The organism is Paraburkholderia sp. Cy-641 (assembly GCF_011752945.1).
Lineage (GTDB): Bacteria > Pseudomonadota > Gammaproteobacteria > Burkholderiales > Burkholderiaceae > Paraburkholderia.
Map to the genome: position 1 here is coordinate 56,147 of NZ_VWWM01000015.1, position 57,013 is coordinate 113,159.

A 57,013-nucleotide genomic window follows, 5' to 3' on the forward strand; every position below is an offset into this window, starting at 1 on the left:
GGGTCCCCGAACAGTTCGCGCAGTTTCGACAACGCATAGCTCATTGCCGGCTGGCTCAAGCCGATGCTCACACCGGCCTGCGTCACATGGCGCTTCTTCAGCAGCGCATCGAACACCTTCAGCAGATTCAGATCGACCTGACGAATATCCATAGTTTGGATGATCCCTATCGACGTTACATAATTGACGGATTTTATCGCCGTTTTTAACATCGTTTCCAAACTAAAGGAGTGAGACACCATGTCTGAAGAACAGAAGCCGCAACGCCCGTTGCGCAGCAATTTCCCCCGTGGTTCCTATCTCGGCGCGGTACGCGCCGCCCAGTGGCGCAATCTCGGCATCAGCGAAGAGGACCTCGACAAGCCGAAGATCGCCATCGTCAATTCGTCGTCGGAACTCGCGACGTGCTTCAGCCACCTCGACGGCATTGCCGCGCAGCTGAAAGAGGCGATTCGCGCGGCGGGGGCCTTGCCGTTCGAAATCCGCACGGCCGCGCCGAGCGACTTCATTACCGGTGCCGGCGCGCGCGGCGCATACATGCTGGCTGCCCGCGACCTCGTCACGAACGACATCGAAGTGGCCGTAGAAGGCGCGCAACTCGACGGCATGGTGTGCCTCGCCTCGTGCGACAAAACAGTGCCGGGTCAGTTGATGGCCGCCGCGCGGCTGAACATACCGACCATCGTCGTTGCGTGCGGCTATCAGCCGAGCGGCGAATATCGGGGCGAGCACGTCGATATCGAAGACGTGTTCGTCGGCGCGATGCACACGCTGACCGGCAAGCTTCCGGTCGAGGACCTCATCGGCATGAGCCAGAACGCGATTCGCGGCCCCGGCGTGTGCTCGGGACTCGGCACCGCGAATTCGATGCATATGGTGAGCGAGGCGCTCGGTATGTCGCTGCCGGGCAGCACGCCGGTGGCCGCCAACAGCGAAAAGATGTTCGCCTTCGTGCGCCAAGCCGGCGCGCGCATCGTCGAGATGGTGCGCGACGACCTGAAGCCGCGCGATATCCTCACGCGCGGCGCGTTCGCGAACGCGGTGAAGACGGTGTTGGCCGTCGGCGGTTCGATCAACACGGTGAAACATATGCAGGCGGTCGCGGCCGAAGGCGGGATCGACGTCGACGTGTATGCGCTGTTCGAGGAATTTGCCGCCCAGATTCCGGTGCTGACCGGCGTGCGTCCGGTCGGCTCGCACACGATCGAGCAACTGGAAGCGGCCGGCGGCGGTCGCGGCGTGATGAAGCGGCTCGAAGCATGGCTCGACACCGGCGCCTTGACCGTGACGGGGCGCACGGTCAAGGACAACCTGCAGGATGTCTGGATTGCCGACGACGAAGTGATTCGCACGCCTGAGCGCGCGTTCGCCAATCATCCGGCCATCGTGCTCGTGCGCGGCAATCTCGCGCCGCAGGCCGGCATCGTCAAATTCGGCATTTCGCCGGACAAGCAGCGTACGTTCACCGGCAAGGCACTGTGCTACTCGACTTCCGACGACGCGATTGCGGCGATCAAGGACGGCCGCATCCAGCCGGGCAACGTCGTCGTGATGCGCGGCGCGGGCGTGTGCGGCGGCCCGGCGATGGGCGGCGGCGCCTCGCGCGTCGTCTTCGCGATCGATGGCGCGGGCCTGTCCGAACAGGTTGCCATGCTGACCGACGGACACCTGTCCGGTCTCGTCTGCAAGGGGCTGGTGGTGGCCGAGGTCTCGCCGGAAGCGGCGACCGGCGGGCCGCTCGCGCTCGTGGAGGACGGCGACACGGTCGAGATCGACCTCGAGCGGCGCGTTTGCAATCTGCAGGTGGACGAAGCCGAAGTGGCGCGCCGCCGCGCCGCGTGGCAGCGCCCCGCGCCCGTCAACGACACCGGCTGGCTGAAGATCTATCGCGCGACGGTCGGCACGATGCCGCAAGGCGCGGTGCTCGGCGCGGACCGGCCGGCGCGGGAGCGTTGAGATGGGCGCCGAAACCGTAATCGACATCGGTACGGTCATCGAGCGGCAGCAGACCCATCGCTTCGGGGTACTGCTGATCGTCGCGATGGGCGTGATGATGATGACCGAGGGCTACGACCTCGCCGCGATGGCGTTCGCGGCGCCGGCGCTCAGCCGCGCGTGGCATCTCGGGCACGGCGTGCTCGGCCCGGTGTTCGGCGCGTTCGTGTTCGGCACGATGATTGGCGCGTTCGCACTCGGCTATCTCGGCGACGTGATCGGCCGCAAGCGCACGATCATCATCGGCAGCGTCGTGCTCGCAGTGTTCACGCTTGCGGCGTCGCGCGCGACGGGGCTCGAACAGTTGCTCGTGCTGCGCTTTCTCGCAGGCATCGGCATCGGCGGCGTCGTGCCGAACGCGATCGCGTACACCACCGAGTTCGCGCCGAAGCGCTGGCGCGCGACGTGGGTCACGCTGATGTACACCGGCTACACGATCGGCAGTAGCGTCGGTGGTCTCGTATCCGCGTGGCTCGTGCCGAAGTTCGGCTGGCAGGTGGTGTTCGTGATCGGCGGCATCGCGCCGCTCGTGACGAGCGCGATGCTGTGGTTTGCGGTGCCGGAGTCGATCCGCTTCCTGACGCTGAAGGGCCGGCATGCCGAAGTCGCGCGAATCGTTGCGCGGATCTCGCCGGGTTTCGTCGTCGAGCCGCAAGCGCGCTTCGCGACCGGCGGCGGTTCGCAGGGTGACGCGCATGGCGATGCCCGCGACGGCTCGCTGCGGCTCCTGTTCGCGGGCCGGCTGCGTGCGCTGACGCCGGTGTTGTGGGCCGTGTACATCGCCAACTCGATGGCGCTGTTTTTCCTTAGCAGCTGGCTGCCGGTGCTGATCGAAAGCGTCGGTCTAGCGCCGCAACAGGCGGCTCTCGTATCGGCGATGTTCCAGCTCGGCGGCACGCTGGGTGGTCTCGCGCTGATGCGCTTCGTCGACACGCGCGGCGCGATCATCATCACCGTGCTGCCGCTGGTCGGTACGCCGCTCGTCGCGCTGCTCGGCACCGGCTTGCCGGGGCCGATGCTCGTCGCGGCCGTGTTTCTCACGGGCTTCACGGTGGTCGGCACGCAGTTCGGCCTGAACGCCGTTGCCGCGCTCGTCTATCCGACCGCGCTGCGCGCGAAAGGCACCGGTTCGGCGGTCGGCATCCAGAAGATCGGTGCCATCGCGGGGCCGGTGATCGGCGGCATGTTGATGGCCGCGCATCTGCCCGTCGAGCAACTGTTCTTCTTCGGCGCGGCGCCGGTCGCGCTCGTCGCGGCACTCGCCTTCGTCCTCGGCCGCCTGCATCGTCGTCGCGACGACGCCGCGCCGGACAACACTCAATCAGGAGCAGCCCATGTCGCTTGAAGTCGTTCCCATTGACGCCGCGCGTCCGGATTTCGCCGGTCTCGCGCGAGGCGTCGATCTCGCCGGGCCGATCGCCGAAGACGTCGCCTGCGCGATCGACGCGGCCATGAACCACTACGCGGTGCTCGTGTTCCGCGGGCAGCCGCTCACGCAGGAACAGCAGCTTGCGTTCGCGGGCGCGCTCGGGCCGCTCGATCTCGGCTTCAAGCGCGTGGCCCGTCCGCATGCGCGGCTCGCCTACCAGGAGCTGGCCGACATCTCGAACATCGACGAGTCCGGACAGGTTGCGGACCGCGCGCATCGGCGCATCGTCGGCAACCTGGCGAACCAGCTATGGCACAGCGACAGTTCGTTCCAGCAGCCGGCTGCGCGCTATTCGATGCTGTATGCGGTCGTGGTGCCCGAGTGGGGCGGCGAGACCGAGTACGCGGACATGCGTGCCGCGTGGGACGCGCTCGATCCGCGCGACCAGCGGGACCTCGACGGGCTCGAAGCGGAGCACTACGCGCTGTACTCGCGCTTCCTGCTCGGCGATACCGAGTACACCGAAGAACAGCGCAACGCGTTGCCGCCGGTGCGCTGGCCGATCGTTCGCGAGCACGCGGGGTCGGGCCGCCGGCATCTGTTTATCGGCGCGCATACGACGCATGTCGTCGATCGCACGATCGCCGAAGGACGCATGTTGCTGGCGGACCTGCTCGAACATGCGACCGCGCGCCGCTTCGTGTACGCGCATCAGTGGCAGCCCGGCGACCTCGTGATCTGGGACAACCGCTGCACGCTGCATCGAGGCCGCCGCTACGACCTGTCGGTGCGCCGCGAACTGCGGCGCGCGACGACGATCGACGTGGATCGCCACGCCGGGCCGAACACGGCTCAACCCGAACCTGCACACGGAGCGCGGTAAATGAAGCTGAACGACGACGAACAGGCGATGCTCGACGGCCGCGACGGCCCGGCCGTGCAGCGCGCGATGGATCTGCTCGTGCGCTATGGCGAAGCGCTCGGTGCGCCACGGCTGGTGGACACCAACAACGTATGCGGCACGGTCGGCGCGACGATGCCGTTCCTGCGCGATTACGCGGCGCAGCACGGCGGCCTCGACGCGGTGTTTTCCGAATTCAATCTCGACAGCCCGGATGTCGTCGAGGTGCCGAAGGCGAAGGTGTTCAGCAGCCATTTGCAGCAGGGGCTCGACCCGGAGCATGCGCAGCGCCAGGGGATAGATAGCCAGATCGTCAAGCTCTATCGCCAGGGCGAAGCCTACACGGGGCGCCTCGGCATCCAGCCGCTCAATACCTGCGCGCCGTATCTGGCCGGCAACGTGCCGGTGCGCGGCGAGCATTGCGCGTGGATGGAGTCGTCGGCGGTGATCTACATCAACGCGGTGCTCGGCGCGCGCACGAACGCGGAAGGCCGCGAGAGCACGGGCGCCGCGATGCTGACCGGCAAGATTCCTTACTGGGGTCTGCACCTCGACGAGAACCGCGGCGGCACGCATCTGATCGAGCTCGATATCGAGGTGAAGACGGTGCAGGACTGGGGGCTGCTCGGCTACTACGTCGGCGAAGTCGTGCAGGACCGCATTCCGGTAATCGACGGGCTGCGCGACGTGCCGAACCTGCCGAAGCTCAAGCACTTCGGCGCGGCGGCGGCATCGTCCGGCGGTGTCGAGATGTATCACATCGTCGGTCAGACGCCGGAGGCGCGCACGCGCGACGAAGCGTTCCGTGGCCGCCGGCCGGTCGAGACGATCCGCTATGGCGCGGCCGAGCGGCGTCTCGCGTACGAACGCGTGAACACCACCGCGAAGGATGCGCAGGTCGATTTCGTGATGCTTGGCTGTCCGCACTATTCGATCGAGCAGATCTGGGAAGTGTGCCAACTGCTGGAAGGCCGGCGCATCGGCGCGAACACCGAGCTATGGATCTTCACCGCGCGCGCGACACGGCAACTCGCCGACCAGGCCGGCTACACGAAGCTGATCGAGGACGCGGGCGGCGTGCTGATGACCGATACGTGCTCGGCGATCGGCCGCGTGATGCCCAAGGGCACGCGCGTCGTCGCGCTCGACTCGGCGAAGCAGGCGCATTATCTGCCCGCGATCATGGGCGTACAGGCATGGTTCGGCACCACGGCCGACTGCATCGAGGCCGCAGTGACGGGCCGCTGGCAAGGAGGGCTTACCGCATGAACGCGAAGAACGACGACACGACGGCGGGCGCAGCGGACGCGGCCATCGTGCTGCATGGCCGCAAGGTGGTCGGCGGCTGTATCGAGGGCGAAGCGCTGGTGACGCGCGATCGCATCTCCGGCTGGGGCGGCATCGACCCGCGCACCGGCACGATCATCGAGACGCGCCACGAACTGCGCGGACAGAGCTTCGCGAACAAGGTGCTCGTGTTTCCGGGCGCGAAGGGCTCGTCGGGCTGGTCGAGCCAGTTCCATATCGCACGGATCGCCGGCACCGCGCCGGCGGCGATGCTGTTCAACGAAATGACCACGAAGATCGCGCTCGGCGCGGTGGTCAGCCATGCGCCCTCGCTGACCGACTTCGACGTCGATCCGCTCGACGTGATCGAAACGGGCGACTGGGTCCGCGTCGATGCCGACCGTGGTGTCGTCGAAGTGCTGAAGCGCGGTCGCGCCTGAGCTTGTCGCGCGGGACATCCGCGCGCACCTGACATTGTTTTAATGGAGAAAATGTTGTGAAGACTGGTACTCGTATCGTCCGCCGCAGCGGGCAATCGACGAGCTGGAAACTCGACGCGGACGTGTGCATCGTCGGCGCGGGTATTGCCGGCACCTCGGCCGCACTCGAAGCGGCGGCACTCGGCCGCAAGGTCGTGCTGGTGGACAGCCTGCCCGCGCTCGGCGGCCAGGCGGTCAACTCGATCATCGGCACGTTCTGCGGACTGTTCTCGAACGGACCGAAGCGCTTTCAGGTCACGCACGGCATCGCGGACGGCATCCTGCGCGATCTCGGCGAGAAGGGCGCGCTGCACTATAAGGAAGGACCTCTGACGACCGTCGTGCTGTACGACGAAGTCGCGCTCGCGCGCTGGATCGAACAGAAGATACTCGACGCCGGCATCACCGTCGTGCTCGGCGCGGTACTGCGCGACGTGACGCGCGACGGCCGGCGGGTGAGCGAGCTCGATGTGGCGACGCGCTACGGCGACGTGCGCATCGCGGCGAAAGGCTTCGTTGACGCGAGCGGCGACGCGGCGCTCACGTGGCTCGCCGGCTTCGACTGCCAGGAGCCGGACACGCCGATTCGCGGCACGCAGATGATCGTGCTGGAAAACCTCGACGAAACCGATCTGCCGACCCCGACCGCTTTCCGCGAACGCGTCGAGGCGAAGGCGAACGAGTACGGGCTGGAGCGCAAGGACGGTCTCGTGTTCTATTTCCGCGGCCGCAACATCGGCATTGCCAACATGACGCACATCGAGACGCCGCTCGAACCGATGGCGGCGTCGCACACCGCGCTCGTCGGGCGCGACCAGGCGGACCGCGCGTTCGAGTTCCTGCGCAGCGAGTATCCGCACATCTATCGCAATGCGCACATCCGCAGCTACGGTTTGCCGGGTATCCGGCAGACGCGCTGGATCGTCGGCGAGCAGCAGTTGACCTCGGAAGACGTGATTACCGCGAAGCAGTTTCCCGACGCCGTCGCGCGCACGTCGTGGCCGATCGAATTGCACGACCGCGCCGAAGGCTACGAATGGAAGCCGTTCGGCGACGACCATCTGCATACCGTACCGTTCGGCAGTCTCGTCGTGAAGGGCGCGGACAATCTGATCGCGGTCGGCCGCTGTATCGACGCCGACGCGAGCGCGCTGTCGAGCGTGCGCGTGATGGGGCCGTGTATCGCGATGGGCGCGGCGGCCGCGCATGCGTTCGATCTCGCGGACGGCGGCAGCGTTCAGCAGATCGATCGCGGCGCGCTGCGCGAGCGGCTCTCCGACAACGTCGACCGTATCGATCCGCCGCATCTGAAGGACTGACGCACGGCTTGCCCGTATCGCGGGAATCCGACAGAGGTGCGCGACAAGCCCCCGTTCCCGCGAGTCCACTCACTGCATGACCGGAACCCCATGACGCGTCGGGCACTGCCCGGCGGTCAATGCGGAACTTCCTGGAGGAGACAATGATTCAAACCTTGCCCGAGGCGCGCACACTTGACGTGTCGCGTCTGATCGACGAACAGAAGGTCGGCTGGTTCGCAGTCCTGCTAATTGCATCGACATGGCTCGTGATGCTGACCGACGGCTACGAACTGAGCGCGCTGGCGTTCGCCGCGCCGTCGCTGATCCGCGCGTGGCACATCGAGCGCAGCGTGCTCGGGCCCGTGTTCGGTGCCAATATTTTCGGCATCATGATCGGCTCGATCGTGTTCGGCTACGTCGGGGATCGCATCGGCCGCAAGCGCGCGATCCTGTTCGGCGCATGCTGGTACGGCGTCGCCACGCTCGCGACCGTGTGGGCGTCCAGCGTCGACCCGTTGCTGTGGCTGCGCTTCGTGGCGGGCATCGGCATCGGCGGCGCGGTGCCGAACGCGTTCGTGCTCGTCTCTGAGTTCGCACCGAAGCGGCTGCGCGCAACCTGGGTCACGCTGATGTTCACCGGCTACACGCTCGGCGCGGGCTTCGGCGGTGGCGTCGCGGTGTGGCTCGTGCCGCATTACGGCTGGCCGGCGGTATTCGTGGTCGGTGGCGTCGCGCCGCTCGTCGTCGCGGCCCTGCTGTGGTTCGTGATGCCCGAGTCGCTGCGCTACCAGGTGCTGAAGGGCTGGTCTCGCGACGGCATCGCGGCGACCGCCGCGCGCCTCAGGCCGGAACTCGCACTGCCGTCCGACGCGCATTTCGTCGTGACCGACGAGCGCCGCGTCGAGAAATTCTCGCCGCGCATGCTGTTCGCGGGCCGCTTGCGCTACGTGACGACGGCACTGTGGCTCGCGTACATCGCCAACTCGATGGCGCTGTTCTTCCTGCAAAACTGGTTGCCGGTGCTGATCGAGGCGACCGGCGTCGATGCGCATCGCGCCGCGCTGATGACGACATTGTTCTCGGTCGGCGGCACACTCGGCGGTCTCGTGCTGATGCGCTTCATCGACCGGCATGGCGTGCGGCTCGTCACCTGCCTGCCGTTGATCGGCTTTCCGCTCGTCGCGGCGCTCGGCATGGATCTGAAGATGGGTTTGCTGACCGCCGCCGTGTTCGGCGTGGGCTTCTGCGTGGCTGGAACCCAGGCCGGGCTCAACGCGGTCGCGTCGATCGTCTACCCGACCAGCTTCCGCTCGAAAGGCACCGGCACCGCGATCGGCGTGGCGAAGATCGGCTCGATCTCCGGTCCGATGATCGGCGGCATGCTGCTGGCCGGACATCTGCCGGTGCGCGATCTGTTTCATGTCGCAGCGCTGCCGGTCGTAAGTGTCGCGGTGCTGATGTTCGTGCTCGGCCGCATGTACCGGCCCGGCGGTATCGAGGAAGACGTCATGTCCACCGATGCACCGTTGCCGGCTGCCGGCGCCGCGGCGAAACGGTAGGACAGACAGGCGGGATGCGCGGCCGCGCATCGTGGCGGGAGCCGGCACTTTAGCGCGCAAGGCTCCTGCTCATCGGCTTTCATTTGCAGTCCACATCACATTCAAACTGGAGAGAGACAATGAAAACAGCAGTTTGCACTGCTGCGGTCGTTTGCGCCTGCGCAGCGCCGCTGGCGGCTCACGCGCAGAGCTCGGTCACGCTGTACGGCATCATCGATACGGGCATCGCGTGGACGAATTCGGTCGCATCGTCGATCACGACGCAGGGCGCTTCGCGCTGGTCGATGGCGACAGGGTGGGGCAGCGGTGACCGCTTCGGCTTCGTCGGGCGAGAGGACCTCGGCGGTGGCCTCGCCGCCATATTCCGGCTCGAAGCGGGGTTCAGCGGACTGAACGGCACGTCGTCGCAGGGTGGCCGGCTGTTCGGCCGGCAGGCCTATGTGGGGCTGGCCAGCGAGCGCTACGGCCAGCTCACTTTCGGCCGTCAGTATGACTATACGTTCGACTACGTCGCGCCGCTGCTGTCGTGGCTACAGTTCGGCAGCATCTACGGCGCCCATATCGGCGACGTCGACGATACGTTCCAGACGTTCCGGCTCGACAACACCGTCAAGTACGAAGTCAGCCCGCTCACGGGCCTGAAGATGGGCGCGATCTACGCGTTCAGCAACCAGGCAGCCGGCGCGGATGGCCAGGGCTTCGCCAACAATCGCGCCTACGGGTTCGGCCTCGACTACCAGCGCGGCGCGCTGCATGCGGTCGCGAGCTATCTGCAACTGAACAATCCGTCGGCGGGGCTCGCCTCGGGCAGCAATCCGAACGGGGCGGTCGGCGATGAATATAGCGGCTCGACCAGCATCTTCTACAACGCGGGTTTTGTCGAACGGCAGCGGATTTCGGCGCTCGGGGCCGGCTACACGTTCGGTGCCGCGACGGTCAACGCCGTGGTGACCGATACGCGGCTCGACTATCGAGGCGGTCAGACCATGCGGGTGGACAACTACGAAATCAACGGACGCTACCAGTTCACGCCGGCGTTGATGGCCGGCATCGGCTATATCTTCACCGACGGCCACGGCTATACCGGCACCGGCGCAACGTCCTTCGCGACCGGCGACCGGCCGAAGTGGCACCAGGTCAACGCGGGCATCAGCTATCTGCTGTCCAAGCGCACGGACGTGCATATGTCGCTGGTTTATCAGCACCTCGCCGGCGATGCGAGCACGGTCGCGATCAACTTCTTCGGGCCCGCGGGGGCGGGACGCACCAGTCAGATCGCCGTGCTGGCGGGATTGCGGCACCGGTTCTGATGAACCGCGCGAGGGCCGCTACGCGTTGTAGCGGCCATTCAGGCGTCACCCCAGGCGGCATCTCATCGCACGCTAGACGGCCGGTGGCGCCGCGGTGTTCTTGCCATGCGCGCGCGATGCCAGCCATGCCATGCCGGCGCCGAGTCCGCCCGCAAGGCCGCCAAACGTGCCGATCCATGGCATGCCGAAGCGGTCTGCGATGTGATTGCCGAACAGCGCGCCGGCGCCGATCCCGACGTTGTACAGACCGGAATAGATCGATACGGCAAGGTCCGTCGCTTCCGGCGCCAGCTTGAGCATCCATGCCTGCATCGCGAGCCCGAAGCAGACGATCGCGCCGCCCCAGACCACGATATGTACGGAGAGCGTGACGATATCGAGCGAGCACGGGAACAGGATCAGCAGGCACACGGACAGCGCGACAATCGATGTCAGCAGGAATTGCGCCGGCCGTCGAGAGTAGAGGTGGTTGAAGCAGAGGGCCGCCGGAATGCCGGCGCTGCCGAACAGGATCAGCAGGTAGGTGATCTGGCCTTCGCTCGCATGGCTGACGCTGCGCACGAACGGCTCGATGTAGGTATACGACGTGAAGTGCGCGGACACGACGAGAACCGTAATCGCGTAGAGCGCCACCAGCATCGGCTTGCGCAGCAGCGCGGGCAGGTGCGCGAGCGAGCCCGTTTGATGGCTGGGCAACTCGGGCAGCGTGGCGCGCAGTATCGGCAGCGTAATGGCCGACGCGCACGCGAGTGTCAGGAAGGTGATCCGCCAGCCCAGCGCCTGGCCGATCACGCGCCCGATCGGAATGCCGGCCACCATCGCGATCGACGTGCCCATCGCCAGCAGGCTGAGGGCGCGGCTTTTCCGCTCCGGCGGCGCGAGCCGCACGACCAGCGCAACGGAGATCGACCAGAAGGTCGCGTGTGCACAGGCGATGCCGATGCGCCCGATGACGAGCACCGGGAAGTTCCACGCCACGCTCGTCACGAGATGGCTGACGACAAACAGAACGAGTACTCCGCTCAACAGCTTGCGGCGCTCGACGTGGCGGGTGAGCGCGGTCAACGGCAGCGACACCGCTGCGACCGTCCACGCATAGATCGTCATCATCAGCCCGACGTCGGTCGGCCGCATGTGCAGGCTCTCGCCGATGGCGCTCAGCAGCGCGACGGGAACGAATTCCGTGGTGTTGAAGATGAACGCGGTCAGCGTCAGCGCGAGCACGCCTGACCACGAGTGTTCCGGATGAGCAGATGCGTTTGTCGACATGCCTGGATGTGGGAAAGAGGAGTCGTGTCCGGTCTGTGCACCTGCGCCTCGGGTCAGCCGGCGCATGCGCCTTATGAGCCACATGAGGAGCCGCATGCGCCATGCCGCGCTGCAATCGCTTCAATCCCCCGACGACAGCACCGGATGTCCGCCCGCGAGCGACGAGCCCCTCAGCAACAACGTGCCGCCGCCTGACGCCGCGAGTTCGTTGGCGGCGTCGAGCAGCCGCGGCGCCAGCTCGATCATGCGCTGTTCCGTCAGCCGCGACGAAGGTCCCGCGATGCTCACCGTGCCGACCGCTTCCTGCCCCCGGCGGCGAATCGGCGCCGCCATCGCGGCCATGCCGGGCATGAACATGTCGACGGTCATGCTGTAGCCGCGCTTGCGCGACGCCTCGATATGCGCGAGCAGCTCGCGCACGGTTTGCGGCGCGTTCGGTCCGAACTCGTCGCGCGAGCCGAAACCCTGTTTCGACACGAGCTCGATCGCCTTTTCGTCGGCGAGCGTCAGCATCCATGCAAGGCCGGCCGAGGTGCACGACAGCTGCGCGACCATCCCCATTTCCGGGTCGTAGCGCAGGCCCGAGCGCGCGCCTTGCGAGCGCGCCAGCCACGCGATGTGATCGACGTCGATCACGCCGAGGCGCACGAATTCGCCCGAATCCTGCGCGAGCCGGTCGAGGATCGGCTGGGCGATGTCCTGCACGCCCGTATTCGACAGATAGCTGAGGCCGAGCGAGGCGAGCTTCGTCGTCAGCACGTAGTCGCCGTGGTTGCGCACCTGGCGCACATAACCCGCGTCGCAGAGTTCGGTCAGCAGCCGATGCGCTGCGCTGCGCGGCATCCCGAGATCGTCGGCGATCGCCACGAGCGGCAGTCCTTCGAAATGATGCGCGAGATGTTCGAGCACGCTCAGGGTTCGGGTAGTCGGTCCAGCCATCAGTAGCTCACTCTTCCTGTCAGTCATTGCAACCTGGTTGCCAGCCTGGATGGTACCTGGCGCGTCCAGTGTCGTCTATTGGAAATAATTTCCAAAATACGTAAATATGGAATATAGTTCAAAAAACGGCGAGGCCCTTGCCCTCATGCCGCCCCAATACAAATCAAATCATGGAGATAACGCATGCGTCATTCGAAGAGCCCGGCCGCGTCGGCAGCGGTTTTGCGCTGGACTGAAAAAACGACCTCCCTCGCGGCGCTCGCGTGCCTGCTCGCGGGCGCGGCCGTGCCCGCGCCGGCGCGGGCCGACGAGCCGATCAGGATCGGTATGGTGCTCGCCAAGCAGGGCGCCGTCGCGATCCACTCGGAGTACCTGATGCAGGGCGCGAACATGGCGCTCGAGGAAGACGGCGGCAAGGTGCTCGGCCGTCCGGTGCAGCTGATCTGGCTCGACGAGCCGAGCCCGCAGGCGGCGCAGCAGAACATGCAGAAGCTCATCGACGAAGACAAGGTGGTCGCCATCGTCGGCGGCGGCACGAGCGCCAATGCGCTCGCACTCAGCGCGCTCGCGAATCGCGCGAAGATTCCGTTCATCGCGCCGAACGCGGCGGCCGACGAACTCACGGGCAAGGCCTGCAACCGCTATACGTTCCGCGCGCATCTGCCGGTCAAGCCGCAGGTTCGCGCGATGTCGCAGCAACTGCTGACGCTCGGCAAGCGCTGGTACTTCCTGACCGCGTCGTATGCGTTCGGCCAGGGCGTCAGCGAGCAATTCCAGAAGCAGCTCCTCGCCTCGGGCGGCACGGTGGCCGGCGCCGATGCCGCGCCGCTGAACACGCCCGACTACACCTCGTACATCCTGAAGATTCGCCAGGCCAAGCCCGATGTCGTCGTCAGCGGCCTCGCGGGCAGCGACGTCTCGACGTTCCTCAAGCAGTGGAACGAGATGGGCATGAAAGGGCAGATTCCGATCGCGCAGATCGGCTCGGCCGACAGCGATATCTGGGGCGTCGGTCCGAATGCGGTAGCGGGCTACTACTCGAAGGACTGGTACTTCAACAACTCCGCGAACGTCGCCGAAGACAAGACCTTCGCGGCCGCGTATCAGAAGAAATACAAGCATCCCGCGCCCGATCGCGCGTGGACCGGCTGGTTCGTCATGCGTTCGCTGCTGCAATCGATCGATCAGGCGAAGTCGGTCGAGCCGGCCGCGATCGTCAAGGCGCTCGAAGCCTGGCGCGACCCCAACCGTCCGATGCCCGCGTATTACCGTGCATGGGATCACCAGATGCTGGTGCCGATCCTCGTCGCCAAGGTCAAGTCGAAGATCCCCGACAACTACGACTTCCTCGACGTCGTCAAGACGCTGCCCGACAACGCGGCGGGCCTCGACGCGCTGTACGGCGACAAGGCCGACGTCGGCTGCCAGATGGGTGCGCTCTGATGCGCGCCACGGTCCACGCCACGATTCACGTTCAAGGAGCACGGCATGCTTGAACTCCTGCTGTCCCAGGTCGCGAACGGGCTCGTGCTCGGCTTCCTCTACGTGCTGATCGCGATCGGCCTGTCGGTCATCTTCGGCATGCTCGGCATCGTGAACTTCGCGCATGGCGCGTTCTTCGCGCTCGGCGCCTACTTCGCCGTGACGTTGCAGCAGCAGTTCGGCTGGCCCGCCGTCGTGTTCGCGCCGCTGCTGGCCGGGCTCGTCGGCGTCGTGGTCGAGTTCACGCTGATTCGCCGGTTGTATGGCAAGGAGCCGCTGATCGGCCTGATCGTGACGTTCGGCCTCGCGCTGTTCGTCGAGGCCGTAATCCGTCAGTTCTGGGGCGCCGGCGGCCAGCCGTTCAGCGCACCGCCGCTGCTGTCCGGCTTCGTCGTGCTCGGTCCGGTGCTGCTCACGACCTATCGGCTCGCGGTGCTGGCCGCAACGCTGGTGCTGCTCGTGCTGCTGTGGGCGGGGCTCGTCTATACACCGTTCGGCCGCATTCTGCGCGCGGGCAGCCGCGACCCCGAAATGGTCGGGATGCTCGGCATCAATCTGCCACGCGTGCTGACCGGCGTGTTCGGACTCGGCTGCTGCATCGCGGGAGTCGCCGGTCTGCTCGCGGCGCCGCTCTGGACGGTCACGCCGTCGATGGCTTCCGACGCGATCATGCCCGCGTTCGTGATCGTCACGATCGGCGGACTCGGTTCGTATGCGGGCGCGATCGTCGCCGGGCTGCTGGTCGGCATCGTCACGTCGCTGACGGTGCAGTTCAAGCCCGAAGCTTCCGGCGCGGCGATGTACGTGCTCATGGCGCTGATCCTGCTGGTGCGGCCGCGCGGGCTGTTCGGCGAACGTTGGGAGCGTTTCGAATGAAGTCTCAATCTTCTTCCATGCTTCGCCATCCGATCCTCTGGCTCGCGCTGGTGCTCGCGGCCCTGTCGTTCGGCGCGGTCGGCCTCGGCATTCCGCTAGGGCGCATCACCGAGATCGCGATCTACACCTTGTACGCGGCGGGCGTCGGCCTGCTGGTCGGCTACACGGGTCTCGTGCCGTTCGGCGCCTCGGTGTTTTTCGGCTGCGCGAGTTACGCCGTCGGTATCGGTATGGGCCGCCTGTTCTCGAACGAAATCGAGGCGCTTGCGTTTGCGATTGTGTTTTCGCTCGTGCTCGGCTCGCTCGTCGGGCTCGTGATTCTGCGGCGGCGCGGTTTGTACTTCTCGCTGCTCACGCTCGCGTGCTCGCAGATCGCCTACGAAATCGCCTTCAAATGGACCGATTTCACCGGCGGCGAAAACGGCATTCAGGACGTTGCGCGTCCGTGGCTCGGTTCGATGCCCACCTTCCATGCGTTCAGCGTGGTCACGATCGTGCTCGCGATGGGCTTTCTCTGGCGTCTCGCGCACTCGCCGTTCGGCCGCGTCTTGCAGGCGCTGCGCGAAAACGAGCAGCGCGTGTCGAGCCTCGGCTACAACGCGTATCGCGTGAAGCTCGCGGCCTTCGCGATGTCGGCGGCGGTGGTCGGCTATGCGGGCGGTTTGCTCGCGTTGCTGATGCAGGGCGTCTATGCGAATAACCTGAGCTGGCAGCATGCCGGCGATGCGCTGCTGATGGTCGTGCTCGGCGGCGTGCACCAGTTCCTCGGGCCGCTCTGGGGCGCGATCGGCTTCGTGCTGCTGCAGGACAAGCTCAGTGCGATCACCGAGAACTGGTGGCTGCTGTTCGCGCCGATCATCGTGGTGCTGGCGCTGGCGTCGCCCGAAGGCATCCAGGGTATCGCGCAACGGCTGCTGCGCCGTCCGCGCTGGACGCTCATGCGTGCGCAGATCCCGGCGCGGCCCGCGGTCATCGAGCCGTTCAGGAGCGCGAAGGCCGAACTCGATCCGGGCCAGCCGATTCTTTCGGTGCGCAACCTCGGCAAGCGCTTCGGCTCGATCGTCACGGCCAAGGGCATCGATCTCGACGTGATGCCGTATCAGCTGCACAGCTTCATCGGGCCGAACGGGGCGGGCAAGACGACGTTCTTCAACATGCTTAGCGGGTTGTTGCGGCCCGACACGGGCGAGATCGTGTTCGAAGGGCGCGACGTGAGCCGCTTGCCGATGTTCGAGCGCGTGCGGCTCGGCCTTGCGCGTTCGTTCCAGATTCTCAGCGTGTTCCGCGAGCTGACCGCGTTCGAGAACGTGCGCGTCGCGGTGCAGGCGCGCAGTCCGCTGCGTCATTCGATCTGGCTCGACGCATACCGGATCGACGCGATCAACGCGCGGACCTGGACACTGTTGCAGGCCGTGGGACTCGAAGACCGGGCCGAGCAGAAATGCGCGAATCTCTCGCATGGCGAACAGCGTCTGCTCGAAATCGCGGTGTCGCTGGCGACCGACGCCAAGCTGCTGTTGCTCGACGAGCCGCTCGCGGGGCTGGCCGAGGCCGATCGCGAGATCGTCGGCAAGCTGATCCGGCGTCTGGCGTCGACGCATGCGGTCCTGCTGATCGAACACGATATCGATCGCGTGATCGCGTTGTCCGACCGGCTCACGGTGCTGCACCAGGGGCGCCTGATCGCGGACGGCAAGCCGCACGAGGTGGCGAGCCATCCCGACGTAATCAGCGCGTATCTCGGCAAGTCGAAGGACGAGGACGCCGCCGAAGCGCTTGCACCGGCCGGGGTTCCCGCGCTCGCGGCGCGCGAGCACGACGGCCGTGTGATCCTGAAGATCGAGAAGCTGTGCGCCGGGTATGACGGCAGCCAGGTGCTCGATCGCCTCGACATGGAGATTCGCGAAGGCGAGGTTGTCGCGCTGCTCGGCCGCAACGGTGTCGGCAAGAGCACCACGCTGCGCGCGATGATGGGCGTCGCGCAGGTCGGCGCGGGACGCGTCGTGTTCGACGGCCGCGACATCACACATGCGCGACCGCACGAAATCAACCGGCTCGGCTTGTCGATGGTGCCCGAGGGGCGGCGGCTGTTTCCGAACCTCACGGTGCTCGAAAACCTCGTGCTCGCGCAACGCGCGGGCGGCGCGAGCCTCGATGAAGTCTACGAACTGTTTCCGAAGCTGCGGGTTCTGCAGAAGTCGAAAGCCGAGGCGCTGTCGGGCGGCGAGCGTCAGATGGTTGCGATTGCGCGCGCGCTGATGGTGCCGAGCCGGATCATTCTGCTCGACGAACCCTTCGAAGGCCTCGCACCGGCCGTCGTCAAGGACATCATGGACGCGGTCGTCAAGCTGCGCGGCCGCGCGAGCCTCGTGATCGTCGAGCACCACGCGGAGAGCGTGCTGCCGATGGCCGATCGCGCGTACGTGATGGTCAACGGACAGATGGCCTTCGCGGGCCCCGCGCACACGCTGGCGAACGACGCCGCGCTGCAGGCGCGTCTGCTCGGCGTCACGGGCGAGCCCGAAGCCGTCGGGTAAACCACGCAGGCGCACCCGCAGCCACTTTCATTCTTTCCGATTTTAGGACCCCTATGAGCTATTCCACCCTGAGCGGCGCCACGCGCGTGATCGCGATCATTGGCGATCCGATCGCGCAGGTCAAATCGCCGGCCAACGTGACGCGCATGCTCAACGAACGCGGGCACGACACGGTCGTGATCCCGATCGAAGTGCCCCCGCGCGATGTCGACGGCTTCATTCGCGGGCTGTCGCTCGCGAAGAACTGCGACAGCATTCTCGTCACGATTCCGCACAAGTTCGCGACGTACGCGCATTGCGCGACGGCCAGCGATCGCGCGGACTTTCTCGGCTCGGTCAGCATTCTGCGCCGCAATGCCGATGGCGGCTGGCATGGCGAAATGCTCGACGGCCTGGGCATGCTGGGCGGCATCAAGTCGCAAGGCGGCGATCCGAACGGCAAGCGTACCTTGCTGATCGGCGCCGGCGGCGCGGGCAGTGCGATCGCGCTGGCCTTGCTCGAAGCCGGTGCATCGCATCTCGCGATTCACGATGCCGATGCGACGCGCCGCGATACGTTGATCGCGCGGCTCAAGGCGCGTTTCGACGCGCGCGTGAGCGTTGGCAGCGCCGACCCCACGGGCTTCGGGATGGTCGTCAACGCAACGCCGATGGGCATGCGGCCCGGCGACCCGTTTCCCGTCGAAGTCGAGAAGCTCGCGCCCGAGGCGTTTGCCGCCTGCGTGATTACGGCGCCGCTCGTGTCGCCGTGGATCGAAGCGGCCCGCGCGCGCGGGTGCAAGACGAGCGTCGGCGTCGATATGTTCACCGCGGAGATGAGCCTGATGATCGACTTTCTCGTCGGGGAGGGCTGATCATGGACGGCCACGCGGGACCGGTGCAATCCGCGAGATCGTGTGATTTGCTCGTGATCGGCGCCGGCGCCGGAGGGCTGTCGGCCGCGGTCACGGCCGCCATTCTCGGGCTCGACGTGATCGTGCTCGAAAAGGAAGCGGTGTTCGGCGGCACGGCCGCATGGTCGGGCGGCTGGATGTGGATACCGCGCAATCCGCTCGCGCTGGCCGCCGGCATTCGCGAAGACGAAGAAGGGCCGCGCACGTATCTGCGTCATGAACTCGGTGAGTACTACGACGAGTCGCGCATCGACGCGTTCCTCGAACACGGTCCGCGCATGATCGAGTTTTATCGCGCCCATTCGGCCGTGCAGTTCATCGACGGCAATCTCATTCCCGACTTTCATGGCCGCTCGCCGGGTGCGTTGCCCGGCGGCCGCTCGGTGTGCGCCGCGCCGTTCGACGGCCGCGAGCTTGGCACACGGATTCGCGACCTGAGGCCGCCGCTCGATCTCGTGTCGTTGTGGGGCATGGGCATCTCGGCGGGCGCGGACCTGCGGCACTTCCTGAAGGCGACGCGCTCGTGGTCGTCGTTCCGTTATGCGGCGCGGCGCGTGGCGATTCATCTGAAGGACCTGCTGTTTCATGGGCGCAGCATGCAGCTCGTGAACGGCAACGCGCTCGTCGCGCGGCTCGCGAAATCGGCCTTCGATCACAACGTATCGATCGATGTTTCGCATTCGGTCCAACACCTGATAGTCCGCGATGGGGTGGTGTGCGGTGCGCATGTCGACACGCCGCAAGGCGCAGTCGACATTACGGCGCGCCGCGGCGTCGTGCTCGCGTGCGGCGGCTTTCCGCACGATGTCCAACGCAAGCGCGCGCTGTTTGCGCATGCGCCGACGGGGCGCGAGCACTGGTCGGCCGCGTCGCCGGGCAATACCGGCGACGGTCTGCGGCTTGCCGAAGCGGCCGGTGGGATGCTCGACGATTCGTTTGCCGAGGCCGGCGCATGGGCGCCGGTGTCGCTCGTCAAGCGCGCCGACGGCAGCACGGGCACGTTTCCTCATCTGATCGAGCGCGGCAAGCCCGGGCTGATCGCCGTGACGGGCGCGGGCAGGCGTTTCGTCGACGAAGCCGATTCGTACTACGACTTCATGCAGGCGCTGTTCGACGCCGTGCCTGCCGGGCAGCCCGTGTTCGCGTGGCTGTTGTGCGACCACCGCTTTATCCGCCGGTATGGACTCGGTGCCGTCAAGCCCGCACCGTTTCCACTCGGACGCTGGCTGCGTTCGGGATACCTCCGGCGTGGCAGAACGATCGCGGCGCTCGCCGAAGCGTGCGGCATCGATGCCGCGACGCTCGACCATACCGTCGCGACGTATAACGCGAGCGCGCGCGAAGGTCAGGACCCCGAATTCGCGCGTGGCGAGACGCCGTACAACCTCATGCAGGGCGATGTCGACCACGCGCCGAATCCCTGCGTGGCGCCGCTCGAAAACGGTCCGTTCTATGCCGTGCAAATCGTGCCGGGCAGCCTCGGCACGTTTGCGGGCCTGTGCACGGACGCGAACGCGCACGTACTCGACGCGCACGGCGAGCCCGTGCGCGGCCTCTATGCGTGCGGCAACGATATGGCGAGCGTGATGGGCGGGCGTTACCCGAGCGGTGGGATCACGCTCGGTCCCGCGATGACGTTCGGCTATATCGCCGCACACGACGCGGCCGGCAAGACGCTGGCCGCATCCGCCAACCGTACTGCAATGACAGGAGAAAAAGATGTTTTATGAACTCACCACGATGACACTGCGCTTCGGCACCGTTGCCAAGGCGTCCGTCGCCGCCGATGCCTACGCACGCGATGCGCAGGCGCGCGGCACGCTGTACGGCATCTGGTTTTCGGATATCGGCGATCTCAATCAGATGGCCGTGCTGCGCGGCTTCGAGACGGCCGAGGAGATGCTCGCGGAGCGCAAGCGCACGCTGCTCAGCGCCGATCCGTTCGGTTGCGGCGAATGGCTCGTCAAGATCGAAATGCATAGCTATGAAGGCTTCGCATGGATGCCCGCGCCGACGCCCGGCGAGCACGGCAAGGTCTACGAAATCCGCACCTACGAGTTCAAAACGGGCGGTCTCGGCCCGACGTTGAGCGCCTGGGAGCGCGACCTGCCCGCGCGGCAGAAGGTTTCGCCCTGCGTGGCCGTGATGTTTGCCTACGATGGCACGCCGCGCTTCACGCAGATCTGGCCGTATGCGAGCCTCGACGAGCGTGCCGCCGCGCGCGCCGACTCGGTCAGCCAGGGCATCTGGCCGCCGAAGGGCGGACCCGACTGGTTGACGACGTCGATGCGTTCGCAGGTGTTCGTGCCGACCGCGGTGTCTCCGCTGAAGTAAGGCGGCCAGCGCGTATTCCTCATGCACGCGCGTGCGCGCGGAGTTCGCCGCACGCGCCTAACCGGATGGAGATTGTTCATGACTGAGGCCGTTGCTCAAAAGCCGGCGTTTTCGCTCGCGCATCTGACGGCGTTGTCGCTGACGCCGCCCGAGCTCGTATCGGTTGCCGCGCAAGCGGGTTACGACGAGGTGAGCTTTCGCCTGCTGCCTGCCACGCCCGGCGGGCCCGCCTACTCGTTGATGACCGATGCGGCCATGCTGAAGGACACGCTCGCACGCATGGCCGATACCGGCGTGCGCGTGTTCGATCTCGAAATTATCCGCCTCGGCGAGCGCTTCGATGCGCGCGATTATCTTCACTTCTTCGAAACCGGCGCAAAGCTCGGCGCGCGCGCTGTGCTCGTCGGATGCGACGACAGCGATCCCGTGCGGCGCGCGCAGGCGTTTGCCGCCTTGTGCGAGCTTTCCGCGCCGTTCGGTCTGACGGCCAACATCGAGTTCATGCCGTGGACCGCGGTCAAGAGACTGCGTGATGCGGTCGCGCTCGTCGAGGAGGCGGGGACGCCGTCGAACGCCGGCGTGCTCGTCGATGCGCTGCATTTCGCACGTTCCGATTCGACGCTCGACGAAGTGCGCGCGTTGCCGCGCAAATGGCTGCACTACGCGCAGATGTGCGACGCGCCGGGAGGGACGCCGAGCACGGATGCGGAGCTGATCCACACTGCGCGTTGCGAACGCCTGCTGCCCGGCGAAGGCGGCATCGATCTCGTGGCGCTCTGGAATGCGTTGCCGAGGGATCTGCCTGTCAGCATCGAAATTCCGAACGATCAGCGCGCACCGCTGCTCGGGCCGTTGGGCTGGGCGACGCAGGCGCTGGAAGCGGCGCGACGCGTGATCGACGCACGCGCTTGATTGGCGTCTCAGGTGTGCGGTGCGAGGTCTCGCGCGATGGCGGCGCGTGATCTCGGACACGGCTGGTATCGCCTCAGGGTTTTCGTCATGTTGATATATCAACATAAGACTCAATACACTTCGATCATCGACTGACCTCGTGGTTTGAAGGACAGTCTTGTGCGGAGAAATGGTAGTGATGAGTCAGAGCACGGAAACCGGATTGTCGAATCCCGAGAACAGGATGGTGGCGATCGTCACGGGTGGCGCAAGTGGGATCGGCTGGGGGATCAGCCAGAAGTTCGCGCAACTCGGGTATAGCGTCGTTATCGCGGATCTGGACGAAGCCGCTGCCGCTGCGCGGATCGGGGAGTTAAGCGGAGATTCACACACGGCGGCCAGGGTCAACGTGGCGAGTGAAGACGACGTCGTTTCCCTGGTGCGCGAGGTGGCGCGGAAATATGGCCGGATCGACGTGCTCGTGAACAATGCGGGCATCGGAGAGCAGCCCGGTTCGACCGTTGAGCAGACCGTCGACGGATTCGACCGGGTCCTTTCCATTCACCTTCGCGGTACGTTCATGATGTCTCGCGAGGTGGCCAGGGTGATGCTCGGCGCAGGGGGCGGGGCCATCGTCAACCTCAGTTCTATTGCCGGGTTGGGCGGCATTCCTGGGCGCAACGCTTACGGTGCGGCGAAGGCGGGGATTTCGTCCATGACGCGCTCGATGGCGGTGGAGTGGGGGCGCAGCGGCATTCGCGTCAATGCCGTGGCTCCCGGCTACGTGATGACCGAGATCGTGCGTACCCTGGTGGCGGACGGTCGCCTGAATACGGCAGGAATCGAAAAGCGTACGCCGATGGGACGATTTGCCGAGTCGTCCGAGATTGCCGATGCGGTCGCCTATCTGGCGTCGTCGTCCGCCACCTATATTACGGGCGTGACGTTAAGCGTGGACGGCGGTTGGGCGGCACATGGCGGTCCGGTGGATTGATTGCTTGGGTTATGCAGCAGGCGCGGAGACGTGCGAAGAGAAACCTCGCGTTTGCACGCCTGCTGGATGGAAAGACGAAAATATTATTTGATCTGTGAAGAAAAGGCCGCCGAGGGTGAGAGCGGTGCCGGGAACCTGAAGAGATTGGGATGAGCAGAGGTCATATGCCGAAGGGTTACATCATTGCGCGAGTGGATGTTCAGAACGAAGAGGAATACGCAAAGTATGCCGCGTTCGCGACTCCCGTTATCAAAGCCTATGGCGGTCGCGTGCTGGTGCGTGGCGGCCCATGCGAGGTGCTTGAAGGCAGCGGTCGATCGCGCAATGTCGTGATCGAGTTCGAGTCGTTCGAGCAGGCAAAGGCGTATTACAAATCAGCGGAGTACGCTCAGGCTCGGGCGCTGCGTGAAGGTTATGCGATCGCCGATTTTATTGCTGTCGAGGGTGCCTAAGGCCTGGTGAAATCCAGGTTGTCCGGTATCGGTGGAACCACGAATCCTATTGAGAACCGTCGATTTCAATCAGATTGCGTGAGATAAGATTGAGCATGGAAATCAATCTTTCTTTATCGTCCGTGGTCAATCCGCGCAGCATGGCTTCTTCCCGGTCAAGTGCGAGCCGCAGTACCCTGGTTCTGAGCGATGTGCCCGCGCGCGTGAGATTCGATTCACTACGTCTTCCATAGGAAGCACGCGTTTCGACGACCCCCTGTTTCACCAGCGCGCTCAGGCTACGGCTGATTGCCGCTTTGTCGAGGCCGAGTCCCTGCGCCAGTTCGGCTCCGCTCGACCAGCCTTCCGCGGCGAGAAAGCAAACGATCCGCCAGTCGACGAAGCCAATGCCGGCGTGCTTTCTGTACGCAGTCGATGCGCCGTGCGATACCCGGTTGGCTGCGGCAGTCAGCACGGCCGGCACGCAGCGCGACAAATCGATCTGGCGAGTCATCTCATCGGCCTCATCCTTGCGGCTGAGCTTGCTTCTCGTCGATCCGACCGCGTTGACACTTCGTTGCCCGCTTGGCGTTGCCTGAGTTTGCTGGGCTTTCTGTGTTTTCACGGTTGGCACGATGAAGGTCCGATTGGGTTTCGCACGTTTCGCACGTTTCGCACGACGAGCGGGGCAGAGGTGAGCGCCTGATTCTACATGCTCCCGTTATCGTGCCCGCGCTACGCTCTCACTCTGCGTCCCAAGCCGGCGCGAAGGCCGGGCTGACAATGCGGATATTCTTCGGCAATTGCGCGATGAGCGCGCGATCTTCGTCATCGAGCGGCACATCGAGCGATGCCAGATTGGCGAGCTGATTAGCTTTGCCGCTCGCCTTCGGCACGGCGGCGACCTGTTCCTGCTCGACGAGCCATTTCAGCGCGACCTGAGTGGGCTGCACGCCGTGCCTGGCGGCGATTTGCTGGATTTCCGGCATCTCGGAGACCTTGTTGCGGGCCAGCGGGCTATAGGCAATCAGCGCCATATCGTGCTGGCGGGCAAAGTCGAGCAGCTTGGCTTGGCTCAACGCGACGTGATACTCGACCTGCATCGCCGCCAGCGGCACCTGCATCACTTCCACGACTTCGCGCACCAGAGCGAGCGGAAAATTCGCCACCCCGATCGCCCGCGCGCGTCCCTCTTCCTTGAACGACACGAGCGTTTCGAGGGTTCGCGCGAGGTCCCAGTCCTGCGTCGGCCAATGAATCAGGAACAGGTCGACGTAATCGGAACGCAGCGCGCGCAGCGTATTGTCGAACGAGGCCCGCATGCGTTCGGGGCTCAACTGGTCCCACCATACCTTGCTGGTCACGTGAATCTGCTCGCGCGGCACCGTCGATTGCACGAGGGCGTCGCCAACCGCCGCTTCGTTGTTGTACGCGGCGGCGGTGTCGATATGACGATAGCCGAGTTCCAGGGCCTGCACGACAGCGCGCGTGCATTCGTCGCCGAGCATGGGCCATGTGCCGAGGCCCAGCTTGGGCATGTTCAGTTGATGGCGATTGACGATGCGTTGCATGAGTGTTTTCTCCGTGTCAGACGCGCGCTTTAGCCTCGCGCGCGCCGGGTGTTTCGTTCGCCGCACCGCCGTGCGCGACGAACTTTGCGATGCGCCAGCCCAACACGATGGCCGGGCCGAGCGTCGTGCCGGGGCCCGGGTACGTACCGCGAAAGATCGACGAGAGGTCGTTGCCGCAGGCAAAAAGGCCTGGAATCACGTGGCCTGCCTCGTCGATCACTTCGCCGTTCGCGTTGCCGCTCAGTCCCGCGCTGCACGCGAGATCGGCGGGCCATACGGTTACGGCGTAATACGGTCCCGCACCGATCGGCCGGATGCACGGGTTGGGCTGCTGGCGTGCGTCGCCGTTGAAGCGGCTCATCGGACTGCTGCCTCGCTCGAATGCGGGGTCGTTGCCATTGGCGGCGTCGCGATTATAACTTTCGACCGTGCAGGCGAGGCCCGCCGCATCGATCTGGAGCTTCGCGGCCAGTTCGTCGAGCGTGTTGCCTTTCACCAGATATCCCGAGCGTTCGAATTCGGCGATACGTCCCGCACCGCGGCCGGGCATCAGCAGGCCGAGGCCATACTCGTGGAGAAATGCCGCATCGACGATCAGATGCGCGGGCACGCTCGCGCCGTTGCCGTTGCTGTTTTGAGCGTCGCGCAGCATGCCCATCACGAAGTCGTGATACGAGTTCGATTCGTTGACGAAGCGCTCGCCCCGGCTATTCACCGCAATGAGTCCGGGCTTCGCGCGATCGAGGATGATATGCGGCCAGACGCTGTCTTCGCCCGCACTGCCGTTGCGTGCGCGCTGGATCGAGCAGGGCATCCAGAGGCCGGGGCTGTCGCCGCCGTTCTCGACCTTTGCGCCGACCTGGTGGGCGCGGTCCACACCGTCGCCGGTATGGGTTTGCGGTGCCAGCGAAAGGCCGCGCGCGCCGGCCGGAAAAAGCTGATTGCGCAGCGTCGGGTGGCGCGTGATGCCGCCCGTTGCGAGCACGACGCCGCGGCGCGCGCCGATGCGCCGGCGGCCGCCACCAGGCGTCGCGACGATTGCGCCGGTTACGCGGCCGTCTTCGCGCACGAGTTCGACGAGCGGCGTGTCGAAGCGGACCTCGACATGGCGCTTGAGCAGGCTGTAATAGAGCCGTGCGGCCAGCGCATTGCCCATGACGAGTTGCGTGCCGCGCGGATAGCGCAGCCGGTCCATCGCATAGCGCCCCACGACGGCGAGCGTGCGCCTGAAGTTGGCAAGCGTGGCGAACGGCGCGAGCAGCGCATTCAGATCGTTGCGCGCGACCATCATGCCGCCGAGTCCCATGAACTCCTTGCGCGGCGGCCGCACGCGCGCGAAGGCTTTGCCGAGCACGCGCGCGTCGAACGCCACGGGGGCCAGCGCGCGGCCGCCATAGGCCGCGCCGGGTCCGTTCACGTAGTCGGGGTGAGCCGCGGCGGCGACGAACCTGACCTCGCTGATCCGGGTCAGCTCCTCGATGGCCTGCGGGCCGCTTTGCAGGAAGGCCTCGCGTGCTTCGTCGCCACCGCGTTCGCCGACCACCGACTGCAGGAAGCGCCGCGCGTCGTCGACACTATCGGGCACGCCCGCGTCCACGCTCAGCTTCGTGCCGGGCACCCACGTGGTGCCGCCCGAGGTGGACGTAATGCCGCCCACCATGCCGGTCTTCTCGCACAGCAGAACCTTCAGCTTCTCGTGGTCGGCCACGAGCGCGGCCGTCATGCCGGCCGCGCCCGCGCCGAATACCAGCAGATCGACTTCCTCATCCCACCCTTGCCACTCCTGCCGCCCCTGTTGCCTGACCGCACCCATCTCCGTGCCTCCTCCATTCCGGTTCGCCGCGCGCGCATGGCTGAATGCGCGTGGCAAACGGTGTTCTTGATTTTGGAATCATATTCCAATAAATAAAAAAGTGGAACAAGATTCAAAATTAAGCGGCGGCAGAGGACAGCGCAGCGAATCAGTACGTGGCACGGCCTCCGGAGAGGTCGAAGGTCGCGCCGCTCGAAAACGAGCATTGATCGGAAGCGAGCCAGGCCACGAGGTTGGCCGCTTCCTGCGCGGTGCCCGCACGCTGCATGGGGATTTTCGCGAGGCTTGCGCCGAGGGCCTCGGGCGTCAGCTGCGCAAGCAGCGGCGTCTCGATCAGGGCGGGCGCGACGCAGTTCACGCGGATAGGCGTGAGCGCGAGTTCCTTGCCCATCGATTTCGTGAAGGCGATCACGCCCGCTTTCGCGGCAGAGTAGGCGGACATCTGTGGATTGCCCTCCTTGCCCGCAATCGAAGCGAGGTTCACGATGCGCCCGAACCCGGCCTCGCGCATCGGCTGCACGGCGGCGCGCGAGCAGAGGAACACGCTGCGCAGATTCACGTCGATGCAGCGTTGCCAGGCCGCGAGGTCGCAGTCGGTTACGTTCGCGACCGGACCGGTCGCGCCCGCGCTGTTCACGAGCACGTGCAAGGTGCCGAAGCGCGCGAGCGTTGCATGCATGGCGGCCGCGACGGATGCTTCGTCGGTCACGTCCACGCGCACGCCGAGCGCCGAGCTTTCCGGCAGCGCGCGGGCGGCCTCGTTTGCCGCGTCGCCGTCGAGATCCCAGAGCGCGACGCGGTGGCCGTCGTGTTGCAGACGCGCCGCGATGGCCCGGCCGATGCCGCCCGCGCCCCCGGTCACGACCGCGATTCGCGAGTGCGTATTCATGCCTGGGAATCCAGAAGAAATTCCACCATGCGATCGCACACGCGCGTGAACATCTGCGTGCCCGTTACGGTCTTGCAGCCGCGCGCGCGTGCCGCGGCGATGAAGGGCGTGAGCGGCGGCTTCGTGACGACGTCGCCCACGAAGGCGCTGGCCGGCAGGCGCGAGACGTCGATGGGCAGCGGGTCGTCGGGGCGCATGCCCATCGGCGATGCGTTCACGACCACGTCGAACGATTCGGCGGCGACCTCGCTCGCGGCCACGCGCACCGCGCCGCGCCCGAGCGTGGCGAGGCGCTCGACGAGCGAGCCGGCGCGCACGCTGTCGTTGTCCCGCACGTCGAGCGAGCCGACGCCCGCGTTCACGAGCGCCTGGGCGATGGCCGAGCCGGCGCCGCCCGCGCCCACGAGCAGCGCGTGCTTGCCGCGCAGGTCGCAGCCTTCGTCGGCGAGTGCGGCGACAAAGCCGGCGCCGTCGAACATGTCGCCGTGCCAGCCGCCGTCGGGCGTGCGGCGCAAGGTGTTCACCGCGCCGAGGAACGCCGCCTGTTCAGAAAGGCTCGCGCAGAATTCCGTCGCGCTGAACTTGTGCGGCACGGTGATGATGACGCCGTCGACATTGCGCATGCACGCCACGCCCGCGAAGAACGCGGCGAGATCGGCCGGCGCGACGTGCGCGGGCACCACGAGCGCGTCGCGGCCCGCTTCGCGCATCGCTGCCGTCACGCCTTTGGGCGAACGCACCTGCGCGATCGGATCGCCGACGATGTAGTAGACGCGCGTGGCGCCGCTCAGGCCTTCGTCGAGCGAAACCGGCGTGGCCGCGACAGCCTCGGCGGGAGTGGAAGAGGGGGAAGTCATGCTGATTTCATCTCCTGGGTTGTGCCGGCATCATCGTGCACGATGCCGAGCGGTCTTGCGTGCGCGAGCGCGTGCTGCTTCAGGGCGCTCGCGCGGCTTGCATGGGTCGTGCCCCCGAAGCGCCGCCGTTGCGGCGCAATGGCGTTGGCGGGCGGCGTCAGCGGGCAGCCATCGTGCAGCCGATTTCCTGGCGGGTGCCGTAGAGCCGGTCGAGGTCGGCCGGGTTCTTCGGCACCACCGAGACCTGGTTGAGCCAGTCCCACTTGTCGGTGATGTGGTCCTTCACCTTGAACACGGTCCAGCGCCGCAGAAGCTGATGATCCCACGGACGGAAATACGCGGGGCCCATGCTGTCGCCCAGTTGCACCGTTTCGAGGCTCTGCACGATGTCCGGGCCCGAAGTGCTCTTCGCCTCGTTCACGGCCTTGAGCAGCGAGCGCATGGTGAACCAGCCGATCCATGCCTTGTCGGCGGGCGGCTTGCCGTACTTCGCGGTGTACTGCTTGATGAAGGCGATTTCCTCGGGCGAGTGGTCGGGCGAGCTGAAGTGCCACGGCTTGCCGTAGTAGCCGGTTGCGGCGTCGACGCTGATCGACCATAGGTCCGAGTCGCCGATGATCGGACAGGCCACCGGAATCTGGTTCTTCATGCCCATTTCGGCGTACTGCTTGAGGAACGTGGAGAGGTCGCCGCCGGGCAGGCCGAGCAGCACGACATCGGGCTTCGACTGGCGGATCTTGAGGATGAACGCGCTGAAGTCGGTGGTGTTCAGCGGCGTGACGTCCGCACCCACGATCGTGCCGCCCGACTGCTTGAGCAGGTCCGACATCGAGCGCTGGATGTCCTGCCCATACGCGTAGTTCGCCACGAGGAAGTGCCATTTCTTGCCGATCGCGAGCAGCGACGGCGCGAGCGCGCGGCAGGTCACGGGCGTCGGACTCAGCACGCGGAAGGTGTACGGATTGCAACTGCTGCCGGTCAGCTCGCGCGCGGCGGCATTGGGCGCGATATAGGGCGTTTTGGTGCGCATTGCGACCGACGACATGGCCAGCGACGTGCCGCTGTTCGTGCCGCCGATCACGGCGACCGCCTTGTCCTCTTCGACGAGCTTCTGCATGTTCTGCTGCGCCGACTGCGGATTCGGTTCGTCGTACCAGACGAGGTCGACGCGGCGGCCGCGCGCCTGGTTGCCGGCCTGGTCGAGCGCGAGCTTTACGCCGTTGGCGATCACTTCGCCCTGTTCTGTCCACACGCCCTGCTTGGCCATCAGCAGGCCGAGCTTGAGCGGCTGCTCGCCCTGCGCGCGCACGAAGGCGGGCGCCGCGAGCACCGCGGCACCGCCCGCGAGTGCCTTGCCGGCCGTGGCGAGCCACACTCGCCGCGAGATCGCCGAGGCGGGCGGCGTTTCTGCCGTCGACGTTTCGGGGGCCGAAAGGTGGGTGTCCTGTGAGTGCTTGTCCGTCATGTGTCTCCGCTCCTGCCCCGTTTGAAGGGCCTGCTTCGTTGTGGTCGGCACATCGCGCAAAACGGTTGTGCCCGAAAAAAGCCAAAGTGAATCTTGATTCAAAGTGGAATAGTATTCAACAATTAAAGAGAATTTCAAGGTATCGGGGTAATCACCCGTAGCGGCGCTCCGGTGCCGATCTGTTCAACCGAAGCAAGGAGAGATGCGCAATGGCAAGGAGACGTATGGCGGTGATCGGCGCGGGTGCGATCGGCCGGATGCATGTAGAGCGCGCGCGGCTGCATCCGCATGCGCAAGTGGTGGCGATCGCGGACCCATCGCCGGCCGCAGAGCAGTTCGCGCGTGCCGAAGGGCTGCGCTGGTTTGCCGACTACGCGGCGCTGCTCGACGAAGTGCGCCCCGAAGGCGCTATCGTCGCCACGCCGAACGCGACGCATGTGGATGTCGGTCTCGCGTGCGTCGCGCGCGGCGTGCCGGCGTTGCTCGAAAAGCCCGTCGCCGATCGCGTGGAGGACGCACTGCGGCTGGACCGCGCCGCGCGCGAGGCGAACGTGCCGTTGCTGGTGGGCCACCATCGCCGCCACAATCCGATCCTGCGCCGCGCGCGCGAGATCGTGCAGTCGGGGCGGCTCGGCAAGCCGGTGGCGGCCAACGCGCTTGCCACCTTCTACAAGCCCGACGGCTACTTCGGCGTGCAGTGGCGCCGCGAGACCGGCGGCGGTCCCGTGCTCATCAACCTGATTCACGACATCGACATCATGCGGTTTCTGTTCGGCGAGATCGTCGAGGTGCAGGCGCAGACGTCGAGCGGCGTGCGCGGTTTCGCGGTGGAAGATACGGCTGCCGTGCTGCTGCGTTTCGCGAGCGGCGCGCTTGGCACGCTCGTCGTGTCCGACACGGCGGCCGCGCCGTGGAACTGGGACCTCGTGGCGGGTGAGGCCGCGCATTACCCGCGTCAGCAGGAGAACACGCACTTCCTGATCGGCACGGACGCGTCGCTCACGCTGCCGCAGCTCGACGTGTGGGAATACCGCAGCGGCAAGGGCTGGCACGAGCCGTTGACGGTGGAGCGCAGCACGCCGCATGCGGGTGATCCGTATCACGAGCAATTGCGCCACTTCGCCGCGGTGATCGCAGGCGAGGAGGCGCCGGTGTGTGCCGTGGACGACGGCGCGCGCACGCTCGCGGCGACACTGGCGGTGCACCAGGCGGCTGCGGCACGCGCGCCCATTGCGCTCGATCTCGCTGAAGCCGTGCGGCGATAAATACTCAGGATGGCTGATGACCGTGGCGATAGAACGCCACGGTCTCGCGCAGGCCGTCTTCGAGCGAGGTTTGCGGCAGGCCGGGCAGCAGGCGCGCGAGCGCGGGATCATGGGGAAACGCACTGGCGATCGGCAGCGGCGGCCCGCTCGCATCGATTTGCGCACCCGGAACGATCGCCGTGATCCTGTCGATCAGCGTGCTGATCGGCGTTATCTCGCCCGCCAGCGTGAACGCGTGCGCGCCCTCGAAGTCGTGCAGCAGCGCTGTTTCGTAGGCCGCGGCGACATCGTCGGCGAAGATGAGGCCCGTCGAGCCGCCGAACGGAATCGTATAGCGTTCGCCGCGCGCGGCCGCGCGGCAGGCGAGGCTCGGTCCCGCGCTCGAGCCCGATTCGCGCCCCGCGCCGTAGACCACGAGCGGCCGGAAGCCGATGCTCGCGATGCCGTGGTCGTGCCAGTACGCGCGGGCGGAGCCTTCGCAGGCGAGCTTGAAGGCGCCATAGTGCGTTTGCGGCAGCGGCGTCGCGCCGTCGTCGGGGCCGAACACGCCCGCGCTGCTCGCGTAGAGCACGCGGCGTATACCCGCCGCGCGTGCGGCATCGAACACGTTCAGCGTGCCGAGCAGGTTGATCTGTGCGCCGCGCACGGGATTCACCGCGCAATCGGGCGTGAGGATGCCCGCGAGATGAATGACCGCGTCGCAGCCTTCGAGCGCACGGGCGGTGTCGTCCGCGCTGGCGATATCGCCGGTGCGCCACTGCACCGAGGCCGCGCGCTCGGGCGACAGCGTCTCGATGAGCCGCGCGTTCGCGCGCAGGTCGAACGCGACGCAGTCCATGCCGCGCGCCAGCAGCCGCTTCATGATCCACGCCCCCAGAAAACCGCTGCCGCCCGTGATCAGTACCCGCATTGTCCTGTCTCCATGTCGTTGATCAAGTCGCAAATTTTTGCCGAGCTGTATTTGTTGAATACTATTCCATATAGAAAATTAATTCCACAAATTGGCGCGGCGGTGCTGTTCGGGCGTGCGCGTCACGAGGGGTGGTTTGCGACCGTGAATCCAGGGCATGGACGGCAAGCAGGCTCATGCGAATCTGCTTGAATTCCAGTGTGGAATTGTGTTCTCATTTGGCTATTACGATAACGATGAGAAAGCTAAATGGCAGGGAATCTTGAGCGTGCGCTGGCCGTGCTCGAACTGTTGGCGAAGAATGGCGGCCGCATGCCGCTGGCCACGATTGCGGACACGCTGAACATTCCGCGCAGCGGCACGCACCGGCTCCTCTCGATGCTGATCGACGAGGGCTTCGTGCGCCAGGACGAAGAGCATGGCGAGTATCTGCTTGCCATGAAGCTCGTTTCACTGGCGTTGATCTATCTCTCGACGAGCGGGGTGTTCGACATTTCGCAGCCGGTACTGGACCGGCTGGCCGAGGCATCGGGCGAACTGGCGCGGCTTGGCGTGGTGGAGGGCGATCACCTTACCTTCGTCGGCAAGGCGCAGGGAGCGAAGTCGGGCTTGCGCTACGACCCGGACATGGGCAGCAACCCGCCGCTGCATTGCACGGCCAGCGGCCAGGCGTGGCTTGCCACGCTGCCGGACGAGCGCGCGATCGAACTGGTGTCGAGGCAGGGGGGGCTCGGTGCGAAAGCGCGGAACGCGCCGCGTGCGCCGAAGACGATCCAGCAATTCCTGAAGGACCTGAACGGCGCGCGTCAGCGCGGCTACGGTGTCGCTATCGAGACCTACGAGGCCGGTATGACGTCGATTGCGGCGGCGGTGCGCAATCCCGTTACTCATGAGGTCGTGGGCATCGTGAGCCTCGCGGGTCCGAGTACTCGCTTGCCGGAGTCGCGTCTGAAAGAGCTCGCGCCGCATTTGCTGGAAGCGGCAACGGATATGGGCGCGGCCACGCTGACTTCGCGATATTTCAAGCAGAGTATCGTGGCCAGTGCCGATCAAACGTAAGCGGCCAGACAATTCACCTTGAGTTCCGTTGAAGCGCCTGGGAGTATCGTGGCCACCTGACGATGAACTGCACCCAAAAAGCTAGACGATTTTTTAGGGTGTGCTTGTGATTGAACTGCTCCAGCGGTAAAGACCAATCTGACCGAGTTTCCGGGCCCATCTCTGATTTTTTAGGTGATTTTTTTGCCACTCAGCGTATAAGCCTCCTTGATGATCTCAGGCGCGATTGCCGCGGCGTTGGCGACGTTCGCCCCCAAAGATCTCGCGACGCCAGCAGCCAGGATCTCTTTGCGCAGTCCGATCGTCTCCTTATCTCTGGACTTCTCCAGGTGATAGAGGTCGTAACTCGCTGAGTATTGGTCCAGCACGGGCTCGGGAGTCCACTCTGGCGCACTGGGCCTGAGATTCCGTGCGTAAGTTTCATTGACTGCTTCTGAAGGCGATGTGAACCCAGCCAGGGCCGCAACGCCTTTTTGGGCCTCGGCCAAGATATCCTTCGCCTCGAGTGAACTAAAAGACGCAAGCACGACAGGGTCGTACTCACTGGAGTACTTACCGTCTTCCGCGAAGATTGCCGGCCCATCCGCCCACGGATCAACCACCACATTATCAGGATGTCGCTGCTCTGACGCCGGATAACGGGCGAGTTCCGTCCACGCATGGTCCTTATGGAGGTCACTCACCAGTTGAGCGCTCTGATCAGGTTCCATGACAGCGCCAAGCATCGCCGCAGCGACTATGGAATGTTCGCCGCAATTTCCCGCTTTCGTGAACATTGCAGTTGCCGCTGCCTTTGCGGTTTGGGCAACTGCGTCAGTCCGGCCTCCGAATAGCTGTTCGAACGCCGGTCCTGCGGGTATTTTCCTGGTCATGAGCGTTCGAGCGGCAACCATGCGGACGATGGCCGCTGGTGAGTCGCTTTTGACATTGCCACGGCCGTGATTTAACGCTTCGCGGGTCAGTTCAAGTGCTTTCTGTCCATTTTCCAGATCGGCAAGGTCAGCACCTTCTACATGTTGTCTTTTTGCCGCACGGAGGAACAAGTACCCCGCCATCTCGGCCCGGATGGCGCTTGGACCGTTGCTGCTGGGGTCGCGTTTGGGAAGCGCTATTTTTCGCGAGGTGCGCGGCTGGGGCGGCCGGCTCATGAGTTCCGACAATACCCCCTCTAGAGTCGTAGGTTGAGTGACATCCGACTTTGGATGACTTTCAGGCCTGACCGGAGAGGCAGCGTGGCCTATGGGCCCGCCCGATGGCGACAGTCGGATTATTGGCATGACGTATTCTCCGGCAAGGTTGGAGAGAAGTAACGCGCAGACGAGCGCACGGGGCAATCGTATTGTTTCACGTTGACTTTAATGCACGCTTCACCCCAGACATGACTCGACGCGAAGCTCTTGCGCAGATCACGAACGTCTGCGGGGTTCCGATAACGCGTTGCTGTCAAATTGGGCAGCTGAAATAGACGTTTGAGATGAGCGACCTTTTTGCGGGTTGCATCAGACGACTAACCGACCTCACCACACCTCCCGACTCGACGCACACGGCCAGCCAGCAGCCTCAGCCAGCCATCGCACTCTCACGCCACAACGACACGCCATCCATACCGCCAGCCGGCAGGCCCAGAAAATCCAGTATGGTCGGCGCGACGTCCACGAGACTGGTGTCGCGGACCACGGTGCCCGCAGTCTGCTGCGCATGCTCGATCATCAGGAACGGCCGTGTCTCGTCCGCGCCCCAGCCACCGTGTTCGCCGTGTCCGTCGACGCGCGTTTTGCCGGGCTCGGCCACGGTCCAGCGCATGCCGTATGGATTAGCCGCATCGAGGCACGCCATGTTCACCGCCGCGACGATGCCGTCTTGCGGCGCGAGTCCGCGCGCGCATAGCGTGTCGCCGGTTTCGACCGAATCGGCCCACGGTTCCTCGCTGAGCGCATCGAGCACCGCTTCGAGCGCTGGCCGTCCCGCCGGAGTCGCATAGAGCACGGCGGCGGTGCCTTGACCCGCCACCGCGACGGCGCCGCTTTCGAGCGCCGCCGCGAGCCCCTGTGCCGCCAGCCAGGCTTCGATGTCGATGCTGCCGCCGATGCTTTCCTGCCCGTGATCGGAGCCCGCCAGCAGCAGGATGTCGTCGCCGCTCGCGCGCAGTTCGCGCACGGTGCGCACCACTTCGGCCACGCAACGGTCGGCATGGCGCAGCGCTTCGAGATGCTGCGGCGAGCCGAGCGGCGCGCCGTGCAGCGTCGCGTCGGGATGCGCGAGCCAGAGCAGCGCCACGGCGGGACGCGAGCCGGCCAATGCCTCGGAGCAGAAGCGTTGCGTCATGCTCCAGTCGCCGGCGAAATCCTGCTCGATCCGCAATGCCGCTTCGCCGGTCAGAGCGTGGCCGCCCGGCGCGTACGAGCCGGCTCGATGATAGACGTGGCCGAAATGTTCGGGGTCCAGAAAATAGGCGGCGCCGGGCGACACGTTGGAGAACGCGACGAAGCCGCCGTGTTTGGCTACGCGCTCGGCGAGTGTGGGCACGCGCAAGGTCTGTCCGGTGGCGCGCCTCATGTGGGCGCGGAAATCGGGTTTGCCGACGTCGTAGATACTCACCCGGCCCGCTTCCAGCAAGCCCATACGGTTGCCGTGCAGTCCATGCCGGCTCGGCCGGCAGCCCGTGGCGATCGAGGCCGCCGACACCCGCGTGACGGAGGGAAAGACTGCCCGGTACGCCGAGCAATGCAGCGCCGTCCGCTGTAGCGCATGCAGGGCCGGCGTGAGGTCCGGGTTGATCCAGTCGCGTCCCAGCGCGTCGCAGCAGACCATGACGACTCGTCGTTGCAGATTCGCCATCAGTTGCCGTGCTCCCCGGCGAGAGCGACCGCGAAGGCGTCGAAGTTGCGCAGCGCGCGGCCGGTGAATTCGTCCGCCGGCTCGAAGCTGGAAATGAGCGGTACCGGCTGCTCATGGAGGCTGCCGTGCGAGCGCAGCGGCCGGTCGAGACCGGACAGATCGTGTTCCGCGACGCGCGTGCCCAGCACGTGCGCGGGGCCGGCCAGCACGACGAGGTCGCCGATGCGGTCCGCCGGCAGTTCCAGCGAGGCCGCTGCTTCCTCGCGGTCGAGCACCGCGTCGATGCCGGGCAGGCCGGCGAGCAGCGTGCGCGCGGCAGCGATATCGGCGGCATTGGCGCCGTCGCCGTCATGATGCAGATAGACCGTCGCGAAACCGCCGAGGGCGCCGTGATGGCGCACGTAGGGATCGGTAATCGGCAGCACCACGCGGGCTTTCAGCGTGGGCAGGGCCGCGTCGAGCCGGTCGGCGAGGAACAGCACGTTGGGCTGTCCCGCCGCGTCGCTCTTCGCGCCCATGCCGTGGTCGGCGGTGAGCACGAGGCGCGCGCCGAGCTCGTGCATGGCGGCCAGATGGCGGTCGAGCATGGCGAGAAACTGATTGGCCTCGGTTTCGCCGGGCGCGTACTTGTGCTGGATATAGTCGGTGGTCGACAGATAGAGGAAGTCGGGCTTCCACCGCTGGAGCAGGAGCACGCCGGCGCTGAAAACCGCCTCGCTGGCAGCGGCGCTGTAGATCGGCGGCAGCGGGGACGGCAGGAAGCCGGCTGCCGCCGGGCCCGCCGTTTCGACCGAAAAGCACAGCGCGCCCGGGCTCTCGGGAAGACCATGGCCGAGCATGCGGCGCAGCTTGTCCTTCGCGGTGACCACGGCCACGCGCGCGCCGGCCCCGGCCAGCTCGGCGAGGATGGTCGGTGCACGCAGGAAGGCCGGGTCGTTCATCATGACCTCGGCGCCGGCCGCCTCGTCGTAGAAGTAGTTGCCGGCGATGCCGTGCACCGACGGCGCCACGCCGGTGACGATCGACAGATTGTTGGGATTGGTGTAGCTCGGCATCGCACACCGCGCGGCGCGGCACCAGCCACGCGCATGCAGCGATTGCAGGAACGGCGCGATGCCGCGTTCGAAGGCGGCGTCGAGATAGGTCCGGTCGAGGCCATCCACGCAGGCGACCACGGTCGGCTGCCTAGGCAGCGCGTAGCGCCGGCCGTTGACTTCGAGTGTGCGAACTGCGTTGGTCATGATGTTCTCCTGTTTATCGTTGCGGCAGCAAAGCCTGGACGTCGGTCGCCATCTCGGTGAGCACCTTGTCGGCGTCGCCGGCGCGCTGGCCGCTCGCCACGCTCTCCAGCCTGTCCTTGATCACGTCGATCGCCTTCAGCCCGTTCGGACCGGGGAATGCGTACCAGGCCGTCGCATAGGGTTGTTCCTGCACCGCCACCGCGAAGTTCGGGTTGGCCTTGTAGAAGTCCTTCAGCAGGGCGCCCGCTTTTTCGTTCGGCGGAAAATAGCCGGTGCGGCGTGCGACCTCGGCGGCCTGCGCCGGCTCGGTGGCAAAGCGGATGAAGCGCCAGGCGGCCTGCTGCTTGGCCGGATCGCGTGCGGTGATCATCAGGCCGTTGCCGCCGGCGGGCAGATGCGAAAGGCCCGGCTTGAGATCGGGATACGTGCCGACCGCCAGCTGGAAATGACCGGCGGTGATCTTCTGGATCGTCGCGAGCTGGGAGGTCGAGGTGGCGAAGATGCCGAGGCTGCCCGCCGCGAACTGCTGGCGCGCCGCCGTGTGGGTCAGGTACGGCATGCCGGCTTGTGTGACCAGCCGCGCAAGCCGGCCGATGGCCCACTGGCCCTCCTTGCCGTCGAAGGCCACCTTGCGTTCGCTGGCGTCGAGCATGCTGCCGCCGCGGCTCAGGACCAGCGACTGCCACATCCAGTTGCCGGTCTCGTCCCACGCGTAGAAGATGCCGTTGGTGCCGGAGCCCAGCGCATTGATCTTCTTCGCCAACGCCGTCACGCCGTCCCAGGTGGTCGGCAGATGGGACGGGTCGCCGCCCGCGCGGCGCACGAGATCGGCGTTGTAGTAGAGCACCGGCAGCGAGATCGCGAACGGCAGCGCGTAGCTGCGGCCCTTCACCTTGCCGGCCGCCAGCATCGCGGGGCTGTCGCCCTGCGAGGCAAAATCCTTGTCCGCGGCGATGAGCGGATCGAGCGGCACCGCGCTGCCCTGATCGGACAGGGCGCGGATGTTGTTGAGCCCCTGCATCACCACATCGGGTTGCGTGCCTGCCACCGATTCGCGCAGCACGGTTTGCAGCACCTGCTCGTACTCCGGCGCGGGCGCGCGGTACACGATGCGCACGTCCGGGTTAGCCGCCATGAAGCGTTTGGCGAGATCGTCCATGGCCGGGCGGAACAGGTCGGGGAAGGCGTACAGCACCGTCAGCTCGGTTTGGGCGGCTGCGGCCGGCTGCACGCCGAGGCCGGCGAACGAGCCCACTGCCATGGCGATCACGGCGAACATCTGCCTGAGGCGGGTTCTGCGTGTTTTCACTGCGTGACTCCTGTGATGAGGCCGCGGCGCGGTGCGCGGCCGGTGGTCGATACGGTCGAGGCCGATATGGGTCGATACGGAAAAGGACCGCCCGGCGGAAACGCGCGGGCGCGGCGCGCCTCAGCCTTTCATGCCGGAGAGCGCGATGCCTTCGATGAAGCGGCGCTGCGCCAGCAGGAACGCCAGCACTAGCGGCGCCACCACGATCGCGGCGGCGGCCATCAGCGCGCCGTAGTCGGTGCCCGCTTCCTCGTTGCGGAAGAACGCGATGCCGAGCGGCGGCGTGAGCTTGTCAGGCGACGACAGCACGATCTGCGGCCAGAAGAACTCGTTCCAGTGCGCGCTCACCGAAAAGATGCCGAAGGCCGTCACGGCGGGCAGCGCGACGGGCAGCATCAACCGGAACACGATGGCGAACTCGCTGAAGCCGTCGAGGCGGGCCGCGTCGAGCAACTCGTCGGGCACGGTGCGGAAATACTGGCGCAGCAGGAAGATGCCGAACGCGGAAACGCCGTAGGGCAGCGCGAGCGCCCAGTAACTGTCGACGAGGCCGAGCTGCTGCGCGAGCAGGAACTGCGGGATCGCCACTGCCTGGGGCGGCAGCATCAGGCAGAACAGCACCGCGTCGAACAGCAGGCGGCGGCCGCGAAACGGCAGCTTGGCGAGCACGTAGGCGCACGGCAAAGCGATCGCCAGCTGCAAGGAAAAGATCAGGACAACGACGAGTATGCCGTTGGCGAGGTAGCGCAGCATCGGCACGCTTGCGAACACGGTGGCGAAGTTCTGCCATCCGGCGAAGTGCTGCGGCAGCAGATGCAACTGGCGCGAGAAGATTTCGTTGGCCGGCTTGAAGGCCGTCGAGAGCATCCAGGCGAACGGCGCGAGCGACACGAGACTGCTGATGCCGAGCAGGGCATGACGCAGCAGCGAACCGCCCAGCCCGGCGAGACGAGGCTTGCGCGAAGGGTTCATGAAGCGCTCCGGTCGCTCGAAAAGCGGAATTTGACGAGCGTGAGCACGCCCACCAGCAGAAGAAAGAGCACGGCGATGGCGGCGCCCCGGCCCGTGCGGAAAAATTCGAATGCTTCGCTGAACATCGTGAAGAGCAGCACCTCGGTGGACTTCTGCGGCCCGCCGCCGGTGATGACGTAGACGGTTTCGAACAACTGGAACGAGCGAATCGTCGAGATCACCACCACGAAGCCCGTGATGGGCCGCAGCAACGGCCAGGTGACGAGCCAGAAGCGGGTCCAGCCGCTCGCCGCGCCGTCCACGGCGGCCGCTTCGCGGTACTGCGCGGGAATGCCGGTCAGGCCGGTGAGGAACAGCACCATGTTGAAGCCGGTGGCCTGCCAGATGCCGATCAGCGCGAGCGAGAGCAGCGCCGTGCGCGGGTCTTCGAGCCAGTGCGGGCCGGCAATGCCGACGCGCGCGAGCAGCAGGTTCACGAGCCCGAAGCTCGGATGCAGCATGAACTCCCACACCACCGCAATCGCGATCGTGGCGGCCATCACGGGCAGAAAGTGCAGGGTGCGATACAGGGAGCGCAGGCTCGTGCGTGCGTCGATCAGCAGGGCAAGGCCGAGGCCGAGCACGGTCGAGGCCGGCACCACCAGTGCCGTGTAGAGCAGCGTGTTGGCGAACGAGCGTTGCAGCACCGGGTCGTGTGCCAGCGACGCGAAGTTCTGCAGTCCGATGAAATCGACGTGCGATGCGCCGAGCCGGTAGTCGGTGAAGGCCAGCACGATCACGGCGACGAGCGGCAGGATCAGCGTGGCGAGGCCGAGCAGCACGGCCGGGCCCGCGAACAGGACGATCACGGGCGTGCGCGAGGGTCTCGCGGTCGGCAAAGCGAGGGCGGGGGAGCTTGCGCGCAGCGGCTTAGCCATGCACCACCCGCATGCCGTGAGCCGCAGGCCGACCGGTTTGCGCGACGCGCTGGCCGTCCGCGTCGAACACGACCGCACGCGCGAGATCGGCCTGCAATCCGCAGGTTTCGCCGATACGTGCATGGGCGTTCGGCATGCCGGACACACGCACCGCGAGGCGCGCGGGCGGCGCGCCGGCCGCGCCGTCCACGGCGACGTGAATCAGCGTGTCGGCGCCGAGATATTCGAGGTTGAGCACGCGTGCCGGCAGGGCGCCGGGGCAGCTCGCCTCGACCAGCGTGAGGTGCTCGGCGCGCAGGCCGAGCGTGAGCGCCGTGCCTTCGGGCAGATCGACGGCGAGCGGCAGGATGCAGCCGTCCGCCGCGCTCAGGGTTTGTCTGGCCGTGCGAACGCTGGCCGGCAGCAGGCCGATGACCGGTGTGCCGATGGTGCGCGCCACTTCGATCGAGCAGGGCTGTGCGTACAGCTCCGCCGGCGTGCCCAGTTGCAGGATGCGGCCGGCGCGCATGACCGCGATGAGATCCGCCATGGTCATCGCTTCCACCTGGTCGTGCGTGACGTAGAGCGTGGCCACGCCGAGCCGCCGGTGCAACTCGACGATCTCGCCGCGCATGCTGGCGCGCAATTCGGCGTCGAGGTTCGACAGCGGCTCGTCGTAGAGAAAAACGGCCGGCTGCCGGACGATCGCGCGCCCGAGCGCCACGCGCTGGCGCTGGCCGCCGGATAGCGCGGCGGGCTTGCGTTCGAGCAGCGCGCCGATGCCGAGCGACTCGGCCGCTTCGCGCACTTTCGTGTCGATCGCGGCGCGGCGCCGGCGGCTCGCGGCCGAGAGCCGCCAGGCGAGCGGCACACGCTCCCACACACGTAGCTCGCGTAGGGCGAGCGGCGTCGCGATGTTCTCGCGGATCGTCAGGTGCGGATAGAGCGCGTAGTTCTGGAACACCATCGCCACGTCGCGCGCGGACGGGCCGAGCGTAGCCGTGTCGCGGCCGCCGATGTGAATGGTGCCGCTATCGGGCCAGTCGAGTCCGGCGACCATGCGCAGCAGGGTGGACTTGCCGCATCCGCTCGGCCCGACCAGGGCGACGAACTCGCCTTCGCCGATTGTCAGGTCGATCTGGTCGGCGGCGACGTACGTGCCGTAACGGCGCGACACGCCCGCAAGCTCGATGCCGCCTCGCGCGCGCCGCGTGCCGGCGGCGCCCATCGTGTCAGGGATCTTGTTCATCCGAATACCCGAAGCTCATTTGAGTTCGCTAAGGTACATTTGTAACGTTACCCTTTTGTGACTGCGAAAACCCATTTGTGCTCATGCGCCGGAAGGTGATACCGTTGCACACCGCCGGCTTGCCGCGTCACGGCGAGCCTGCAAGGACAACGGAGAAAATCGCGCATGGAACGCCACAGGAACGCCCCTTCCGCAGACGAGGGGCAATCGATCGACGCGCAGGTGATGGCGCGCATTTGCTGGGCGTATTTCAAGGAGGGGCAAACCCAGGAGGCGATTGCGTTGCGCATGGGTCTCACGCGCAAGCGCGTGAATCGCGTGCTCAACGAGGCGCGCGCCAGCGGCTTCGTGCAGATCACGATCAATAGCCCGGTGGGTGCTTATGTCGAGCTGGAAGTGCGGCTGACCGAGGCTTACGATCTGCGCCGCGCGATCGTGGTGCCGACGCCCGAAGATGCCGACGACTTGCGTCCGGTGGTCGGCGCGGCGGCGGGCCAGTACGTCTCCAGCCAACTCGGGCAGGGCGCCACGCTAGGCATCAGTTGGGGCGGCACGATCAACGCCGCCGCGCAGAACGTCATACGGCGGCAGCAGATGGACAATACCGTGGTGTTGATGTGCGGCGGCCTTGCGCGCAGCACGCGCATCAATCCCTACGACAACGCGGCTTTGTTCGCGCGGATGCTGGACGCAACCTGCTACTACATGACGGCGCCGCTGCATGCGGAGACGGCCGAACTGCGCGACGCGCTCGTTCGCAGCGAGCCCGTTCGCAGCGTGCTGGAGATGGCGAGGCACGTCGACATGGCGTTGCTGAGCGCGACCGATCTCTCGCCGCAGTCGAAGATGCTCGAATATGGCGTGATTTCGGAAGCGGCCTGCCAGTCGCTACGCGATGCCGGCGCGGCCGGCGACATCTGCGGGCATTATCTCGACGCCGACGGACGACTGGTCGATCATCCGCTGGCCGCGCGCACGATCAACCCTGCTCTGGAGGACCTGCGAGCGATTCCCGAGCTGATCCTGGCTGCGGGCGGATTGCAGAAGGTGTCGATCATTCGCGGGGCGATCCGGGCCGGGCTCGTCCATGTGCTGATTACCGACGAGGCAACCGCGGTCGCGTTGCTATGACGGCGGCACCCGGCGCGATGTGCCCTGTGCCGCATCGTCTTCGAACGGCCTTTTGAGGGCCGTTCGAGCCTGTGGAAATCAGGCGCCGGGCGGCAGCAGAATCTCGATCCCAAACGATTCGGCGAGACGCAGCAAGCCCGCCATCTGTTCCGGCGTGGGCGGTTGCGCCGGGATTTCCGCGGCGCCGGCGCCGGCCGCGCCGTCCAGAGGGATACCCGCTTGAGCAATGAATTCGTCGAAACCGCCGGGCGTGGTGGTCACGATGCAGCGCACGGGCTTTTCGCCGAGGTTGCGCAGCCGTTGCGGCACGCCGCGCGGCGCGAAGTAGGAGGAGCCGGCGCTCAGTATTTCGACTTTGTCTCCGATCGTGACTTCCATTTCACCTTCGATGATGAACATCGACTCGTCTTCGCGATGATGAATATGCAAGCCGCCGTCGCCACCCGGCGGCATGATGCCTTCGATCATCGAAAACTGGCCGCCGGTTTGTGCCGACGAGAGAAGCACTCTCATGCGAACCCCCATAAAAATATATTCGGGAGGAGTGCTTTGCATGACGGCGGGGAGTGGGTGTTGAGCAGTGTTCATGGATGCGATCAGATAATCAAAAGAAGTGTACGGCGGGGCGCTTGCGTGGTTGCCGATAACCGGGTTTCGTGATTTTACTCAGGATGGTTGAATGTCTGCTCTGGAGACGGCATGGGTGACTGGCAGCGTGCCCCATTCTTACCAGTTCAACGGAGAGCAGGGGGGCGCAATGACGAAGCAAATAGCTGTGATGCGAAGCTGCGTCAGCGATCAACCACAGCGGCAGTCAAGGGGAAAGACGGGGCAGCGGCAATGCGTACGGTGTGTGCGGCGGTGGACGTCTTCGAAGCGGCCCAAAGATCAAGGACAAAGCTAAAAGGCTCGAAGATCACTACCCGCACCGGAACCATTCAGGCTCGGCAACGCAAATAGCTGGTTCCTGACGACGGAAGCGGCGCCGATAGCGGCTCCGTCCACGCCGAGCCGTGTGATGTAGATCGGCGGCGCCGTGAAGCCGTGCATGAGGTTGCTCGCCAGCGCCCGTTTCACCCTCTGTTCGACGCGAGGGAACAATATGCTCAACGGTCCACCAAGGACGATCTTTCCGGGGTCCAGCACATAGACAAGATTCAGGATGCCCGTTGTCAGGACGTTCGCCCATTCATCGAATGTTTCTTCGAGTGCAGGTGTGCGGCCGGTATGGTCCGTGCGTGCCAGCCATTCGAGACCGCGCTCGAAACTCTGATCTTTCGGCAGGAACGCGCGGAAACGTTCATAGCCCGCGAGCAGTTCGAACGTGTGCGACGCGATCGCGCCCGGAGTCGCCCCCATCACCATATGCCCCAGTTCGCCCGCGTAGCCGCGCGCACCTTCGAGGATGCGTCCCTGCTGAACGATCGCGCCACCGAGACCTTCGGTCAGCAGAATCAGCAGCATGTTTTGCGCATCCTGCTCGCGAGCCATCGTGCGTTCGGCGTTCGCAAAGGCGACGGCGTCGTTGCAAACCGTGATGGGCCACGCCAGATCGTTGCGTGCGGACAGTATCTGTTTCAACGGCACATCGCGCCAGCGCAGGAACGGTGCGATGACCACGCGACCGCCGCGATCGACGAGTCCCGGCACCGAAACGCACAGGCCCTGAACGCGGCTCGGCTCGACGCCGCTCTCCTGCAGAAGACGTGCGGACAGGTTCGCGATCTGCTCGACCACGCGTTCGACGTTGTCCGCATGAGCCTCGATGGAATCGCTGAGCCGATGCGCGATGCGCATTTCCAGATCGACCATCACCGCCGTCAGGTTGAGGCTGGATATATCGATTCCGATGGCGTAGGCGCCCTGCGGATTCAGACGTATCCCTGATCCTGGCCGGCCAGGCCGGCCGCCCTCCACGCGGTCGGACGTTTCGACAACCAGCCCCGAGTCGATCAACTCCTTGACGGCGTGTCCAATCGTTGCACGCGTCAGCCCCAACTCTCGCGAAAGATCCGCACGACTCAGCGTGACACCGCGCTCAAGCTGCCGCAGACATCGCGCCGTATTGATATGGCGCAGCAGCATGGGGGTTGTCGAGGCGGTTTCCTGTGGCGCCGCCTCGGGCGTTGGGCTGTCCACGCGCGAAGGCGGGGCAGGGGTGGTCCAGTCTCCGGGCACGGCCGCCGGCCGTGCCGAGTGGGGATCGAACTGCTTCTCCCGCGCGGCTTTGCGAAACCTGTACAGGTAGCTCTTCAACGTCGCGGTGGTGATGGCGAGCCCATTTTCGTTCAGCACCTTCACGACGTCTGAAATGCGCGCGCCGGCGCTCAGGCGCTGCTCGATGTCGGGCAGGACGCTGCGCAGCCTGGCGGCCTTGTTGCCGGCTTCGATCCCGGTAATGGCTAAGCGGAGTGATTGGGGAGGCTGCATCGTGCGATCCTGGCTATTTTTTGCATTCTAAACGCATCCTTATCGCATTTCAAATGTATGTATATGACAAAAATAAGCGCGTTAACCCCGAATACATCGATTTTTATATTTGTTTAAAATACAAACAAATAGAGTGCAATCTCGCTGCCGATGCGTGGCTGCCGCCGACGTATTTCGTCCATCTCAACGTTTGACAGGAAACAACATGCTCAGGAATATCGACCCGCTTCTCGGCCCGGAACTGCTTGCGGTGCTGCGTGCCATGGGGCACGGCGAGGATATTGCGATCGTCGATCGCAACTACCCGGTGTTGAGCGCCGGTCCGCAAATCATTCGGCAGGACGGCGCCGACGGTCCGCGTGTACTCGACGCCATTCTTTCGGTTTTGCCGCTCGACAAAGGCGCACAGACGATCACCCGCATGGAGGTACGCAACCAGCCGGCCGAAATCCTGCCGGTCATGAGCGATTTCATTTCGATTGCGAACACCCACGCGCCGCATCTCGGGGTCGATTCGTTGCCGGCGGCCGAGTTCAAGGTGCGGGCCGCGAAAGCGGTAGCCATCGTCGTGACTGGCGAGGCGCGCGTGTACGGGAATATGCTGTTGCGCAAAGGCACCTTGCCGCTGTGAGCGGCAAACAGGGGGCAGCATGCCGGTTAAACGGAGGACTTCATGACTGATGCGTTGATGAATTTGCGGTTTCTGGCCGCGTGTGCGATTGCCAGAGAGGCGGGGCAGCTGATCCGCAGGCGTTTCCTTGCGCGCGACGATGCATTGAGTTTCAAGTTCAAAGGTCCTCAGGACTATCTGACTGAAACGGATGGAGAAGTCGAGCGACTGATTGCTGCGCGACTGGCCGCCTCGTTTCCCGACGACGGCTTTTTCGGCGAAGAGAGTGGCGGCGAAGTCGGCGATCGCGTGTGGATCGTCGACCCGATCGACGGAACGGCCGATTTCGCGCGCGGCGTGCCTTATTTCTGCGTGTCGATTGCATTTGTCCAGCATGGCAAGACGGAGATCGGCGTGCTGTACGACCCGATGCTCGACGAGTTGTTTGCCGCGCGCAAAGGGCACGGCGCCACCATGAATGGGCAGCCCATCAAGGTCAGCGCGATTGCGGACATACGTCAGTCCGTCGTCGAACTCGGGTGGTCGTCGCGCGTTCCGTTCGAGCCTTATGCCAAAGTTCTGGAGACGCTGCATTCATTGGGCGCGGGCGTAAAGCGGCGCGGCTCCGGCGCGCTCGGTATCGCCTATGTGGCCATGGGGCGGCAGGATGCCTACTGCGAACTGCATATCAACTCATGGGATGCGGCGGCGGCCGTCCTGCTCGTCGAAGAAGCGGGCGGATGGGTCAATGACTTCCTCACGAAAGAATGTCTCACGCGGGGCAATCAGGTCGTTGCCTGCACGCCGGGACTGCGTGGCTGGCTCGAAACCGTGCTGAGCGTATAGCCAAAGCGTGGAATGCATCCGGTCGTTTTATCAAGGAGAGGAACAGTGCAGGAGAATTCGGTGAACCCCTTTGCATTGAAGGGGGAAATTGCTCTTGTCACGGGCGCGACACGAGGAATCGGCCGCGCGTGCGCGAAGGCCCTTGGCGAAGCGGGCGCAGCCGTGGCGCTCGGCTGCCGCGACATGCGGGCCGGCGCCGACGAGGCGCAAGCATTGCGCGATGCCGGCATCAACGCGGTCGCAGTGCAGATGGACATGATGTCGATCGAGTCGATCGAGCAGGCCGTGTCGATGGTAGAGACGGAACTGGGTCCGCTGTCCGTGCTGGTCAATAACGCAGGTCACAGCCGCCCGGCGCCCGCCATGGAGGTCAAGACCGGCGACTATGACGCGATGTTCGATCTGAACGTCAAGGGGGCTTTTTTCGCCTCTCAGGCCGCCGCGCGCAAGATGGCAACGCGCGGTCGCGGGTCGATCATCAACATTGCATCGCAGGCCGGGTTCGTCGCTCTCGATGGCGAGTCGATCTACTGCATGACGAAAGCCGCGATGATTCATATGACGCAATGTCTCGCCGTCGAATGGGCGCAGCATCACATCCGCGTCAACGCCGTTGCTCCCACGTTCATCCGGACGGACAGCACCAAAGGCTGGCTCGAGAACGAAGCCACGCGCAATTCACTGCTTGCGCGAATTCCGCTGCGCCAGATCGGCGAACCGGAGAACGTGGCGGAACCGGTCGTGTTTCTCGCCTCGAATGCGGCTGCGATGATGACCGGCGCCACGCTAAAGATCGACGGCGGCTGGACCGCCGTGTGATGTGGGGCCCACGGAGGCCGTGAGAACGGCGTCCGCCTGCATCGATGTGCCTGATTCATTAAGTTCAGGATTACTGTTTATTCGGTGCGGGACACCGATGGAGAACGCTGTGAGAAAGGATGAAAGGCAATTGCGTATCGGCATATTGGGCTGTGGACCGATTTCGCAGTTTGCACACTTCGAGTCCGTGCAGAAAGCGCGCAACGCCACGTTGTTTGCGGTGTGCGATGTCGACGAAGGTCTCGCGCGACATTTCGGCCAGTTCTACGACGCGCAGAAGATCTATCTCGACTATGACGAGATGCTCGCGGACCCGGAGGTGGACGCCGTCGTGATCGGTACGTCCGATGCGTTCCACGTACCCGCGTCACTGAAGGCACTTGCTGCGGGCAAGCACGTGCTGTGCGAGAAACCCATCGGCGTTTCGGTCGAGGAGGTCGAGCAGCTCGCTCTGGAAGTTCGACGTTCGGGCAAGGTTCTGCAAATCGGCCACATGCTACGCTTCGATCCCGGCATCGAATCGGCGAAGGCATTCGTGCAGGATGAAATGGGCGAGATGCTGGCGCTCAAGGCCTGGTACTGCGATTCGACGCATCGCTATACCAACACGGACGCGATTCAACCCATGCCACGCCAAGGCACGCGCGTGCTGCGTCCGCAAGGCGACCCCAAAGCCGACAGGCAACGGTATTTCATGCTGGCGCACGGTAGCCATCTCGTCGATCTCGCGCGCTATCTCGGCGGCCCGATTCGCGCGGTCGATGCGAGGCTGCGAGAGAAATTCGGCGCTTATTGCTGGTTCGTGGACGTCGATTTCGAAAACGGCACGCTGGGGCATCTGGATTTGACCATCGCGGTTCGCATGGACTGGCACGAAGGGTTTCAGATCTACGGCGAGCACGGTAGCGCGACCGCGAAAATCTATAACCCCTGGTACTACAAGGCGAGCGACGTCGAGATTTTTCACGAGCGTAATGAGACGACGACGCGCGTGCTGGGAGCCGATGGGCATTTCTATCGACGCCAGATCGAAGGGTTCGCGGATACGGTGCTGAATGGCGTCGCGGCACGAGGCGCCGATATCGACGATGGTGTTGCGTCGATCCGGGCAATGGTCGCGATTGCGCAATCGGTGCGTAGCGGCGCGCCGGTCGCCCTCGATGAAGCCGGGGGTGCGTTGTGATGACGCCAGGCGTTTTTGCCCGGACGTACGCCGCGAAATACCCTGGCGATCTGTTCGTGCGGATACGCGCCGACGGGTTCTCCGCCGTGCAGTTCAACCTTTCATGTGCGGGACTTGCGGCATTGCCCGACGTGTTTCCGTCCGGCATGGGGGAACGTATTGCCCAAAGCGCCAGGGAAGCGGGCCTGACGTTGTGCGCGTTATCGGGTACCTACAACATGGCGCATCCAGACCCGGCACAACGACAACGCGACAGAGCCGGGTTCGAAAACGTGATGCGGGCAGCGCGCGAGATGGGCGTCTCGCTGGTGACCTTGTGCACCGGATCGCGCGATACCTCGAATATGTGGCGCGCTCATCCCGACAACCGCTCTGACGAGGCATGGCATACCCTTCGCGGTGAACTCGATTTTGCGCTGGCACTTGCCGAGGCATTCGATCTCGTGCTCGGTATCGAGCCGGAACCGGGCAACGTGATTGCAGATGCGAGGCTCGCGCGCAGGATACTCGATGAGATGGGTTCGACGCGTCTTGGCATTGTGCTCGACGCCGCCAATCTTCTTCCGCCCGAGGCGCAGCCCCGGCAGAACGAGATCGTTGCGGAGGCCGCGGAACTGCTCGGGGGCAGCCTGTTTCTCGTGCATGCGAAGGATATAGACCGTCATGGCACCGTCGTTCCCGCAGGCCAGGGCGCCGTCGATCTTCCGGCATTCGTCGCCCGGATGAAAGCGGTTGGCTACGATGGTCCGCTGGTCGGCCACAACTTCGAAGAGTCCGAGGCGCCTGGCGTGGCATCGTATCTGTCGTCAATCATTCAGGACTGCGCGTGATGACTGGCCGCTACTTTGAAACGGCGGATGGATGCAGGCTGGCATTCGTGGATGAGGGCGAGGGTCTGCCGGTGTTGTGGCAGCACGGGTTGGGCGCGGACCGCAGGCAACCGGCGGAGGTTTTTCCCGCGATCGACAGCATTCGCCGCATCACGCTCGAATGTCGCGGCCACGGTCTTTCCGCGTTAGGGAGCGTCACGGCATTGTCGATCGCACAGTTTGCCGATGATACCGTGGCCCTTCTGGATCATCTTGGCATCGGGCGCGCGGTCGTCGGCGGCATATCGCTCGGCGCGGCCGTGGCGTTGCGCATCGCGGTGTCGCGCCCCGAGCGCGCGGCCGCGCTGATTCTTGCGCGGCCCGCGTGGGTGGACACGGCGGGTCCCGCGCAACTGCGGATCTATCGCGACGTGGCCGATCTTCTCGCGAAACATGGGGCCCGCGAGGGTTTGATGCGACTCGAAGCCGGCGAGCGTTTGCAAGAGATCGAAGTAGTCTCGACCGATAACGCGGCATCGATGCGCGGCTTTTTCACGCGGAGCGATCCGGAGTCGACCATTGCGCTGTTGAGTCGCATTCCCGCACAGGGGCCGGACGTTCAACGCAGCGATATCGGCGGGCTCGATTTGCCGACGCTCGTCGTTGCCAACGGCCAGGATTATGTGCATCCAGTGGAAATGGCGCAGACGCTGGCCGACCTGATTCCGGGTTCGACGTTGAGGATCGTGACGTCGAAATCTGTAAGTCGCAACGAGTACCTCGCCGGGATGGAACGGGCGTTGCGCGAGTTTCTGATGCCGATGCGGAGCGCGTCATGACACAGGCCACAAAGAGCTTGCAGACACCAGACGGCGCATCCATTCTCGTGATCGATATCGGTGGTACGAACGTCAAGTTTGGCTACGCATGTGGCGGCCAACCGCTGGCTTATCGCAAGCTCTTTTCGAGCGATGCGCTCAGAGCGGGGGATCCTGTGCAAGCACTGGCACGAATGGTCGGGAATGTGATCGCGGAGACAGGCATCGCGCCACAGACGATAGTCGCCGCCGTGCCGGGATTTATCGACCGGGATGGCGATCGCGTTCTGCATGCCGCGAACATCGGGAGTCTCGATGGCCGGCGGCTGGGTACCGAGCTTGCGCGGCTCGTCGGCTGCACCGTTCTCCTTGAGCGTGACGCGGTATTGGCCCTGCTGGGCGAGACGCGAGCGGGCATTGTTGGGGATGCAAATGATGTTCTCGGCATCTTCTTCGGCACCGGGATCGGTGCGGCTTACGTGAATGACGGCAAGCCGTTTCGCGGCGGCGGCTGGGCGCTGGAAATCGGTCTGATGCCGTTTTGCGCGCAAGGTCCTGTGCCCGAGGGCGTGCGACCGGACTGCCTCGAAGCCTATGCATCCGGGCGTGCGCTGCAAGCCATTGCCGAGCGTAACGGCGTGTCCATTGACGGTGTATTCCAGGCATCGGGGTTCGATTCTTCGTTGGAGAAAGAGCTGTCGCGCTTCGTCAGATATCAGGCGATGGCGGTGGGCGCGGCCATTGCGATGATGTCGCCGTCTGTGATTCTTCTCGGTGGCGGAATCATGGATATGGCCGGCTATCCGCGGGAAGCGTTGACCGAACTCATCGGCCGTTTCGTGCCGATGGCGGAGACGGGACGCACGTTGGATGTGCGCTGGTCCCGGCACGGCTGGACCGCCGTTTTGCATGGGGCATCCGCGATCATCGCGGGGGGCATGGCTACGCTATAGGTAGAAAATAGATTCCCGAATGGTTGGAGGTGCTAAGCAGGATTGCAGTTTTTGAGTGTGCGTTGCTTAATCCATATTTCTATTTTGAAAGAGAAATTCAAAATGAATATGCCTCAGAAGAACGCGTATCGGCAATTCAAAAAAACAGGCAATCTATCGCAAATCTCCGCTTGCTACGAGGAGGGGCGCAACATCCTGTGGGTGATGTTGCACCCGCGGCCGCGCCCCTGCTTCAATGTCGAACTCGTGCGTGAAATTCTCGAACTCGCCCAGGCCGCCCGGGAATCCGATGTGCCGATCGACTTCTGGGTCACCGGCTCAAAGGTTCCGACGATGTTCAATGTCGGCGGGGACCTCGATTTCCTGGCGAAAGCGATTCGCATGGGAAAACGCCAGGAGCTGATGGCCTACGCACAGGCCTGCGTCGACTGCGTGTATGCAGCAGCGCGAGGGTTCGATACCGGGGCCATTTCGCTTGCGATGGTCGAAGGAACCGCACTTGGCGGAGGGTTCGAGGCAGCGCTTGCACATCATTTCCTGCTCGCTCAGCGCGACGTACAAATGGGGTTCCCGGAAATCGCGTTCAATCTCTTTCCCGGTATGGGCGGGTATTCGCTCGTCGCTCGCAAGGCAGGCATGCTGCTCGCCGAAGAGCTGATCGGCGCGGGCGAGTCGCATACGGCGCAATGGCATGCGGAGAAGGGGCTCGTCGATCAGGTATTCAAGCCGGGCGATGCCCAAGCCGCGATGCATACCTTCATCGACAAACTGCGCCCGAAACTGAACGGCATTCGCGCCATGATACGCGCGCGCCAACGCGTGTTGCCGTTGTGTCGTGCGGAATTGCTGGCGACTACTGAAGACTGGGTCGAAGCCGCCTTCGATATCAAGGAGAAAGACCTCGCCTTCATGGAGCGTCTCGTCGTCATGCAAAACCGGCGCTCGTCCAGTTTGCAAATGGGGTCTACGAATTTTTTCGAAAACGGGTAGGTCCGGTAGGGTAGGCAGTGGGCAGGGGCGTATTACGAAGGTGCGAGCTGTTTTCTTCGGTACGCCAACTGACCGCGTGTGATGCCGAGAATCGCGGCTGCCCGTGAGGCATTACCTCCGGCCTGATCGACCGCGGCGCTGACCATCGTCCTTTCCATCTGAGCGAGAGTGACGCCATGGCGGCGCATGAGTTCGCTCACGATTGCCGAGTGATCCGGTTCCGCCTCGTCCCGATGCAAAGCGGGAGCCGCTTCTGCGGTGCTCTTTTCCGAAGGAATCGACACGATGTGATCCGTTTGCGTACGCTCGCGCGAAAGCTCCTTCATCGTAATGACATGTGAAAGGTCGAGCGGCCGGTCGTTGTCGCTGAGAATGATTGCACGCTCGAGGACATTCGAAAGCTCACGGATATTGCCGGGCCAGGGGTACGAGAGCAGCGTGGCCATGGCTTCCGGCGCGAGTCCGTGGACCTGGCGGTCGTAGGCCTTCGAATAGCGCTCGACGAAGTGCGCAATAAGCACCGGGATATCTTCCTTGCGTTGCCGCAGCGGCGGAATCTGAATCGGGAAAACATATAGGCGGAAGAACAGGTCTTCCCGGAAATGGCCTGCCCGCACGGCGCCCCAAAGATCCTCGTTGGTTGCGGCAATGATGCGAACGTCAGCGTGCCGGGCCGTGCCGCTGCCGAGGCGTTCGAACTCTCCCGTTTCCAGTACGCGCAGCAATTTGCCTTGCGCGGTAAGCGGCAGGGTCGCGATCTCATCCAGAAACAGAGTGCCATTCTCGGCGAGTTCGAAACGCCCTGCACGGGCGGCCTCGGCACCGGTGAAAGCGCCGCGCTCCACACCAAACAGTTCGGCTTCCATCAAGCTCTCGGGAATGGCCGCGCAGTTTATGGCCACGAACTGCTGCGCCGCCCGGTGACTCCGCTCGTGCAGCAGGCGGGCCAAAGCGCTCTTGCCGACGCCGCTTTCCCCCAGCAACAGTGCGGTCGCCCCGGTTGGTGCCACACGGTTGATCTTCTGGACAACAGCCTGGAAAGCCGGCGACATGCCAACTATCTCCGACTTACCCTTGGACTGTTCATGCGGGAGTGCCGCCACGCGTCGCTTTTCTCTTCTTTCCTTTGCCTTGAAATCAGGCACATGATCCATGACTGGCGCGTTCAGGAACTGCAGCTCCGTCTCCGGATCGGCCCATTCGCTTGCCGGCTGGGCGATGACATGGCACACGTCGTGCCCCATTGCCCGACAGCCGATTTCCCGCACGAGGATCAGCTTCCCCATGCAGGCGCTCAGGAAGCCGCTTGCGTATCCGGTCTGTAGCCAGCATGCGGGCGTCGAACTGAAGCTATGCGACAGTCGGTGGTCTTCGTCTTCGAATGAATGTTCCCACAGGAATTCCAGACGGCAGCGCCCTTGCGTCACGTCCAGGTCCGCGCTGATCAGCTTGGAGAGGGCGACCCCCTGTAGCGCATGAAGCTGCGGGCCTCGCGCCAGCAAATCGAATATAGCGGCGCCCGGTGCATGAAGTTGTAGTGCTGTCTCCGCGTCGCGTGTGCCTGAAGAAAACCCGATGCGAGTCAGGATCGCTCTGGCGGAATAACTGCCGAGTGAGGCAATCAGTTCGCCGCGCAAATCGTTGAGCGCGGCGAGATGCATCATGATCATGCGCTGCTTGCCCAGATAGATCTGCGCCCGCTCGGGATTGAAATGGAGCTTGTCTTTGAGTAGTGCGATATCGGGGAAGTCCATGCGGCTGAGTGCTTTCGGCATCGATGTCTCCCTTGGCTTGCCGGGCGGCCTGCCAAAGGAGGTTAAAAATTTTGCAGTGGGGCATCATTTTTTTTCAGGTACCGCGAAAAATCAACCGCGACCGATTTGTGGTTTTATATTGCAATGCAACATTGTCGATGTTCTAAGTTTTATATTTTTCATAGTTTTAACGGAAAATGAGAAATGATGCGATGCATCATTTCTGTGATGGCATGATGATTGCTTGATAGATCCGGTGGCGCGATAGTGGCTGCGCAAGAAACCCCTTGAAGGAGCAGTAATCATGTCGGAGCTTTCAAGCCTGGGATACACCGTGTTCCAGGTGAGCAATTTGAGGAAATGGGAGGATTTTGCAGTTGACGTGCTTGGCCTGATGGCGGGCCAGCGAAATTCCGGTTCACTTGGCTTGCGTATGGACGAGTACGCGCAGCGCATCCTGCTGGAGGAGGGGCGCGACGACGACATTGCCGCGGCAGGCTGGCAGTTCGATACGGAGGACGAGTTGCATGCCTACATCACGCGACTGAAGAGCACGGGTCTTCCGGTCCGCGATGGCGGCAAGGACCTTGCCGCGAGCCGGCAGGTGGAGCGTGTCTTCTGTTGCGACGACCCGAATGGCTTCGTCCATGAATTTTATTGCGGCCCGACCTATGCCCCGGGTTCTGCGCCGTTTCACTCGGCGCGACTAAAGGGAGCGGGATTCGAGACGGGACGCCTCGGCATGGGACATATCCTGCCCGTTTCGAAAGACTACGTTAGGTCGCTCGACTTCTATAAGAACGTGCTCGGCCTTCGTATCAGCGACACGATTCGCGATTCGCATACCATGCCCGGTGTGATGATCGATGCGACTTTTTTTCACACGCGAACGGGGCGCCATCATTCGCTGGCCACAGCATCCATGCCTTTCCCGAAGCGGCTGCACCACGTGCTGCTTGAGGTGCAGAGCATCGACGATGTGGGTATGGCCTATGACCGCTGCCTGAATGCCGGTCTGACGATCCACGCGGGATTGGGACATCATCCCAATGACCAGATGTTCTCCTTTTACGTCCAGACGCCGTCGGGTTTCGGACTCGAGTATGGCTATGGCGGTGTCGTCATCGACGACCTTGCGTGGGAAGTGAAAAACTACAGTCAGCTGAGCGACTGGGGCCATCGGCCTCCGGCCATGTCCGTGTAAGCGGTTCGCGTTCGGGCAGGCTGTCACGACGCCCCGATTCCACCAAAGGTATTCCGTGCAGCGCACCGTGCGAGTGACACGGTGCGGTCCGTGCATCACGAATAACGGATCGGTTCTTCAATTCAGGAATACAGAATATGGCTGAAACTGCGCTAGCGAAAACGCCGGTGCGGCGCATCGATACGTTGCCGGATTGCTTCCGACAGGGAATGCGCCGCCTGGCAGCCGGCGTTTGTGTGCTGACGTCCGATCTGGACGGGATGCCGGTCGGGTTGACGGCGACGGCCGTGACCTCGTTGTCCGCGGAGCCGCCGCGCCTGCTGGCTTGCGTGAACCGCAAGGTGTCCGCGTATACGGCCTTCGAAAAGGCGCGTGCTCTATGCGTGAACGTGCTGTCCGCGAGCGACGTGGATATCGCTCGACGTTTTGCAGGGATGGTGCCGGATGTCAGCGGGCCGGATCGATTCGCGACGAGTATGTGGAAAGGCAAGGTGCCGGCATTGTCCGGCGCACTGGCGAGCTTCCAGTGCCACATAGCCGAGATGGTCCAGGCAGGCACGCATTCCATTTTGATTTGCGACGTGGAGAGTGTCGTTGTAGGAGAAGTCGACACAGCGCCGCTCGTGTACGCGCACGGGCAGTTCAGCGCGCTTGTCGACGATTCGAGTGTTAAGGAGAAGGAAGGAAATGAATGTCGCTAACGAAATGATTTACGCGCCGTCGGTGAAGGAACTGGTTGCGCGCGCCAACGCAATGATTCCTGCACTACGTGCCAGCGCCGCTGAAGTAGAACAGGCGCGCAGTGTGCCAGCAGAGACGATCGAGGCCTTCAGGCAGGCCGGTTTCTTCAAGATACTGCAACCGAGGCGCTGGGGGGGATGGGAAATGGACCCGGGCGTATTCTCCAGGGTACTGATGGAACTTGGCAGAGGGTGCCCATCCAGCGCGTGGAACATGATGATTCTGGGTGTCCACCAGTGGGAGTTCGGTACGATGGACCCGCGCGCGGGGGAAGCATTGTGGGCAACGGACCCGAATATCCTGGTCGCTTCGTCTTATGCTCCGTTCGGGAAATGTCGCCGGGTGGAAGGCGGATGGCTCGTGAGCGGCGAATGGCGAACCTCCAGTGGGTGCGATCACGCCGAAGGCGGTGCCATGCTGGGTGCGTTTGCGCTCGACGAAAAAGGCAATCCTCGCGATCACCGCGCCTTCCTCGTGTCGCGCGACGACTACGAGATTATCGACGACTGGCATGTCGTCGGACTCGGCGGTACCGGGAGTAAGAGCGTGCGTATCAAGGGCGAGGCATTCGTGCCGGATTATCGTTCGCACAGCATCGTCGACTATCGGAAATCCAACCGGCCGGAGCCGTATCTGTACCCGTTCAGCCAGGTTTTCTATGGGGCGGTGTCGTCGGTCATCATCGGCTACGCACGCGGCATGATCGATCTGTACATCGAACAGATGACGTCGCGCCAGAATGTCATGGGGCCGGGGGGCGCGGCACAGAACCCGTACGTGAAGGACAAGCTCGGCAACGCCGCATTGCTGGTCCGCTCGGCACAGGCACGCCTCGCGCAGGTCTATGCGGAAGCATCGGCTCACGTTAGCCAAGGCGAGTTGGTGCCTCTGAACGATCGCGTCTATCACGCCCTTGAAATTCAGCGCTGCGGCAAGGATTGCCTCGATGCTTCGCTCATGCTGTGGAAGAAGCTCAGTGCGCGCGCGGTTGCGCTGAGCAACCCGGCGCAATTGTGGATGCGCGCCATGCTGGTCGCTGCCAACCATATTACCCAGAACGAAGACGATACGGCGGGTGTGCTTGGCGGGTATCTGCTTGGCCAGGGTGTTCCGCCATTCCTGTTCGGTTTGCCGGAAGCACAGTAGTACCAGACACGCCCCGGAAAAGCCGCGCTATGGGCGCGGTTTGCCGGGGCGTCCGCGAGAGGTGAATGCGGTGGCATGAGTGAACGAGGGCGGGCGTGATATTCGCACCGAAGCGACCGGAGGAGCTTCAGAAGTTCGACATCGTTGGAGAGATCGGCGCGCCTTGCTCCTGGCTCGGTTTGGGGGTTGGGAATCCAGCAGGAAGGTCACATACATTCATTCCGTCCTTGCACCTATTGCATGGCAAGCGATCAGCTCGAAGTATTGTCGGACTATCAACGCGAATTCGATAAGGCCTATATCATGGCATTTGTGTTGACGACCTAAGGATGAGGTTCAATGGGAATCTGTGCATCGAGAGCTATTACTGTTAGTACCGACGTTGTCGCTCCGTACGA

Annotated in this window: 51 protein-coding genes (1 of these 51 only partly in view); 31 read left to right on the forward strand and 20 right to left on the reverse strand. The window is 64.6% G+C overall.

The genetic code is table 11. The features are described 5' to 3' along the window. A protein-coding gene (locus F3J20_RS10010) for a LysR family transcriptional regulator (RefSeq protein ID WP_167044316.1) crosses the window boundary here: on the reverse strand, positions 1-152 show its start. It extends 811 nt beyond the left edge of the window; 152 of the gene's 963 nt are visible here — the first part of the coding sequence; its start codon is at positions 150-152; its stop codon lies off the left edge, out of view. 88 nt (positions 153-240) lie between these two features. Here F3J20_RS10010 and ilvD point away from each other — a divergent pair, with 88 nt between their 5' ends. From ilvD to F3J20_RS10050, 8 genes are all read left to right on the forward strand, one after another. Beyond that, the gene (gene ilvD, locus F3J20_RS10015; protein ID WP_167283299.1) at positions 241-1,956 is read left to right on the forward strand and encodes a dihydroxy-acid dehydratase; all 1,716 of its coding nucleotides are present in this window, start codon (positions 241-243) and stop codon (positions 1,954-1,956) included. A gap of 1 nt (position 1,957) precedes the next feature. Beyond that, a complete protein-coding gene (locus tag F3J20_RS10020; RefSeq protein WP_167044310.1) occupies positions 1,958-3,340 on the forward strand; it encodes an MFS transporter in 1,383 nt (460 codons plus the stop codon). Beyond that, positions 3,330-4,247 (forward strand): TauD/TfdA family dioxygenase, encoded by a 918-nt coding sequence (locus tag F3J20_RS10025; protein ID WP_167283300.1) that lies wholly within the window; start codon positions 3,330-3,332, stop codon positions 4,245-4,247. The genes F3J20_RS10020 and F3J20_RS10025 overlap by 11 nt, the downstream gene beginning before the upstream one ends. Next, positions 4,248-5,534, forward strand: a complete 1,287-nt coding sequence (locus F3J20_RS10030; RefSeq protein WP_167044303.1) for an aconitase X catalytic domain-containing protein — start codon at positions 4,248-4,250, stop codon at positions 5,532-5,534. Further along, a complete protein-coding gene (locus F3J20_RS10035) occupies positions 5,531-5,992 on the forward strand; it encodes a DUF126 domain-containing protein (RefSeq protein WP_167044300.1) in 462 nt (153 codons plus the stop codon). The genes F3J20_RS10030 and F3J20_RS10035 overlap by 4 nt, the downstream gene beginning before the upstream one ends. A 56-nt stretch (positions 5,993-6,048) precedes the next feature. After that, the gene (locus tag F3J20_RS10040) at positions 6,049-7,350 is read left to right on the forward strand and encodes an FAD-dependent oxidoreductase (RefSeq protein WP_167044297.1); all 1,302 of its coding nucleotides are present in this window, start codon (positions 6,049-6,051) and stop codon (positions 7,348-7,350) included. 143 nt (positions 7,351-7,493) lie between these two features. Continuing rightward, positions 7,494-8,891, forward strand: coding sequence for an MFS transporter (locus tag F3J20_RS10045; RefSeq protein ID WP_240162748.1), 1,398 nt, complete (start codon positions 7,494-7,496; stop codon positions 8,889-8,891). 119 nt (positions 8,892-9,010) lie between these two features. Then, positions 9,011-10,201: a porin gene (locus tag F3J20_RS10050; protein WP_167044291.1), complete on the forward strand. Its 1,191-nt coding sequence runs from the start codon at positions 9,011-9,013 to the stop codon at positions 10,199-10,201. Positions 10,202-10,273: 72 nt separating this feature from the next. Here the strand turns inward: F3J20_RS10050 and F3J20_RS10055 are convergent, their stop codons facing one another. Beyond that, positions 10,274-11,470, reverse strand: a complete 1,197-nt coding sequence (locus F3J20_RS10055; protein ID WP_167044287.1) for a sugar transporter — start codon at positions 11,468-11,470, stop codon at positions 10,274-10,276. Between the two features lie 120 nt (positions 11,471-11,590). Continuing rightward, positions 11,591-12,409: an IclR family transcriptional regulator gene (locus F3J20_RS10060; protein ID WP_167044284.1), complete on the reverse strand. Its 819-nt coding sequence runs from the start codon at positions 12,407-12,409 to the stop codon at positions 11,591-11,593. Between the two features lie 183 nt (positions 12,410-12,592). On the opposite strand from F3J20_RS10060, the gene F3J20_RS10065 reads away from it, so the two are divergent. The 9 genes from F3J20_RS10065 (at position 12,593) to F3J20_RS10105 (ending at position 22,868) form a co-directional block, all read left to right on the forward strand. Next, positions 12,593-13,852, forward strand: a complete 1,260-nt coding sequence (locus tag F3J20_RS10065) for an ABC transporter substrate-binding protein (protein WP_167044280.1) — start codon at positions 12,593-12,595, stop codon at positions 13,850-13,852. Positions 13,853-13,897: 45 nt separating this feature from the next. Beyond that, positions 13,898-14,767: a branched-chain amino acid ABC transporter permease gene (locus tag F3J20_RS10070; protein ID WP_167044277.1), complete on the forward strand. Its 870-nt coding sequence runs from the start codon at positions 13,898-13,900 to the stop codon at positions 14,765-14,767. Continuing rightward, a complete protein-coding gene (locus F3J20_RS10075) occupies positions 14,764-17,304 on the forward strand; it encodes a branched-chain amino acid ABC transporter ATP-binding protein/permease (RefSeq protein WP_240162749.1) in 2,541 nt (846 codons plus the stop codon). The genes F3J20_RS10070 and F3J20_RS10075 overlap by 4 nt, the downstream gene beginning before the upstream one ends. A gap of 53 nt (positions 17,305-17,357) precedes the next feature. Continuing rightward, entirely contained in the window at positions 17,358-18,158 is an 801-nt protein-coding gene (locus tag F3J20_RS10080; RefSeq protein WP_167044274.1) for a shikimate dehydrogenase, read from the forward strand. 2 nt (positions 18,159-18,160) lie between these two features. Next, complete coding sequence (locus tag F3J20_RS10085) at positions 18,161-19,927, forward strand: FAD-dependent oxidoreductase (protein WP_167044271.1); 1,767 nt, start codon at positions 18,161-18,163, stop codon at positions 19,925-19,927. Beyond that, positions 19,917-20,531, forward strand: a complete 615-nt coding sequence (locus F3J20_RS10090) for an NIPSNAP family protein (protein ID WP_167283301.1) — start codon at positions 19,917-19,919, stop codon at positions 20,529-20,531. The genes F3J20_RS10085 and F3J20_RS10090 overlap by 11 nt, the downstream gene beginning before the upstream one ends. Positions 20,532-20,609: 78 nt before the next feature. Beyond that, positions 20,610-21,443 (forward strand): sugar phosphate isomerase/epimerase, encoded by an 834-nt coding sequence (locus F3J20_RS10095; RefSeq protein WP_167044264.1) that lies wholly within the window; start codon positions 20,610-20,612, stop codon positions 21,441-21,443. Positions 21,444-21,621: 178 nt separating this feature from the next. Next, a complete protein-coding gene (locus F3J20_RS10100) occupies positions 21,622-22,416 on the forward strand; it encodes a glucose 1-dehydrogenase (RefSeq protein WP_240159073.1) in 795 nt (264 codons plus the stop codon). Between the two features lie 164 nt (positions 22,417-22,580). Next, positions 22,581-22,868, forward strand: coding sequence for a DUF1330 domain-containing protein (locus tag F3J20_RS10105; protein ID WP_167044261.1), 288 nt, complete (start codon positions 22,581-22,583; stop codon positions 22,866-22,868). A gap of 46 nt (positions 22,869-22,914) precedes the next feature. On the opposite strand, the gene F3J20_RS10110 is transcribed toward F3J20_RS10105, so the two are convergent. The 6 genes from F3J20_RS10110 to F3J20_RS10135 all read right to left on the reverse strand — a co-directional run bounded on the left by F3J20_RS10110 (position 22,915) and on the right by F3J20_RS10135 (position 29,442). Continuing rightward, positions 22,915-23,472 carry a MarR family winged helix-turn-helix transcriptional regulator gene (locus F3J20_RS10110; RefSeq protein WP_167044258.1) on the reverse strand — a complete coding sequence of 186 codons (558 nt, stop codon included), beginning with the start codon at positions 23,470-23,472 and terminating at the stop codon, positions 22,915-22,917. Positions 23,473-23,590: 118 nt separating this feature from the next. Next, the gene (locus tag F3J20_RS10115) at positions 23,591-24,418 is read right to left on the reverse strand and encodes an aldo/keto reductase (RefSeq protein WP_167044255.1); all 828 of its coding nucleotides are present in this window, start codon (positions 24,416-24,418) and stop codon (positions 23,591-23,593) included. Positions 24,419-24,434: 16 nt separating this feature from the next. Then, positions 24,435-26,231: an FAD-dependent oxidoreductase gene (locus F3J20_RS10120; RefSeq protein WP_167283302.1), complete on the reverse strand. Its 1,797-nt coding sequence runs from the start codon at positions 26,229-26,231 to the stop codon at positions 24,435-24,437. A 148-nt stretch (positions 26,232-26,379) separates the two neighbouring features. Next, positions 26,380-27,120: an SDR family NAD(P)-dependent oxidoreductase gene (locus F3J20_RS10125; protein ID WP_167044249.1), complete on the reverse strand. Its 741-nt coding sequence runs from the start codon at positions 27,118-27,120 to the stop codon at positions 26,380-26,382. Continuing rightward, positions 27,117-27,977 carry a ThiF family adenylyltransferase gene (locus F3J20_RS10130; protein WP_167283303.1) on the reverse strand — a complete coding sequence of 287 codons (861 nt, stop codon included), beginning with the start codon at positions 27,975-27,977 and terminating at the stop codon, positions 27,117-27,119. The genes F3J20_RS10125 and F3J20_RS10130 overlap by 4 nt, the downstream gene beginning before the upstream one ends. Positions 27,978-28,134: 157 nt before the next feature. Further along, positions 28,135-29,442 (reverse strand): ABC transporter substrate-binding protein, encoded by a 1,308-nt coding sequence (locus F3J20_RS10135; RefSeq protein ID WP_167283304.1) that lies wholly within the window; start codon positions 29,440-29,442, stop codon positions 28,135-28,137. A 209-nt stretch (positions 29,443-29,651) separates the two neighbouring features. Between F3J20_RS10135 and F3J20_RS10140 the strand changes: the two genes are divergently transcribed. Beyond that, on the forward strand, positions 29,652-30,707 hold the full coding sequence (locus tag F3J20_RS10140) for a Gfo/Idh/MocA family oxidoreductase (RefSeq protein WP_167283305.1): 1,056 nt from the start codon (positions 29,652-29,654) through the stop codon (positions 30,705-30,707). A 4-nt stretch (positions 30,708-30,711) separates the two neighbouring features. On the opposite strand, the gene F3J20_RS10145 is transcribed toward F3J20_RS10140, so the two are convergent. Then, the gene (locus F3J20_RS10145; protein WP_167283306.1) at positions 30,712-31,617 is read right to left on the reverse strand and encodes an NAD(P)-dependent oxidoreductase; all 906 of its coding nucleotides are present in this window, start codon (positions 31,615-31,617) and stop codon (positions 30,712-30,714) included. A gap of 249 nt (positions 31,618-31,866) precedes the next feature. Here F3J20_RS10145 and F3J20_RS10150 point away from each other — a divergent pair, with 249 nt between their 5' ends. Continuing rightward, entirely contained in the window at positions 31,867-32,676 is an 810-nt protein-coding gene (locus F3J20_RS10150; RefSeq protein WP_167283307.1) for an IclR family transcriptional regulator, read from the forward strand. Between the two features lie 170 nt (positions 32,677-32,846). On the opposite strand, the gene F3J20_RS10155 is transcribed toward F3J20_RS10150, so the two are convergent. The 7 genes from F3J20_RS10155 to F3J20_RS10185 all read right to left on the reverse strand — a co-directional run bounded on the left by F3J20_RS10155 (position 32,847) and on the right by F3J20_RS10185 (position 41,181). Then, the gene (locus F3J20_RS10155; RefSeq protein WP_167283308.1) at positions 32,847-33,824 is read right to left on the reverse strand and encodes a hypothetical protein; all 978 of its coding nucleotides are present in this window, start codon (positions 33,822-33,824) and stop codon (positions 32,847-32,849) included. Positions 33,825-34,236: 412 nt separating this feature from the next. Next, positions 34,237-35,514 (reverse strand): alkaline phosphatase family protein, encoded by a 1,278-nt coding sequence (locus F3J20_RS10160; protein ID WP_240162750.1) that lies wholly within the window; start codon positions 35,512-35,514, stop codon positions 34,237-34,239. Beyond that, entirely contained in the window at positions 35,514-36,755 is a 1,242-nt protein-coding gene (gene phnA / locus F3J20_RS10165; RefSeq protein ID WP_167283309.1) for a phosphonoacetate hydrolase, read from the reverse strand. The genes F3J20_RS10160 and phnA overlap by 1 nt, the downstream gene beginning before the upstream one ends. A 13-nt stretch (positions 36,756-36,768) precedes the next feature. Next, positions 36,769-38,034, reverse strand: a complete 1,266-nt coding sequence (locus F3J20_RS10170) for an ABC transporter substrate-binding protein (RefSeq protein ID WP_167044225.1) — start codon at positions 38,032-38,034, stop codon at positions 36,769-36,771. Positions 38,035-38,184: 150 nt separating this feature from the next. Continuing rightward, positions 38,185-39,036 (reverse strand): carbohydrate ABC transporter permease, encoded by an 852-nt coding sequence (locus F3J20_RS10175; protein WP_167283310.1) that lies wholly within the window; start codon positions 39,034-39,036, stop codon positions 38,185-38,187. Continuing rightward, the gene (locus tag F3J20_RS10180) at positions 39,033-39,953 is read right to left on the reverse strand and encodes a sugar ABC transporter permease (protein WP_167044220.1); all 921 of its coding nucleotides are present in this window, start codon (positions 39,951-39,953) and stop codon (positions 39,033-39,035) included. The genes F3J20_RS10175 and F3J20_RS10180 overlap by 4 nt, the downstream gene beginning before the upstream one ends. Further along, complete coding sequence (locus tag F3J20_RS10185) at positions 39,946-41,181, reverse strand: ABC transporter ATP-binding protein (protein WP_167283311.1); 1,236 nt, start codon at positions 41,179-41,181, stop codon at positions 39,946-39,948. Before F3J20_RS10185 ends, F3J20_RS10180 begins: the two co-directional genes overlap by 8 nt. Before the next feature lie 165 nt (positions 41,182-41,346). Here F3J20_RS10185 and F3J20_RS10190 point away from each other — a divergent pair, with 165 nt between their 5' ends. Then, positions 41,347-42,312, forward strand: coding sequence for a sugar-binding transcriptional regulator (locus F3J20_RS10190; RefSeq protein WP_167044215.1), 966 nt, complete (start codon positions 41,347-41,349; stop codon positions 42,310-42,312). A 78-nt stretch (positions 42,313-42,390) separates the two neighbouring features. Here the strand turns inward: F3J20_RS10190 and F3J20_RS10195 are convergent, their stop codons facing one another. Together F3J20_RS10195 and F3J20_RS10200 are read right to left on the reverse strand one after the other, a co-directional pair. Beyond that, positions 42,391-42,825 carry a cupin domain-containing protein gene (locus tag F3J20_RS10195; RefSeq protein ID WP_205193014.1) on the reverse strand — a complete coding sequence of 145 codons (435 nt, stop codon included), beginning with the start codon at positions 42,823-42,825 and terminating at the stop codon, positions 42,391-42,393. Positions 42,826-43,212: 387 nt separating this feature from the next. Then, positions 43,213-44,742, reverse strand: coding sequence for an ROK family transcriptional regulator (locus tag F3J20_RS10200; RefSeq protein ID WP_167044209.1), 1,530 nt, complete (start codon positions 44,740-44,742; stop codon positions 43,213-43,215). 205 nt (positions 44,743-44,947) lie between these two features. Between F3J20_RS10200 and F3J20_RS10205 the strand changes: the two genes are divergently transcribed. From F3J20_RS10205 to F3J20_RS10240, 8 genes are all read left to right on the forward strand, one after another. After that, positions 44,948-45,373, forward strand: coding sequence for an RbsD/FucU domain-containing protein (locus tag F3J20_RS10205; RefSeq protein WP_167044206.1), 426 nt, complete (start codon positions 44,948-44,950; stop codon positions 45,371-45,373). Positions 45,374-45,415: 42 nt separating this feature from the next. Then, positions 45,416-46,198 carry an inositol monophosphatase family protein gene (locus F3J20_RS10210; protein ID WP_167044203.1) on the forward strand — a complete coding sequence of 261 codons (783 nt, stop codon included), beginning with the start codon at positions 45,416-45,418 and terminating at the stop codon, positions 46,196-46,198. Between the two features lie 60 nt (positions 46,199-46,258). Further along, positions 46,259-47,017: a glucose 1-dehydrogenase gene (locus tag F3J20_RS10215; protein WP_205193012.1), complete on the forward strand. Its 759-nt coding sequence runs from the start codon at positions 46,259-46,261 to the stop codon at positions 47,015-47,017. 109 nt (positions 47,018-47,126) lie between these two features. Further along, positions 47,127-48,200, forward strand: coding sequence for a Gfo/Idh/MocA family oxidoreductase (locus F3J20_RS10220; protein WP_345889857.1), 1,074 nt, complete (start codon positions 47,127-47,129; stop codon positions 48,198-48,200). Next, the gene (locus tag F3J20_RS10225; protein WP_167044194.1) at positions 48,200-49,030 is read left to right on the forward strand and encodes a sugar phosphate isomerase/epimerase family protein; all 831 of its coding nucleotides are present in this window, start codon (positions 48,200-48,202) and stop codon (positions 49,028-49,030) included. Before F3J20_RS10220 ends, F3J20_RS10225 begins: the two co-directional genes overlap by 1 nt. Before the next feature lie 47 nt (positions 49,031-49,077). Further along, a complete protein-coding gene (locus F3J20_RS10230) occupies positions 49,078-49,848 on the forward strand; it encodes an alpha/beta fold hydrolase (protein ID WP_167044190.1) in 771 nt (256 codons plus the stop codon). Continuing rightward, complete coding sequence (locus tag F3J20_RS10235; RefSeq protein ID WP_167044186.1) at positions 49,845-50,780, forward strand: ROK family protein; 936 nt, start codon at positions 49,845-49,847, stop codon at positions 50,778-50,780. The genes F3J20_RS10230 and F3J20_RS10235 overlap by 4 nt, the downstream gene beginning before the upstream one ends. A gap of 102 nt (positions 50,781-50,882) precedes the next feature. Beyond that, positions 50,883-51,770: a crotonase/enoyl-CoA hydratase family protein gene (locus F3J20_RS10240; protein WP_167044183.1), complete on the forward strand. Its 888-nt coding sequence runs from the start codon at positions 50,883-50,885 to the stop codon at positions 51,768-51,770. 32 nt (positions 51,771-51,802) lie between these two features. Here the strand turns inward: F3J20_RS10240 and F3J20_RS10245 are convergent, their stop codons facing one another. Then, on the reverse strand, positions 51,803-53,545 hold the full coding sequence (locus F3J20_RS10245; RefSeq protein ID WP_167044180.1) for a sigma-54-dependent Fis family transcriptional regulator: 1,743 nt from the start codon (positions 53,543-53,545) through the stop codon (positions 51,803-51,805). 283 nt (positions 53,546-53,828) lie between these two features. On the opposite strand from F3J20_RS10245, the gene F3J20_RS10250 reads away from it, so the two are divergent. The 3 genes from F3J20_RS10250 to F3J20_RS10260 all read left to right on the forward strand — a co-directional run bounded on the left by F3J20_RS10250 (position 53,829) and on the right by F3J20_RS10260 (position 56,615). Further along, positions 53,829-54,728, forward strand: coding sequence for a VOC family protein (locus tag F3J20_RS10250; RefSeq protein ID WP_167044177.1), 900 nt, complete (start codon positions 53,829-53,831; stop codon positions 54,726-54,728). 137 nt (positions 54,729-54,865) lie between these two features. Continuing rightward, complete coding sequence (locus F3J20_RS10255) at positions 54,866-55,429, forward strand: flavin reductase family protein (RefSeq protein ID WP_167044174.1); 564 nt, start codon at positions 54,866-54,868, stop codon at positions 55,427-55,429. Continuing rightward, positions 55,416-56,615 (forward strand): acyl-CoA dehydrogenase family protein, encoded by a 1,200-nt coding sequence (locus tag F3J20_RS10260; RefSeq protein ID WP_205193010.1) that lies wholly within the window; start codon positions 55,416-55,418, stop codon positions 56,613-56,615. Before F3J20_RS10255 ends, F3J20_RS10260 begins: the two co-directional genes overlap by 14 nt. Positions 56,616-57,013: the final 398 nt, after the last annotated feature.

Bases quoted from the DNA above. Each gene is read 5' to 3' on its own strand.
- ilvD (WP_167283299.1), top strand. From the start codon at position 241: ATGTCTGAAGAACAGAAGCCGCAACGCCCGTTGCGCAGCAATTTCCCC.
- F3J20_RS10020 (WP_167044310.1), top strand. From the start codon at position 1,958: ATGGGCGCCGAAACCGTAATCGACATCGGTACGGTCATCGAGCGGCAG.
- F3J20_RS10025 (WP_167283300.1), top strand. From the start codon at position 3,330: ATGTCGCTTGAAGTCGTTCCCATTGACGCCGCGCGTCCGGATTTCGCC.
- F3J20_RS10030 (WP_167044303.1), top strand. From the start codon at position 4,248: ATGAAGCTGAACGACGACGAACAGGCGATGCTCGACGGCCGCGACGGC.
- F3J20_RS10035 (WP_167044300.1), top strand. From the start codon at position 5,531: ATGAACGCGAAGAACGACGACACGACGGCGGGCGCAGCGGACGCGGCC.
- F3J20_RS10045 (WP_240162748.1), top strand. From the start codon at position 7,494: ATGATTCAAACCTTGCCCGAGGCGCGCACACTTGACGTGTCGCGTCTG.
- F3J20_RS10050 (WP_167044291.1), top strand. From the start codon at position 9,011: ATGAAAACAGCAGTTTGCACTGCTGCGGTCGTTTGCGCCTGCGCAGCG.
- F3J20_RS10055 (WP_167044287.1), bottom strand. From the start codon at position 11,470: ATGTCGACAAACGCATCTGCTCATCCGGAACACTCGTGGTCAGGCGTG.
- F3J20_RS10060 (WP_167044284.1), bottom strand. From the start codon at position 12,409: ATGGCTGGACCGACTACCCGAACCCTGAGCGTGCTCGAACATCTCGCG.
- F3J20_RS10065 (WP_167044280.1), top strand. From the start codon at position 12,593: ATGCGTCATTCGAAGAGCCCGGCCGCGTCGGCAGCGGTTTTGCGCTGG.
- F3J20_RS10070 (WP_167044277.1), top strand. From the start codon at position 13,898: ATGCTTGAACTCCTGCTGTCCCAGGTCGCGAACGGGCTCGTGCTCGGC.
- F3J20_RS10075 (WP_240162749.1), top strand. From the start codon at position 14,764: ATGAAGTCTCAATCTTCTTCCATGCTTCGCCATCCGATCCTCTGGCTC.
- F3J20_RS10080 (WP_167044274.1), top strand. From the start codon at position 17,358: ATGAGCTATTCCACCCTGAGCGGCGCCACGCGCGTGATCGCGATCATT.
- F3J20_RS10085 (WP_167044271.1), top strand. From the start codon at position 18,161: ATGGACGGCCACGCGGGACCGGTGCAATCCGCGAGATCGTGTGATTTG.
- F3J20_RS10090 (WP_167283301.1), top strand. From the start codon at position 19,917: ATGTTTTATGAACTCACCACGATGACACTGCGCTTCGGCACCGTTGCC.
- F3J20_RS10095 (WP_167044264.1), top strand. From the start codon at position 20,610: ATGACTGAGGCCGTTGCTCAAAAGCCGGCGTTTTCGCTCGCGCATCTG.
- F3J20_RS10100 (WP_240159073.1), top strand. From the start codon at position 21,622: ATGAGTCAGAGCACGGAAACCGGATTGTCGAATCCCGAGAACAGGATG.
- F3J20_RS10105 (WP_167044261.1), top strand. From the start codon at position 22,581: ATGCCGAAGGGTTACATCATTGCGCGAGTGGATGTTCAGAACGAAGAG.
- F3J20_RS10115 (WP_167044255.1), bottom strand. From the start codon at position 24,418: ATGCAACGCATCGTCAATCGCCATCAACTGAACATGCCCAAGCTGGGC.
- F3J20_RS10120 (WP_167283302.1), bottom strand. From the start codon at position 26,231: ATGGGTGCGGTCAGGCAACAGGGGCGGCAGGAGTGGCAAGGGTGGGAT.
- F3J20_RS10125 (WP_167044249.1), bottom strand. From the start codon at position 27,120: ATGAATACGCACTCGCGAATCGCGGTCGTGACCGGGGGCGCGGGCGGC.
- F3J20_RS10130 (WP_167283303.1), bottom strand. From the start codon at position 27,977: ATGACTTCCCCCTCTTCCACTCCCGCCGAGGCTGTCGCGGCCACGCCG.
- F3J20_RS10135 (WP_167283304.1), bottom strand. From the start codon at position 29,442: ATGACGGACAAGCACTCACAGGACACCCACCTTTCGGCCCCCGAAACG.
- F3J20_RS10140 (WP_167283305.1), top strand. From the start codon at position 29,652: ATGGCAAGGAGACGTATGGCGGTGATCGGCGCGGGTGCGATCGGCCGG.
- F3J20_RS10145 (WP_167283306.1), bottom strand. From the start codon at position 31,617: ATGCGGGTACTGATCACGGGCGGCAGCGGTTTTCTGGGGGCGTGGATC.
- F3J20_RS10150 (WP_167283307.1), top strand. From the start codon at position 31,867: ATGGCAGGGAATCTTGAGCGTGCGCTGGCCGTGCTCGAACTGTTGGCG.
- F3J20_RS10155 (WP_167283308.1), bottom strand. From the start codon at position 33,824: ATGAGCCGGCCGCCCCAGCCGCGCACCTCGCGAAAAATAGCGCTTCCC.
- F3J20_RS10160 (WP_240162750.1), bottom strand. From the start codon at position 35,514: ATGGCGAATCTGCAACGACGAGTCGTCATGGTCTGCTGCGACGCGCTG.
- phnA (WP_167283309.1), bottom strand. From the start codon at position 36,755: ATGACCAACGCAGTTCGCACACTCGAAGTCAACGGCCGGCGCTACGCG.
- F3J20_RS10170 (WP_167044225.1), bottom strand. From the start codon at position 38,034: ATGTTCGCCGTGATCGCCATGGCAGTGGGCTCGTTCGCCGGCCTCGGC.
- F3J20_RS10175 (WP_167283310.1), bottom strand. From the start codon at position 39,036: ATGAACCCTTCGCGCAAGCCTCGTCTCGCCGGGCTGGGCGGTTCGCTG.
- F3J20_RS10180 (WP_167044220.1), bottom strand. From the start codon at position 39,953: ATGGCTAAGCCGCTGCGCGCAAGCTCCCCCGCCCTCGCTTTGCCGACC.
- F3J20_RS10185 (WP_167283311.1), bottom strand. From the start codon at position 41,181: ATGAACAAGATCCCTGACACGATGGGCGCCGCCGGCACGCGGCGCGCG.
- F3J20_RS10190 (WP_167044215.1), top strand. From the start codon at position 41,347: ATGGAACGCCACAGGAACGCCCCTTCCGCAGACGAGGGGCAATCGATC.
- F3J20_RS10195 (WP_205193014.1), bottom strand. From the start codon at position 42,825: ATGAGAGTGCTTCTCTCGTCGGCACAAACCGGCGGCCAGTTTTCGATG.
- F3J20_RS10200 (WP_167044209.1), bottom strand. From the start codon at position 44,742: ATGCAGCCTCCCCAATCACTCCGCTTAGCCATTACCGGGATCGAAGCC.
- F3J20_RS10205 (WP_167044206.1), top strand. From the start codon at position 44,948: ATGCTCAGGAATATCGACCCGCTTCTCGGCCCGGAACTGCTTGCGGTG.
- F3J20_RS10210 (WP_167044203.1), top strand. From the start codon at position 45,416: ATGACTGATGCGTTGATGAATTTGCGGTTTCTGGCCGCGTGTGCGATT.
- F3J20_RS10225 (WP_167044194.1), top strand. From the start codon at position 48,200: ATGACGCCAGGCGTTTTTGCCCGGACGTACGCCGCGAAATACCCTGGC.
- F3J20_RS10235 (WP_167044186.1), top strand. From the start codon at position 49,845: ATGACACAGGCCACAAAGAGCTTGCAGACACCAGACGGCGCATCCATT.
- F3J20_RS10240 (WP_167044183.1), top strand. From the start codon at position 50,883: ATGAATATGCCTCAGAAGAACGCGTATCGGCAATTCAAAAAAACAGGC.
- F3J20_RS10245 (WP_167044180.1), bottom strand. From the start codon at position 53,545: ATGCCGAAAGCACTCAGCCGCATGGACTTCCCCGATATCGCACTACTC.
- F3J20_RS10250 (WP_167044177.1), top strand. From the start codon at position 53,829: ATGTCGGAGCTTTCAAGCCTGGGATACACCGTGTTCCAGGTGAGCAAT.
- F3J20_RS10255 (WP_167044174.1), top strand. From the start codon at position 54,866: ATGGCTGAAACTGCGCTAGCGAAAACGCCGGTGCGGCGCATCGATACG.
- F3J20_RS10260 (WP_205193010.1), top strand. From the start codon at position 55,416: ATGAATGTCGCTAACGAAATGATTTACGCGCCGTCGGTGAAGGAACTG.